Origin of the sequence: Alicyclobacillus sp. ALC3 (assembly GCF_028751195.1) — a bacterium.
Lineage (GTDB): Bacteria > Bacillota > Bacilli > Alicyclobacillales > Alicyclobacillaceae > Alicyclobacillus_L.
Genome location: NZ_CP066784.1, coordinates 4,489,829 through 4,546,495 on the forward strand (window position 1 = coordinate 4,489,829; position 56,667 = coordinate 4,546,495).

Annotated in this window: 60 protein-coding genes, 4 pseudogenes and 4 riboswitches (1 of these 68 running past the window's edge); of the genes and pseudogenes, 49 read left to right on the top strand and 15 right to left on the bottom strand. The window is 51.8% G+C overall.

The genetic code is table 11. The annotated features are described in order from the left end of the window. Positions 1-264 precede the first annotated feature (264 nt). From JC200_RS21040 to JC200_RS24600, 22 genes are all read left to right on the top strand, one after another. A complete protein-coding gene (locus tag JC200_RS21040; protein ID WP_274433667.1) occupies positions 265-579 on the top strand; it encodes a hypothetical protein in 315 nt (104 codons plus the stop codon). A 52-nt stretch (positions 580-631) separates the two neighbouring features. Continuing rightward, the gene (locus JC200_RS21045) at positions 632-2,323 is read left to right on the top strand and encodes a hypothetical protein (protein ID WP_274433668.1); all 1,692 of its coding nucleotides are present in this window, start codon (positions 632-634) and stop codon (positions 2,321-2,323) included. A gap of 141 nt (positions 2,324-2,464) precedes the next feature. After that, the gene (locus tag JC200_RS21050) at positions 2,465-3,598 is read left to right on the top strand and encodes a hypothetical protein (RefSeq protein ID WP_274433670.1); all 1,134 of its coding nucleotides are present in this window, start codon (positions 2,465-2,467) and stop codon (positions 3,596-3,598) included. Next, positions 3,576-4,808 carry a ParA family protein gene (locus JC200_RS21055; RefSeq protein ID WP_274433671.1) on the top strand — a complete coding sequence of 411 codons (1,233 nt, stop codon included), beginning with the start codon at positions 3,576-3,578 and terminating at the stop codon, positions 4,806-4,808. Before JC200_RS21050 ends, JC200_RS21055 begins: the two co-directional genes overlap by 23 nt. After that, the gene (locus tag JC200_RS21060; protein ID WP_274433673.1) at positions 4,805-5,209 is read left to right on the top strand and encodes an SAF domain-containing protein; all 405 of its coding nucleotides are present in this window, start codon (positions 4,805-4,807) and stop codon (positions 5,207-5,209) included. The genes JC200_RS21055 and JC200_RS21060 overlap by 4 nt, the downstream gene beginning before the upstream one ends. Next, on the top strand, positions 5,154-5,564 hold the full coding sequence (locus JC200_RS21065) for a hypothetical protein (protein ID WP_274433674.1): 411 nt from the start codon (positions 5,154-5,156) through the stop codon (positions 5,562-5,564). Before JC200_RS21060 ends, JC200_RS21065 begins: the two co-directional genes overlap by 56 nt. Continuing rightward, complete coding sequence (locus JC200_RS21070; RefSeq protein WP_274433676.1) at positions 5,564-6,874, top strand: ATPase, T2SS/T4P/T4SS family; 1,311 nt, start codon at positions 5,564-5,566, stop codon at positions 6,872-6,874. The genes JC200_RS21065 and JC200_RS21070 overlap by 1 nt, the downstream gene beginning before the upstream one ends. Positions 6,875-6,888: 14 nt before the next feature. Continuing rightward, entirely contained in the window at positions 6,889-7,800 is a 912-nt protein-coding gene (locus tag JC200_RS21075) for a hypothetical protein (RefSeq protein WP_274433677.1), read from the top strand. A gap of 13 nt (positions 7,801-7,813) precedes the next feature. Further along, positions 7,814-8,626 carry a hypothetical protein gene (locus JC200_RS21080; protein WP_274433678.1) on the top strand — a complete coding sequence of 271 codons (813 nt, stop codon included), beginning with the start codon at positions 7,814-7,816 and terminating at the stop codon, positions 8,624-8,626. A 69-nt stretch (positions 8,627-8,695) separates the two neighbouring features. Then, positions 8,696-8,887, top strand: a complete 192-nt coding sequence (locus JC200_RS21085; RefSeq protein ID WP_274433679.1) for a hypothetical protein — start codon at positions 8,696-8,698, stop codon at positions 8,885-8,887. A gap of 22 nt (positions 8,888-8,909) precedes the next feature. Continuing rightward, positions 8,910-9,206: a hypothetical protein gene (locus JC200_RS21090; RefSeq protein WP_274433680.1), complete on the top strand. Its 297-nt coding sequence runs from the start codon at positions 8,910-8,912 to the stop codon at positions 9,204-9,206. Between the two features lie 72 nt (positions 9,207-9,278). Continuing rightward, positions 9,279-9,734 carry a hypothetical protein gene (locus JC200_RS21095; protein WP_274433681.1) on the top strand — a complete coding sequence of 152 codons (456 nt, stop codon included), beginning with the start codon at positions 9,279-9,281 and terminating at the stop codon, positions 9,732-9,734. Beyond that, positions 9,731-10,243: a hypothetical protein gene (locus JC200_RS21100; RefSeq protein WP_274433682.1), complete on the top strand. Its 513-nt coding sequence runs from the start codon at positions 9,731-9,733 to the stop codon at positions 10,241-10,243. The genes JC200_RS21095 and JC200_RS21100 overlap by 4 nt, the downstream gene beginning before the upstream one ends. Before the next feature lies 1 nt (position 10,244). Beyond that, positions 10,245-11,477: a hypothetical protein gene (locus JC200_RS21105; RefSeq protein ID WP_274433683.1), complete on the top strand. Its 1,233-nt coding sequence runs from the start codon at positions 10,245-10,247 to the stop codon at positions 11,475-11,477. Next, a complete protein-coding gene (locus JC200_RS21110; RefSeq protein ID WP_274433685.1) occupies positions 11,474-12,688 on the top strand; it encodes an Ig-like domain-containing protein in 1,215 nt (404 codons plus the stop codon). The genes JC200_RS21105 and JC200_RS21110 overlap by 4 nt, the downstream gene beginning before the upstream one ends. 77 nt (positions 12,689-12,765) lie before the next feature. Beyond that, positions 12,766-13,272, top strand: coding sequence for a prepilin peptidase (locus JC200_RS21115; protein WP_274433686.1), 507 nt, complete (start codon positions 12,766-12,768; stop codon positions 13,270-13,272). 54 nt (positions 13,273-13,326) lie between these two features. Further along, a complete protein-coding gene (locus JC200_RS21120; RefSeq protein WP_274433688.1) occupies positions 13,327-14,064 on the top strand; it encodes a tyrosine-type recombinase/integrase in 738 nt (245 codons plus the stop codon). Between the two features lie 288 nt (positions 14,065-14,352). After that, complete coding sequence (locus JC200_RS24595; RefSeq protein WP_443111931.1) at positions 14,353-14,913, top strand: DUF6431 domain-containing protein; 561 nt, start codon at positions 14,353-14,355, stop codon at positions 14,911-14,913. Between the two features lie 84 nt (positions 14,914-14,997). Further along, the gene (locus JC200_RS21125; protein WP_274433689.1) at positions 14,998-15,537 is read left to right on the top strand and encodes a helix-turn-helix domain-containing protein; all 540 of its coding nucleotides are present in this window, start codon (positions 14,998-15,000) and stop codon (positions 15,535-15,537) included. Continuing rightward, positions 15,521-15,838, top strand: a complete 318-nt coding sequence (locus tag JC200_RS21130) for an ATP-binding protein (protein ID WP_274433691.1) — start codon at positions 15,521-15,523, stop codon at positions 15,836-15,838. Before JC200_RS21125 ends, JC200_RS21130 begins: the two co-directional genes overlap by 17 nt. Further along, positions 15,835-16,128 carry an AAA family ATPase gene (locus tag JC200_RS21135; protein WP_274433692.1) on the top strand — a complete coding sequence of 98 codons (294 nt, stop codon included), beginning with the start codon at positions 15,835-15,837 and terminating at the stop codon, positions 16,126-16,128. The genes JC200_RS21130 and JC200_RS21135 overlap by 4 nt, the downstream gene beginning before the upstream one ends. Beyond that, on the top strand, positions 16,128-16,367 hold the full coding sequence (locus JC200_RS24600) for a DUF5348 domain-containing protein (protein WP_443111852.1): 240 nt from the start codon (positions 16,128-16,130) through the stop codon (positions 16,365-16,367). Before JC200_RS21135 ends, JC200_RS24600 begins: the two co-directional genes overlap by 1 nt. 360 nt (positions 16,368-16,727) lie before the next feature. Here JC200_RS24600 and JC200_RS21140 read toward each other — a convergent pair whose 3' ends face one another. Continuing rightward, on the bottom strand, positions 16,728-16,970 hold the full coding sequence (locus JC200_RS21140; protein ID WP_274433694.1) for a hypothetical protein: 243 nt from the start codon (positions 16,968-16,970) through the stop codon (positions 16,728-16,730). Between the two features lie 276 nt (positions 16,971-17,246). On the opposite strand from JC200_RS21140, the gene JC200_RS21145 reads away from it, so the two are divergent. Next, positions 17,247-18,608 (top strand): IS4 family transposase, encoded by a 1,362-nt coding sequence (locus tag JC200_RS21145; protein WP_274433696.1) that lies wholly within the window; start codon positions 17,247-17,249, stop codon positions 18,606-18,608. A 72-nt stretch (positions 18,609-18,680) separates the two neighbouring features. Here JC200_RS21145 and thiC read toward each other — a convergent pair whose 3' ends face one another. The 5 genes from thiC to JC200_RS21170 form a co-directional block, all read right to left on the bottom strand. Further along, on the bottom strand, positions 18,681-20,438 hold the full coding sequence (gene thiC / locus JC200_RS21150) for a phosphomethylpyrimidine synthase ThiC (RefSeq protein WP_274433697.1): 1,758 nt from the start codon (positions 20,436-20,438) through the stop codon (positions 18,681-18,683). A gap of 88 nt (positions 20,439-20,526) precedes the next feature. After that, positions 20,527-20,636, bottom strand: a riboswitch (TPP riboswitch). Between the two features lie 64 nt (positions 20,637-20,700). Further along, a complete protein-coding gene (locus JC200_RS21155) occupies positions 20,701-21,471 on the bottom strand; it encodes a thiazole synthase (RefSeq protein WP_274436620.1) in 771 nt (256 codons plus the stop codon). 79 nt (positions 21,472-21,550) lie between these two features. Further along, positions 21,551-21,751 (bottom strand): sulfur carrier protein ThiS, encoded by a 201-nt coding sequence (gene thiS, locus JC200_RS21160; RefSeq protein WP_274433698.1) that lies wholly within the window; start codon positions 21,749-21,751, stop codon positions 21,551-21,553. Then, the gene (gene thiO, locus JC200_RS21165; protein WP_274433699.1) at positions 21,751-22,875 is read right to left on the bottom strand and encodes a glycine oxidase ThiO; all 1,125 of its coding nucleotides are present in this window, start codon (positions 22,873-22,875) and stop codon (positions 21,751-21,753) included. The genes thiS and thiO overlap by 1 nt, the downstream gene beginning before the upstream one ends. Before the next feature lie 34 nt (positions 22,876-22,909). Next, the gene (locus JC200_RS21170) at positions 22,910-23,572 is read right to left on the bottom strand and encodes a thiamine phosphate synthase (protein ID WP_274433701.1); all 663 of its coding nucleotides are present in this window, start codon (positions 23,570-23,572) and stop codon (positions 22,910-22,912) included. A 332-nt stretch (positions 23,573-23,904) separates the two neighbouring features. On the opposite strand from JC200_RS21170, the gene JC200_RS21175 reads away from it, so the two are divergent. From JC200_RS21175 to JC200_RS21245, 15 genes and pseudogenes are all read left to right on the top strand, one after another. Further along, positions 23,905-24,924 carry a ThiF family adenylyltransferase gene (locus JC200_RS21175; RefSeq protein WP_274436621.1) on the top strand — a complete coding sequence of 340 codons (1,020 nt, stop codon included), beginning with the start codon at positions 23,905-23,907 and terminating at the stop codon, positions 24,922-24,924. Between the two features lie 59 nt (positions 24,925-24,983). Continuing rightward, positions 24,984-25,084, top strand: a riboswitch (TPP riboswitch). Positions 25,085-25,223: 139 nt separating this feature from the next. Continuing rightward, positions 25,224-26,126: a bifunctional hydroxymethylpyrimidine kinase/phosphomethylpyrimidine kinase gene (gene thiD, locus JC200_RS21180; RefSeq protein WP_274433702.1), complete on the top strand. Its 903-nt coding sequence runs from the start codon at positions 25,224-25,226 to the stop codon at positions 26,124-26,126. A gap of 8 nt (positions 26,127-26,134) precedes the next feature. After that, on the top strand, positions 26,135-26,764 hold the full coding sequence (gene thiE, locus JC200_RS21185) for a thiamine phosphate synthase (protein ID WP_274433703.1): 630 nt from the start codon (positions 26,135-26,137) through the stop codon (positions 26,762-26,764). A gap of 274 nt (positions 26,765-27,038) precedes the next feature. Continuing rightward, complete coding sequence (locus tag JC200_RS21190) at positions 27,039-27,596, top strand: histidine phosphatase family protein (protein ID WP_274433705.1); 558 nt, start codon at positions 27,039-27,041, stop codon at positions 27,594-27,596. Positions 27,597-27,700: 104 nt separating this feature from the next. Next, positions 27,701-27,885: riboswitch (cobalamin riboswitch) on the top strand. A gap of 120 nt (positions 27,886-28,005) precedes the next feature. Then, positions 28,006-29,028: pseudogene (gene cobT / locus JC200_RS24605) on the top strand (nicotinate-nucleotide--dimethylbenzimidazole phosphoribosyltransferase); the annotation flags it as partial. Positions 29,029-29,100: 72 nt separating this feature from the next. Then, the gene (gene bluB, locus JC200_RS24610) at positions 29,101-29,784 is read left to right on the top strand and encodes a 5,6-dimethylbenzimidazole synthase (protein WP_274436622.1); all 684 of its coding nucleotides are present in this window, start codon (positions 29,101-29,103) and stop codon (positions 29,782-29,784) included. Further along, entirely contained in the window at positions 29,781-30,380 is a 600-nt protein-coding gene (locus tag JC200_RS21205) for a cob(I)yrinic acid a,c-diamide adenosyltransferase (protein ID WP_274433706.1), read from the top strand. The genes bluB and JC200_RS21205 overlap by 4 nt, the downstream gene beginning before the upstream one ends. Positions 30,381-30,384: 4 nt before the next feature. After that, entirely contained in the window at positions 30,385-31,107 is a 723-nt protein-coding gene (locus JC200_RS21210; RefSeq protein WP_274433707.1) for an adenosylcobinamide amidohydrolase, read from the top strand. A gap of 34 nt (positions 31,108-31,141) precedes the next feature. Next, a riboswitch (cobalamin riboswitch) is annotated at positions 31,142-31,319 on the top strand. A 120-nt stretch (positions 31,320-31,439) separates the two neighbouring features. After that, positions 31,440-32,453 carry an ABC transporter substrate-binding protein gene (locus tag JC200_RS21215; protein WP_274433708.1) on the top strand — a complete coding sequence of 338 codons (1,014 nt, stop codon included), beginning with the start codon at positions 31,440-31,442 and terminating at the stop codon, positions 32,451-32,453. Then, on the top strand, positions 32,446-33,462 hold the full coding sequence (locus JC200_RS21220; RefSeq protein WP_274433709.1) for a FecCD family ABC transporter permease: 1,017 nt from the start codon (positions 32,446-32,448) through the stop codon (positions 33,460-33,462). Before JC200_RS21215 ends, JC200_RS21220 begins: the two co-directional genes overlap by 8 nt. A 4-nt stretch (positions 33,463-33,466) precedes the next feature. After that, on the top strand, positions 33,467-34,237 hold the full coding sequence (locus JC200_RS21225) for an ABC transporter ATP-binding protein (RefSeq protein ID WP_274433710.1): 771 nt from the start codon (positions 33,467-33,469) through the stop codon (positions 34,235-34,237). A 15-nt stretch (positions 34,238-34,252) separates the two neighbouring features. Beyond that, the gene (gene cobU / locus JC200_RS21230; protein WP_274433712.1) at positions 34,253-34,801 is read left to right on the top strand and encodes a bifunctional adenosylcobinamide kinase/adenosylcobinamide-phosphate guanylyltransferase; all 549 of its coding nucleotides are present in this window, start codon (positions 34,253-34,255) and stop codon (positions 34,799-34,801) included. After that, entirely contained in the window at positions 34,798-35,760 is a 963-nt protein-coding gene (gene cbiB, locus JC200_RS21235) for an adenosylcobinamide-phosphate synthase CbiB (protein ID WP_274433714.1), read from the top strand. The genes cobU and cbiB overlap by 4 nt, the downstream gene beginning before the upstream one ends. Beyond that, positions 35,748-36,494, top strand: coding sequence for an adenosylcobinamide-GDP ribazoletransferase (gene cobS / locus JC200_RS21240; RefSeq protein ID WP_274433715.1), 747 nt, complete (start codon positions 35,748-35,750; stop codon positions 36,492-36,494). Before cbiB ends, cobS begins: the two co-directional genes overlap by 13 nt. A gap of 12 nt (positions 36,495-36,506) precedes the next feature. Continuing rightward, positions 36,507-37,604, top strand: coding sequence for a pyridoxal phosphate-dependent aminotransferase (locus JC200_RS21245; RefSeq protein WP_274433716.1), 1,098 nt, complete (start codon positions 36,507-36,509; stop codon positions 37,602-37,604). On the opposite strand, the gene JC200_RS21250 is transcribed toward JC200_RS21245, so the two are convergent. Continuing rightward, a complete protein-coding gene (locus tag JC200_RS21250) occupies positions 37,590-38,234 on the bottom strand; it encodes a histidine phosphatase family protein (protein WP_274433718.1) in 645 nt (214 codons plus the stop codon). The two genes, JC200_RS21245 and JC200_RS21250, sit on opposite strands and share 15 nt — an antisense overlap. A gap of 35 nt (positions 38,235-38,269) precedes the next feature. Between JC200_RS21250 and JC200_RS21255 the strand changes: the two genes are divergently transcribed. From JC200_RS21255 to JC200_RS21270, 4 genes are all read left to right on the top strand, one after another. Next, the gene (locus JC200_RS21255) at positions 38,270-39,697 is read left to right on the top strand and encodes a cobyrinic acid a,c-diamide synthase CobB (protein ID WP_274433720.1); all 1,428 of its coding nucleotides are present in this window, start codon (positions 38,270-38,272) and stop codon (positions 39,695-39,697) included. Positions 39,698-39,712: 15 nt separating this feature from the next. Continuing rightward, complete coding sequence (locus JC200_RS21260) at positions 39,713-41,233, top strand: cobyric acid synthase (RefSeq protein WP_274436623.1); 1,521 nt, start codon at positions 39,713-39,715, stop codon at positions 41,231-41,233. Between the two features lie 27 nt (positions 41,234-41,260). Beyond that, the gene (locus tag JC200_RS21265; RefSeq protein ID WP_274433721.1) at positions 41,261-42,046 is read left to right on the top strand and encodes an ABC transporter substrate-binding protein; all 786 of its coding nucleotides are present in this window, start codon (positions 41,261-41,263) and stop codon (positions 42,044-42,046) included. A 723-nt stretch (positions 42,047-42,769) separates the two neighbouring features. Beyond that, positions 42,770-43,900 (top strand): IS110 family RNA-guided transposase, encoded by a 1,131-nt coding sequence (locus JC200_RS21270; protein ID WP_274433722.1) that lies wholly within the window; start codon positions 42,770-42,772, stop codon positions 43,898-43,900. Positions 43,901-44,305: 405 nt separating this feature from the next. Here the strand turns inward: JC200_RS21270 and JC200_RS21275 are convergent. The 3 genes and pseudogenes from JC200_RS21275 to JC200_RS21285 form a co-directional block, all read right to left on the bottom strand. Continuing rightward, positions 44,306-44,458: pseudogene (locus JC200_RS21275) on the bottom strand (S-adenosylmethionine synthetase N-terminal domain-containing protein); the annotation flags it as partial. Then, complete coding sequence (locus tag JC200_RS21280; RefSeq protein ID WP_274433724.1) at positions 44,451-45,569, bottom strand: aminotransferase class I/II-fold pyridoxal phosphate-dependent enzyme; 1,119 nt, start codon at positions 45,567-45,569, stop codon at positions 44,451-44,453. The gene JC200_RS21280 and the pseudogene JC200_RS21275, both read right to left, overlap by 8 nt. Before the next feature lie 701 nt (positions 45,570-46,270). After that, on the bottom strand, positions 46,271-47,401 hold the full coding sequence (locus JC200_RS21285; RefSeq protein ID WP_274433722.1) for an IS110 family RNA-guided transposase: 1,131 nt from the start codon (positions 47,399-47,401) through the stop codon (positions 46,271-46,273). A 116-nt stretch (positions 47,402-47,517) separates the two neighbouring features. Here JC200_RS21285 and metK point away from each other — a divergent pair. The 3 genes and pseudogenes from metK to JC200_RS21300 all read left to right on the top strand — a co-directional run. Next, positions 47,518-48,270 (top strand): annotated as a pseudogene (gene metK, locus JC200_RS21290) (methionine adenosyltransferase); the annotation flags it as partial. A gap of 128 nt (positions 48,271-48,398) precedes the next feature. Next, positions 48,399-48,743 (top strand): chloride channel protein, encoded by a 345-nt coding sequence (locus JC200_RS21295; RefSeq protein ID WP_274433725.1) that lies wholly within the window; start codon positions 48,399-48,401, stop codon positions 48,741-48,743. Beyond that, the gene (locus tag JC200_RS21300; RefSeq protein ID WP_274433727.1) at positions 48,670-49,986 is read left to right on the top strand and encodes a chloride channel protein; all 1,317 of its coding nucleotides are present in this window, start codon (positions 48,670-48,672) and stop codon (positions 49,984-49,986) included. Before JC200_RS21295 ends, JC200_RS21300 begins: the two co-directional genes overlap by 74 nt. Positions 49,987-50,227: 241 nt before the next feature. On the opposite strand, the gene JC200_RS21305 is transcribed toward JC200_RS21300, so the two are convergent. The 4 genes from JC200_RS21305 to JC200_RS21320 form a co-directional block, all read right to left on the bottom strand. Next, positions 50,228-50,839, bottom strand: coding sequence for a thioredoxin family protein (locus JC200_RS21305; RefSeq protein ID WP_274433728.1), 612 nt, complete (start codon positions 50,837-50,839; stop codon positions 50,228-50,230). A gap of 36 nt (positions 50,840-50,875) precedes the next feature. Continuing rightward, positions 50,876-50,998, bottom strand: coding sequence for a TlpA family protein disulfide reductase (locus JC200_RS21310; RefSeq protein ID WP_274433729.1), 123 nt, complete (start codon positions 50,996-50,998; stop codon positions 50,876-50,878). Between the two features lie 122 nt (positions 50,999-51,120). After that, a complete protein-coding gene (locus JC200_RS21315) occupies positions 51,121-51,531 on the bottom strand; it encodes a VOC family protein (protein ID WP_274433731.1) in 411 nt (136 codons plus the stop codon). A gap of 6 nt (positions 51,532-51,537) precedes the next feature. Beyond that, entirely contained in the window at positions 51,538-51,972 is a 435-nt protein-coding gene (locus tag JC200_RS21320) for a MaoC/PaaZ C-terminal domain-containing protein (RefSeq protein ID WP_274433732.1), read from the bottom strand. Between the two features lie 164 nt (positions 51,973-52,136). Here JC200_RS21320 and JC200_RS21325 point away from each other — a divergent pair, with 164 nt between their 5' ends. From JC200_RS21325 to JC200_RS21340, 4 genes are read left to right on the top strand one after another with little or no spacing between them, the layout of a single operon-like run. Continuing rightward, positions 52,137-52,664 (top strand): TetR/AcrR family transcriptional regulator, encoded by a 528-nt coding sequence (locus tag JC200_RS21325; RefSeq protein ID WP_274436624.1) that lies wholly within the window; start codon positions 52,137-52,139, stop codon positions 52,662-52,664. 15 nt (positions 52,665-52,679) lie between these two features. Further along, entirely contained in the window at positions 52,680-53,552 is an 873-nt protein-coding gene (locus JC200_RS21330) for a DMT family transporter (RefSeq protein ID WP_274433734.1), read from the top strand. Continuing rightward, complete coding sequence (locus tag JC200_RS21335; RefSeq protein ID WP_274433736.1) at positions 53,549-54,319, top strand: MFS transporter; 771 nt, start codon at positions 53,549-53,551, stop codon at positions 54,317-54,319. Before JC200_RS21330 ends, JC200_RS21335 begins: the two co-directional genes overlap by 4 nt. A gap of 31 nt (positions 54,320-54,350) precedes the next feature. Then, on the top strand, positions 54,351-55,181 hold the full coding sequence (locus JC200_RS21340) for a hypothetical protein (protein ID WP_274433738.1): 831 nt from the start codon (positions 54,351-54,353) through the stop codon (positions 55,179-55,181). A gap of 491 nt (positions 55,182-55,672) precedes the next feature. Here the strand turns inward: JC200_RS21340 and JC200_RS21350 are convergent. Next, positions 55,673-56,667 (bottom strand): annotated as a pseudogene (locus tag JC200_RS21350) (MFS transporter) (it continues 154 nt past the right edge of the window).

The window sequence follows — 56,667 nt, forward strand, 5'->3', positions numbered from 1 at the left end:
CAGCACAGTAGCAACACGACAAGCGGTCATGGCTCGCCGACCAAAGGTACCGACGCGAATCATGAGACATCCTCCGGCACGTCTCGAACCACAGCAGGATCCGGAAATCAAACGAGTGGCTCAAGCAGTCCGTCGAAACCCTCGGGCATCGATGGAACCTGGACCCATCGGTTGAATAGCCCGTATGTCGGGAGGAATTATACGGGGCCCAACAGTGGTTTGTTCGCAAGGCTCGTTCAACAGATTGCGGAAGGCAAAACGTCTGTGGCAACCGCGAAGGCCACCATCTCCGCTTTGCAGCCGTGGAGCGCCGTATGGACGTCCGCGAACAATGGGGATGGCAAGACATACACCTATCATGTGAACGATGTCGGTGCTTTCGTGTTTCAAACAAAGCAGCTATCGAATGACGTGATCGCGAAGGAGTGGCAGGCCCATTCACAAGCCGTGTTGGATGATGGCTTCTATAGCCAGTGGGCCGTGTACTGGAACGCCACTCGTCAAGCATACACGGTAGCATTTCTGGACGTAGGTTTTTACCTCGCATCAAACGCTCCGTCTCAAAACACGACGAACTGAAAAGGGAGGTAGGGCAACGCACACCCGCGCTCTTGCAGCGTGGGTTTTTTGCGTGCCCACAAAGCCAGTGGATATCCTGAAGCGCGTCCTGAAGGGCCTGTTCATCGTCACTGCGACTGCCGCAACGCTGGTTTCCCCGCGTTTGACCGTAACCGCTAATGCGAGTACCACCAAAACCGTCACACTCACCAGTTACAGCACAGAGAAGTGGTACCAGCGCGCATCGGACACGCAGTTTCCAGCGACGAAAACGGTCACCTATTACGATTCGTACACGCACCAGACGTTGACATTCCAGATTCCGAAGCGCGGTTCACCAAAAGCCATTGCATCGCAGCAGCAGACGCTCACGTCGATCTCAAACGGCGCCAACATGTATTACGATCCGGTCGACCACACACGGCTCGGCTATATGTCGAATAACACAACGACGTACTGGAACGGCGCGTATCGATACGCGAACGCACCGAGACGACCAACCGATTACTACGGGCCGAATCCCGACAAAACGGGATGGACCCTGGTCGCGATTCATTGGGCGGACAGTACCCCGCAAGCAGCATCGGATTACCCATGGCTGACCGAGACGGCCAGAGGGTACTACTGGGTGTCAGACGGAACGGACGGACAGCCGGTCGAGTTTAACAAGTATCGGAAAGGCGTATGGCTCAAGTACCAAAAGACCGTGCGGACGTACGAGTGGCAACAGGAGTATCAGGGAACCGTCCGGATCCCGTTGAAAAGCATACCACCCACACCACCGCCGCCACCGCCCGGAAACCCACCGAGCGGCCCAACTTGCCCACCGGCAACGATTCCACCGAAGCCTTCCAATCGAGTGCTCTCGTATGACTGGTCTCCAGATGGCTCAGGGGGACAGATCCTCACGTGGACGGATACAAACTGGGTGTTGCAACAACGCAGTGACACAAATGGCTGTGCCGTGGATACATGGGTCGACGAGCCAAGGACGTACACACATGATTATCCCCTCTATCTGAACCATTTCCAGGTGACTGGGCTCTTTTATGATCCGGGCTCACCCGGAGACCTCTGGTCCCCAAATAACCCGGCGGCGTCACAGCGAAACCACGATGCGGGCATGGATGGGTCCACGACGAGTGGCAATCCAGCGTTGCCTACATTCGGCGATCCAGCCCGTTCCCCAGCAGTATACGTTCGGGTCGGAGGCGGACTTGCGTTTCGCCTCATGTGGACAGGTTCCCCACACGACATGCCTAGGGCGGCACGAGTTGCATTCCGCATCATGAATCCCGGAGGACAGGCGGGAACCTGGACGAAGACATTTCAGTTATTGCCCGCGACCATCAATGACCAAGGAGACGTCCCCGTTTGGGATCCGTCCGGGCAAGGATACCCGCCGCCTGCCACGGAGTATGGTTTTGTGTACACACCGATTCCAAAGTATGCCACTACAGGCACACCGACTTCGTTTTCCCAACTCACCGCTTGGAACCTGACGGGGGACCCTGCGACGGCGGCCAGACTCTGCGCAGCGGTGACGTTTACCACAGCGAGCGGCTCCTCAGTCACGTGGGCGAACTCAGATTTGGCACAAACGCTTGGATATCCGACCTGGTACTTTCTGCACCAGATCCCAAATTCCTCGGCGAAATATGAACAGTCCCAGCCAACTTGGAAGGAATCGTATACGAATCCGCCGCTGCCACAACTGGACGCGAGCGGGCAGTTGATTCCGCAAATTCTCACCCCCGGTCCGTGACTTAATCGATACGAGCGTGCCGACCCTGCACTGGCACTCGGGTGGCACCAAGGGGCGTCGTTGCCGTGATACCTTGGCCGTAATAGGAGGTGGGAAGGCAAATCAAGTGAGTCAAGTCCAGGATGGAAAGGAGAATGTGCGTTGCTGTATCTGGCATTTTCGATTGACCTGAGAGACCGTTTCAAAGGCGCTGTCTGGCTCGCCTACGCTGGAAAGGTCCAAGAGACGGAGTTTCACGCGGAGGATACACTCGTCATCGGCGAATGGATGTTTCCGCACCGCGATACGCTGCTTCAGACGCTTTCACGTGTCCGCCAATCGGGTGTACGCGTGGTGTTCATCGGACAATCGGCCCGTGCCTCAGATGACTTCAAACGAGAGCTTTACCTGCTTGGCATCTATGACTTTTTGTTTGTCGGTGATGAACTGGTTCTTCAGGATCTCGATGAATTGCTGAAACATCCTCGTTCGGCCAGTGATGTTGCGGTTTATCTGAGCCGCGATGAAGGCCCGGATGTCGAAGCGCCGAAACTGGTTGATGTATTCGAGGGAGACGGTGAGCCGTTTGTCTGGGAACCTCTTGATGACGTTGAGGATACGACTTCTCCACAATTCGACGCGTTGTTTCAACCCGGGGCGGCAGGGAAGCTCGCGCAAGGTGATGGCCGTCACAGTCCGTCCGTACGCCGGTTCGTGTGGCCAGACCCGACACCGCTTTGCGTCCGCATTCTTGGGGAGTCCGGATGTGGGAAGAGTTTTGTGGCGTTGCAATTGGCGAGCCTGTGCCATGGCCGGGACCTTCAGGCAGCAGTTGTGGAGGAACATGTCGAGCCCCTTCGTGGCTGGTGCGAAGAGCCGCTCGCATCTCACATCTATGACGCCGCTCCCCCGAAAGGCTATCGCGTGATTCTTGACACCAGAGCGGACGGGGACACACTTGTGTCAGAGATTGACATTATCTTGCTCGTGACATGGCCCGACACCAATCAACTGAAGGATACCCTACAACGCCTGGATATGTTGGACCGTGTGATGTGCATCGTCAATCATGCCTCGACGGGCATAGCCCCGGGGCGCGCAGATTCTATGGTCTATATTCCACACGAACCCCGCCAGTTTCATGCCATGCGCATGCGTACCCCCCTAGTTGATCTCGATCCGCGCTTTGCCGAGGCGTTTCTGCCGGTCGTCGAACGGATTTCAACCCGTTACATGGATCCGAATCGCACCACGGGAAAGGGAGGTGAGCCACATGCTCTTGTTGCTGGAGACTGACCGTGTCCAACAGGCGGCTGCTCGTGCTGCAGCCGAGCATGCGGGACTGGAACTCCGTGCGGTGGATCATGAGGACCAATTCGCACAGGTAGACCTGACAAAGGTCGCTCTCGTACTCGCCCGCCATGACTGGCCCGCGCAGGTACTGGAGCAGCTTCGAGCGTCTGGCCTCGACTGTCCGTTCATTTACGTAGCTTCAGAAACGGAAGACGATACCGCGTACCAAATCGCCAAGGAACGTGGTTGCGTGGATGTGGTGGCATATCCCTTGCCCATGGAATATCTCAAGCGGTGGATTCGAGAGCCAGATCCAGAACAAGCGTCTGTAGAATCAACACTACCTATGACACCGCTTGAAGCGATCTTAAAGCGCCATCGTCCACCGAACCCAGAACGAACGCGTGACAACCTCATCGAGCCGTCGAATGACCCGGAACCGCTGTTACGCGGACGGGTCATTTGCATTCACAGCGCCAGGGGTGGGGTGGGGAAATCCACGTTGACAGCGCTTTTGGCACGGTCCCTGTCGAAGCGTGGACTGACGGTCGGGGTGATTGACCTCGACCCGAAAGGCAATTTGCTGTCCATCCAGCACCAATCGTCCGGGCTCACAACCGATGATTTCACGAGACTACCGGCACAAATGGACGAGACTGCGTTCAAAGAATCCCTGTGTGCTGTGGATGGGTGGTACCTGTTGCCGAGTGGCCGTGCTCGGGACGGTTTGGACGACCAGACACTTGGCCAGGTGGTTGCACAGTTTAGCCGCTACTTCGATGTCACGCTCATTGACACCAGCCCCTCTGCCGCCGCTACCTACACGGCGCTTGAATTTGCGGACCGGGTGGTATTTGTCATGACGCCGGAGTGGATGGCATTTGCGCGATTCATGGAGGAGTACGAACTGGTTCGTCACCTGAAGACGCCAGAACGCGTGGTCGTGGCTGTCAATCGGGTCCGCAAAAATGTATCGGAACACCGGCGTGCGATTCGCCTGCTCGATGAAGCCCACATTCTGTCGGACCGGGTATACATTCCGGAGGACCACAAATTGTACCGGGATCTGATGACTGCATCACCGCTCGCAGGAAGTCGCAAGATCTCCGACGCCATGGAGCACCTGCAAGGTGCGCTTCGGGTCTTGAAAGGATCGGAGAGTCGTCGGCCAAAGTTTCGGCTTGGCAAGATTCGGGAGGTGGTGTCCAAGTGAGAAAGAGCACGCTTTCCTTTGGTGTCGGTGTGGCGTGTGCCGTGTTGGCGGGAGTGATCGGGGCATTTGCACTTCACCGAGCGCTTAACACGGAGACGGTGGTCGTTGCAACCCACACCCTCTATCCGTACACGCGCATTCACAAAACTGACGTGGCGACCGTGACAGTGCCAAAAACGAGCGGCATCGCGGGTCTCTCGACGAACGAAGCGACGGTGGTGGGCCGCTACCTGTCGTATTCCGTGCCAAAGGGGGATCCGGTCACCGCTGGCGACCTGAATGCCTCCGGTGCTGAGTTTCTCGACCTTTTTAACACAGTACACGGAACGCACCGGACAAACGGGCATGCTGATGTCACTCCCTGTTCAAACACCTCTCGCGTCCGTCGTCAACCCGGGTGAACAGATCGCGCTATTGATTCCACAGCAAAACGGCCCGTCGAAGACGCTCACGACCATCGAACCGGTCCCTGTCTTAAATGTGCTGCAGCCCGCCAAAGGCGGAACGCCCACCGCGCTCCTCATCTTTGTGAGTCAGAAGAATTACCGGGTCCTCGCTCCCGCGATTCTCAACAACAGCGTGCAGGTGGCTCTTATCCCGCAAAACAACTCGTTTCACGCACCTGGTTCCTTGCCACTGTCGACCGTGCCCTCCGGCGTGTCCGCAGAAGGATCTGGTTCTTCCACGCAGGTGACCACATCTGGTCCAAAGGCGAGCAAGACGTCTGCGTTCTCTGGGATTGGGGGCGGGCATTGATGGACGAACGTATGAATCGATACATCGAGCAATTGAAGGCGGTTGTGGTGAATCACCCTAGGTTACAAGAGCCCGGGCTAACCAGAACGGACATGCATGCGTTTTTGTACCGCCTGTGCGCACAACCGGACACCTTTGTTCCGGCAGAGCATCGGGAAGAGGTGATCACGAACCTGCTCAACACCTGGTTCCGATTTGATGTCCTGCAGTCCGTCATGGAGGACCCGCTTGTCACCGACGTCCATGTCATCGGTACGACGACTCTTGTACAGCGAAACGGCAAGAAATTTGAGCACCCGCAGGCACACTTCCCATCGGAGTCTGCCCTTGGTGAATTCATTGACCGGCAACTCGACGGTACGCCCTATGTCTACGCACAGTCCGATCCCTTGGCGGATGCGATCCTGCGTGGTGGGTACCGCATGAACGTAGTGGGGGGTCCGGGAACGCGTTACACCGTCCGGGACGAAGAGGGACGCATCGTGACGGAGCCGAGAACGATCGTCAGTATCCGCAAGCCGATTTACCCGTTCAGCCTCGACGATCTGGTGAGCCTCGGTCTCATGGACGCGGACACGCGTGCGTTCATCCGGCTCATGATGCACCTTGGTGACAGCTTTATCGTGTCCGGCGGGGTGGGATCCGGGAAGACCACCTTGATGAATGCGATGACAGGCGATATCCCGACTGGACAGTTGAATCTGGTGATTGAGGAACTGCCTGAAATGGCTCCGCTCTGTGAATGGGCCATACGGCTCACCGATCGAGCGGAGAATCACGAGGGGAAGGGTCGCATCGACATGGCGAGAAACCTGATCAATTCACTGCGAATGAACGCTGACAACGAGTTTATCGGCGAAGTCCGCTCGGCAGAGATTGCGTACCTGTTCCTGCGCATGAGCCTGATTGTCCGTCGCCAGACGGGAACCACGTTTCACAGCCATGTGGGACTGAACACCGGGGTGGAAGGGGTGCTGACCAGGTTCCTGTTGGAGGCGGCGGACGGTGCGCCGTCCCGCGCTTCGTACCTCAACATCGCGGGCATGATGGGGGACAAGATCCGGTTTGTGCTCACGCTTCGAGATACCCGCTTTGGTAAGCGGATCACGGAAATCGGTGAAATCCTCGGATTCGATTTTGAAAAGCACGCACTACGTTGGCAGCCCATCCTGACGTATGACGCCGGATTGGATCGGTTCCAATTCCATGGCATCACCGACGCGATGCGGGAACGGGCCAGTGTTGAGGGCATTGAGGTGGCGCTGCCGAGAAACGAACAACCGGTGCGCCTGTATCGGATCGCGACGTGAAGGAGGGGGTATCGATGCATGAACTTTTGGCTGCACGGTTATTTGGCTTATCCGTGACGTTCGCTGTGGTGTTTGGGCTCCTGGGCCGCGAACTTCGGAATGCAGAATGGCGGGCGCGATTTCGGGATGTGGTGGAGGAGCGAACGCAAAGACGAAGTCAACGAAGCCTATGGTCGAGGTACATGGACCGGATTTTGGCACACTACCAGATCCTCGATAAGCCGTACACCGAGCGGACCGCGCTGGCACACATCGCGGTCCTTTTCTTCGTCTGTTTCGCGGTCACGTGGCTCCTTCACTACTATGTGCTCTTTGGCATGGTGCTCAGCCTCGGCGTTTCGATGTTGCTTTATGAACGGCATTTTGCCCGCCTGGCAAGACGTCGTCGGGAGGAGATCCTGAACACCTTTTTGCGCCAGGGTGTGGAGCGGGGCGTGCATGTGCTGGCCGCGACGGGCCAACTGGACGAGGCGCTCTGGCGCATGACGGACACCCTCCGGTTTGCCCCGCTTCGCAGGCGCCTGCTGGCGTTATGCCATTTGATGGCCTCCCCACAATTCGCGACCCCTGAGGACGCGTTTGTCCACTGGGCGAATGGGCTTGGCATCGAGGACATCGCGCACTTTGCGCTGGCGACGCGGGAAGCGAAGAAATACAACGTCCCGCTCGACCAACTCTGGCTTGACATGGCGGAGATTCAGGGGAAGGAACTGGAATACGTCCGGCGCATCCGGGCGGAAACCGCTCATCAGCGAACAGGGGGTTACTGGTTCTACGGGATGCTGACGGGCAGCTTTCTTGTCGCGTACCCGTTCGTATCCCCGCATATGAGCGAAGTCACGCGGTTTTTCTTCTGGATCACGCTCGCTGTAATGACGTTGGGGCTGTATCTCATCATTCGTCGCAGCCAAGTGATCGAGGTATAGGAGGGGATGATACATGAATCTCACTTGGGTGTCTGCCGGGTTCGGTGCACTCGTGATGTTTTCGTGGTTTTGTTTCTGGCAGTGGAGAACACGGGCATGGCAGGAGTTTCGTCAGCGCGTGTTGCATGGTCCGCTTGTCACAGTCAAGCAGCGGCGGCCCCGTTCCTACATGGCGTTGCTTCGACAAGAGGCAGCAGCCCTCGGTTCACCGGAACAGGCCGCATTCTGGGCGCGGCTCGTGATTCTCTTCTCAGCACTGGTTCTCGCCTCTGCACTCCTCCTGCGGTACTGGACGCTCCTGTTTCTCATTCCAGCCATTTGGGCTGCGCCACTTCTCTACGCTCGCATATCGGCTCGTGCCCATGTTCGCAAGTTGACGAGGCAAACGCGTGTCACCGAGGTCCTGCTCGCGTTTCTGATGCGAGCGGGTGCCACGCTGTCCGACACCTTTGCAACCTTGGCCGTTCGGCTCGATGCCCCGATCCGAGACAAACTACGAGAGGTGAATGCCCAAAAGCGGTTCACGACCTTGCCAGGCGCACTCGAGGCGTTGGCGGACTCGACGGGCGTCCCTCAACTTCATGAACTGGCATCCCTCGTTTCGGAGTCAGAGCGAAACGGCACGCCGGTCGCGGATGCGCTCTTTCGCAGCATGCACCTCGATATGAAGATGCGGGATGCTCTGGCCGCCGAACGCTACGGAAAGGTGCAACTGGAGGTGGCGATGTACGCGACCTTGCTCATCGCGATGCCGGGATTTGGATTTGCGATCTACGCCATGCTGACGTTTGCCATGCACCTGTTTAGTGCGTGGAGTCTTGGCTGAGGGTTGGCACCCCCTTGGCACCCACGGGGTGCAGCGGTGAGCGATGCTTTTGGGGGAGGTGATTTGCGTGTGATGAATGTCCTGAGGCGGGTTTGGCGTTTTCTGCAGGGAGACGACGGAGGCATCATGGACGAATACGTGACCATGGTCGGGTTCTGGATCTTTTCGACGGTCGTTGTGCTAGTCGCGGCGGGTCTCATCTGGGCAGCGTTGTCCGGAGACTTGCAAGCCATGGTCAAAGATCTCACCAACCTTTTTTGAATCATCGGGAGGCGAATTGTTGATGAAGAGCTGGAAACGAGCCATGACGTGGGTGCTGGCCACAGACGCCAACACGGCGGAGGAGAATACGAATCGAGGCCTGTGGTGGCTGGTGGGCATCATCGCCGTGACACTCATTGCAGGCATTGCCTATTTCATGATCGGGCACCTGTTGACGCAAGCCCAAGGCGGGGTCGCGACCGCGTCGACGAGCCTGTCTTCGCAGAGTGGATTGACACAATTGGCGCAACAAGCGGAGAGCGGATCGCTGCAAGTGGGGACGTCTTCGGTGGGAAGCGGCGGCTACAAGGCACCTTAACTCAAAAGCAGTGATTTTGGGGGCAGACGTGATCGGTCTGCCCCTCAAGTTTTTTCTAGGGGGTGAATCCCTTTGCCAAGCAACCTGATTACCACACTGTTTGCCATCTGCGTTAGCTTTGCCGTCGCCGTGATAGTGATCCTCGCACCACCGCTCGTCAGTACCAAACTGAAAATGGACACCGTTGCGCAAGACGCCGCCCGGGTGTACGCGATCACGGGAAGCGTCAGCGCGGTACAAAACGAGGTGAATGCGGACCTGGCTTCAGAACACGTCCCGACGTCGTGGAATGGGCAAACCCTCGTATCGGTATCCGTGATCCCGGACGGGAGTCAGGAGACCGGGGTGGCGGTGGACGCGACACCGACGTCCGAAAACGCCTATGTCGTGATTCAATACAGCGCCCCTGTCCCTTTCGACCGAGCGCTCACTCTGTTTGGTGGACCGGTGCTTCAGGCGACGCTCCCGATGACCGCATCAGCTTCTTTGTGGAATGAAGTGCAGTACACAGGGGTGGGTTCCGGATGAGGGTTGCACGTCGAGTTGCGACATGGTTGTCACGAGAGGACGGCTATACGTTCAGCCTCAATTTTGCCTTTCTGACGGTGACGGTTGGCATGGTCCTGCTGCTCATCCTCGCGTGGATTGCGTCCGGCCTTGCAGCAGGGACCGAACTTCGCAGAGCGACAGCAGCCGCAGCACTCGCTGCGCAGGACGAGGTAACGCAGTCTGTGACCGCCTCCGGTACGGGCTTTTTGACTTCTGCGGGATGGACACTGGGTGGTTCCTATGCATCTGCAGCACAGCAGACGTTTGCCACAGAAACTGCCGATATGCATCTGAACAAGGTGTTCGACAACCTCCATTGCCAGACGTCTGTGACAGGAAACCGGGTAACGGTAACCGCGACCGGATCGTTTCTGCCAGTCTTTCTAGAGGCTGCTGCAGCGCGTGCTCCGGGTCTCCAGGCGCTCTCCGTACCCATGCGCGTTCACGTACCGGTGGAATACAAGGTTGTGGGAGAGGGGGGATCGTGAGATGGAACGGGAAACACGCATGCTGCTGTGGGCACTGTTTGGGATTGGGGTTTTGACCGTCGCATTCCTTCCAGCGGCGTGGACAAGCCTCAATCACCATGTATCCACGGGGATCAAGTCGAATGCCAAGATGGCGCAGACACTATGGGGGCAGGCGCCTTCCGTAACACCGTACGTCTCCGGATGGGCCAATGACACGAGCGTCCCGATTATTCCCGGTGCCGTCAATCCGCATATCACGACCGTGTCTTGGAAGACGTCGACGTGGGGGCCAGAACTTGTCATCTCCGGCTACGGATTCGGAAACCCACCGGCGTCCGGGAACGGATCGATCACGATCGCGGATGACACGCGGGGATGGGTGGCAGGGGAGGCAAGCCCATACGGCGTCCATCCCATCGTGTCGCTTTGGCGTAACGATCGGATAGAAATCAGCGGGTTTGCAAGATATGGCCAGTCGGATGTGAGCCATTGGTCGGATGGAAAAGGAAGCTGGGTATTTACACCGGGGGACGCGTTGACGGTCCAGGTGACCAATCCACAGACTGGCGACACAGGGAGCGACCGCGTGGTTTACCCACCAAGTGCACCGTTGCCGTCCCTGACGCTGAACCAGGTCTCCGACCTCGTCGCAGGGGCGCAGGCAACGTTTACCGGACAAGTCAGCTTTGCCGGGCAACCACTCGCGAATCAGGCCGTGAATGTCTCCGTGACATCGGGCACGCTCGACGGGACAGCGTATGCTGACAATCCGAGTGAATACGTAGTGTACACGGACGAAACGGGGCATTTCTCCATCCCTTATACAGCAAAGACGACTGGCACCGTGACGGTGACCGTGATGGCGGACGGTGTAACAAAACAGATGAGCTTCACAGTGGAAAGCCCTCACTTGGTACTTCAGGTGGACGTTCCGACGCCAAACTTGAGTTTACCAAGTGGCGCGGTGAACGCCTGGAACGGCAACGTGACCGACTTTCCGTTCTACGCATTCTCGCAGCTGCCCATCAATATGAGCTTCCCGTATGCAGCGCAAGCCGGTTCTGGTGGCGACCACACGCTTTGGAACGCAGACTCGGCGATGGATGTTTGGGTCGGCCAAAACCCCAACTTTCCGAACGGCGTGCAGTTCGACCATACGGCGATTACGGTACCTGCTGCGGAAACGGCTGACATCAGTCTCCGGACGCTGCGTCTGACGGATGGGTCGATGATTTTGAAGTCATCTACGTGAACGGTAAACCGGTGGCGATGTCAAACGGGTCGTATGGCGCGAGTGCTTCCGAGTTCGCAGGGATTCCGATGTTTTCAAGCAATGCCGAGCAGATACCGGTTCAACTGGAGCCCGGGCAAAATGACGTCGTGATCGAAGGCCTGAACACGGATGGATTTGGTGGGTCGGGCATGCAACCAGCTTTTATGGACTTGAAGATGACAGACCCGAGTGGGAAAGTCCTTGCGTCTACAGCGGATTCGTCGGCGTGGCAGAGTACAGGGTATATTCAGTCCACCCCCTCGTCGTGGAACACGGCTGCAACGGAGTACATCCTGCAAGAAGGAAGTAGAGAGGCCGTTTATGAGCAACAGACAAGTGCTGCGCTTGTCGGTCAGCGCTACCAGGTACAGGGGCGGCTTACCTCGGACGAAAAGCCTGTGGCCAATCAAGCGGTGAGGCTTGGGGCCACCGGTGGCACGATACAGCCCAGTGAGGTGAAGACCGACACAGCGGGGAACTTTTCCGCAACCTTCATCGCCCCAAGCACTCCTGGTACGTACAAGGTTACCGCAACAGGGGCAGGGGCATCCGCCACGACGACCGTGCCTGTGATCAGCAACCAGTTGGTCAGTGGCCCCATTATGAACGGCATGCCATCGCAGTGGAGTGGGGATTGGGCGTCGCATATGTACCTCACCCATCTTCCGCAAAACGCGCGGATTCTGGCCAGTAATGGTTCACAGCCAACGGCCGCCTATTTCCAGTACGGAGATGGTCAGGTATTGGTCGACACGCAGACGGTCGAGTTTTACTACGACAACGACAGTTGGGCGACAACGGAGTGGAACAATGTCATCCACGACTTTCTGGAACCGGCCAAAAAGCCGATTCTGCTGCTCTACGACGGCGTCAATTGGGGCAACAGCGCACAGGCAGTGGACGCCATCAAGCAGGCAATACCTACTGCGACGATGAGTTCCCTCTCCACGCCGAATATCTCGGATATCAATCAGTATGGAACGATTGTGGTGGACGCGGTGCAGGCGGGGTGGTTTGAGCAGAACCTGGAACAAATGATGCCGCAGATCGACGCCTGGATTCAGAACGGTGGGACGTTCATCTTTGACGCGACGGACCAGCAGAACACGCAGTGGAGTGTTGGCCCAGACAGCATATCCTGCGTTTGGGACCTCTCGCCGGTAAATGACCTCGTGGGCAATCTGCAGTGACAATGACCCACCGCTGCAAAACATGCACAACCGAGGAAACAACACGTCATTCGCGATATAGGCAGGGAGGTGAGCGCTTGCTCTCCGAAACTATTTTGCGGGCAGTGTTCGGGAACCCGCCGATGATGGGGGTGCCCCGCACACTGCATGCTCAGGTAATCTGGCTGACGCTGCTTGGCTTCACGGCGGTTGCAGCATGGTTTGATGCAAGAGAGCGCCGGATCCCGAACGTATGGAATCTCTCAGGCTTGGTAGTTTTGCTTGGACTACAGGTTTGGTCTGGGGCATCTATTAGTGCATTTATCGCCGTTTTTCTCACCGGGCTGGTGATGCTCCTGCCCACGATTTATAAGGTATGGGGCCAGGGAGACTGGAAAATGGCGATGGTCTATGGGGCAGCACTTGGCGTGCTGCCCACACTTGTGATCTGGTGGCTGGCCATGCTTATGGCCAAGGTCTACAGCACCGCCTTAAAGAAGGACCGGGTTCGACAGACCCGACATGTCTCCAAACCGGGCTTACCCGTGGCTGTCTTCGTCCTGACGGCGTCGACCTTCATCTTTGCGACTTTGTCGTTCATGTGAAATGAAAGAGACGTATAGCCTTTCACTGATTGCGTCTCTGGGGAGGGGTTTGTCATGCGATTGTCTGATGCGTCAAGTCGGTATCTATCCCTCCGTGCACAGGAGGGATTTTCTCGATACACCATCCGGGCTTATCGGGTTCAGCACAACCTGCTAATTCGAGACATCGGCGATGTTGAGATCGGCACGATCACATTAGAATGTCTACGGGAACATGTACAACGCCACATGCATCTAAAACCGAGCAGTCTCGGGCATAAAGTGCGTGCCATTAAGAGTCTGTTTAAGTGGCTGGTAGAAGAGGAACTCCTCGTACGCAATCCGACCTTGAAGCTGAAGGAACCGAAGCTTGGCAAACGCGTGCCGAAGGCGCTCACCATGGATGAACTTGAAATGCTTCGGGATTCCTGCACCAGCGTCTTGGAGCACGCGTTGGTGGAGTTTTTCTTCGCCACGGGCTGTCGAGTGGGGGAGGTCCAAAAGCTGGACCAAAGCGCAATCGATTGGCAGCGCGGCTGTGTAAACGTCATCGGGAAGGGAAACAAGGAACGGGAGGTGTACTTTGGCTCAAAGGCCCGCATTTGGCTGCAAAGGTATCTCAAACATCGTGATGATATGGATGCAGCGCTGTTTGTGACGGAAAGGAAGCCGCACCGGATGTCCATTCATCAGATTGAGTACATTTTTAAGCGCATCGCCAACCGCTCCGAAATACAATCCACGGTATATCCCCATAAAATGCGCCACACGCTCGCCACTGTCTTGCTCAATCAGGGGGTGTTTACGCCCTGATTATTTGTCGTCATTGTCGGCAAGTTGACTATGAATGCGTGTCGAAATCCAAGAGTGCAGGAATTTGTCGATAAATGGAGAAAACGCCATCTGAGCCGAGTAGGTCCAGGTGGCGTTTCCATCTGCGCAGGGTAACGGAAGGGTATAAAAAAGGTTTGGCCGCCTTCCCTTCCATTCCCTAATTCGAGGCCGAAATGGCACTCTTGTATGCCTATCGTATGTGTTGATTGTGAGTCTGTCAATCCAGATGATTATGCCAACCTGGTCCATCGCATACTCCCGCAAGACATGCCTTGCATTTACTGCCGACACCTTTGTACATACGTCCACGCTTACTATTTGCGTCGGCCGTTTGACCTGGGTGAGGTACGTCACCATCTATGGATTCAACGACGTCAATGCCCGAGTTGTAAACGTACATTCGCTCTGCTCCCCTCTTTTGTCGCCCCTTTTCAACGATACACGCTCCTGATCCAGGACCTTGTCACGAGTTTAATCGCCGGGACCGCTACATTTGAGTTTGTTCTTTCAACCCTCGCAGAACTGGGTGTCTCACTCAGTGAATCCTCCGCAAGAGCATGGTTCTCTCGTGTCAGCGAGCAAGTCCGCGATATGCTTGCACACTTTTCTAGCCTTATTCAGCGTCAATTACCCGATGTTCAGCTACCGCCACTGCGTCTTCACGTGCGTGATGTCAGGGCATGTGCATACTACGACCGATTGAGGTTGCTTGGAGACGATTGCCACAGTGGAGTTTGGAACCGGCAGCGGCAGGTAGTCTGTCTGTTTGCTCCTTCGATGTCGGTGAACAGGGTGTCGTATGGTCTTTTCCCAGGGGATTCCTCTTAGTTTTCTAATTCACCCCACACAAAACGATCTTCAGAAGGCCCGCGCCAATATGAGGATATCTCAGATTGGAAGGAGAAGGTCGACATGGATGATGAGATGCGACGGCAAATCGCTCTGTTTCGCTATAGGTTGATTGCTCCGCTACTTCAGCAATCCCCACGCGGTGCACAGAAAGCGATGCTTGAGGCGACAGTGAAGCAAACATACACATTGCCAAATGGAGAGGTGCGGCAATTCTCAGAACGAACGTTGGAGCGGTACTTAGCCAGCTACCGGAAAGATGGATTGGATGCTCTGTATCCAGAAAAGCGAGCGGATCACAGCCGTCCACGTGTGCTCCCACAGAGCGTGATTGAACGAGCGATAGCTCTACGTAAGGAGCAGCCTCTACGTACAGTGGAACAGCTGATTGTCATGCTTGAAACAGAGGGATTGGCACCCGAGGAATTCGTTCGTCGGAGTACGCTTGCGGCCCACCTGCGCAAAGCAGGAGCTGAGCGAGCAAAGACGCTTCGTAAACAGCGGACGTGGCAGCGGTATACCGCGAACGAAGTGCATGAAATCTGGCAGTGTGACGTCTGTGATTCACTTCGAATCCCGCGCTGTCATGAAACGAATGGATGATAGTCGGTACCGATTCTTGTATATTGCCGCAGGACTGACACCAAAGACCCTATACCGTGTCATCCTGGAACGCCTACAGATTCAACCAAAATTCCGGCAGGTGGACAACCAAGTACTCACTCACCAGGTGCTCGAAGAGAGCTACCAGAAAGGTCGCCAAGTTGTCATTGTCGTAGACGAAGCCCAAGACCTAGACCCGCAGATGCTTGCTGAATTTGGGTTCCTGAACAACTTTAAAGCAGACTCTTTTTCTCCGATTTCCCTTTGGTGGTGGGTCAGAGTGAACCGCGGGAAACGATGAAGCTTCGAATTCTTTCTGCGTTGTCGGGACGTATTCAAATCCGTTACCACATGACTGGACTGACTGAATCCGAGGTTCATGACTATATCTCAAAACAGCTGGCTTATGTTGGCGAGGAGAAAATCATCTTTTCCGCAGATGCAGTGAAACTGATTGCGAAGACGAGTCAGGGGAATCTGAGAATGATGAATACGTTGTGCCGTGGTGCGTTACTGGACGCGGCAACCCGTGAAGAACAGGTTGTGGACACAAGCCACGGGGAACGAGCATGGATGGAGGTGAACGGGTAATGAAAGGGCATCTTGAGTTCAGTCCACTTTTCGGACGGTGGTATTTCATGAACGAGGAGACGGAGTGTCCTCTACACTGTGGCTATGCCGTAGAATTACGAGTGGGAGACAGATACTACCCTGGGAGAATGGAGTTCTGTGACGAGGGCTGGTATGTAATCCTTCAGCAGGACCCACGAAGACGCGTATCCTTCGTGCTAAAACGCAAGTGCACTTATGCCGCCCCCCTTCCGTGGTAGCGGTTCAACAAAACGTTCATGAGGCCTGCAGCGGCAGGCCTATTCTGTCTTTACCGTCACTTCGCCCAGCATGCACGGTGTTTCCAGATGTCATTGTCATCTGGAATTTCACCGACAAACAATCTGAGCGGGGACAGGCATACACCAAGTCCCACAATACAAACTCCAAGATGAAAGCATTCATTCTTGACACTGGAGTCGCAGTACACGGAAAGGGACTCTTCGCTTTGCAGGAGGTCATGCAACTTCATCCTAGCGCTCGTGCCGCAGTTTTTATGGCTTAAAAGTTCATGCTTGATAAACCACTCAAGGTCTGACAGACTGCGCTGCGAGAGGGTGTTCACGGTTATCAATCCTCCATCACACATACAACGTGTATTTGAGGATTTCGGACGGAGGAGCCTCGCCTCCACCATTGAAAAACCTGTCTCCAACCGGAGATGGGTTTTTGCCTGTTTTAGAGCCGTTTTTCCCTTCAAAAAACTTGTACGTAACTTCTGCTTCAAAGTCGTCAATGGACTTGGAGGGGAGGATGACAATCCTATCTACAAATTCCTGAACGACCTGTTTTTGCTCCTCTTCATTGAACGAGAACAGCGCCACCGTTGTTTAATCAAGCATCAAGATGGAATAAACTGCGTTGCGACGACTATGGAAATTGACGACCGTATGGACAAAAATACGGATCTTATCCAGCAGGTAGAATTATATCTACAATCATTGCATTAAGTTCGTAACTCAAGTTTCGCACCCCGACTGAGCCGGTGAACCCTTGGTACAACAGGGTTTTCGGGCATTGAAAAAGTCAAAACACCCTCATTTTCTGGTAGACTGGAGTTGTCGAGACAACAATCTACAGAAAAGAGGATGTTTGCCATAATGGTACGTGAACCTGAGCACCAAGATCAACTCCAATCTATGGTTTTTGCCTTCTTCAAGCAATACAAAATCGCAAGGCTCCTAAAGCAGTCGAATATCACTAAGCAAGCGGGTATTGCTGTGCTGGATTCATTTCGGGTCATTTTCAGCCTCGTATTCACTCAGCGAAGTCTGAACCGTTGGCTAAAGCAGTCTGGGGACAAATCATTTGGAAAAGACACTGTGTATCGTTTCCTGAATTCTCCCCGGCACAACTGGCGTCGGTTTTTGCTGTTGCTTAGTGCTGCCGTCGTACAGCAACTGTCTCAACTCACTTCAGATGACAGGGCAGACGTGTTCATTGTCGACGATTCGCTGTTCAGTCGCAGTCGGAGCAAGAAAGTTGAATTACTCGCCAGGGTCTACGATCATGTGTCTCACAAATTTGTTCGTGGCTTCCGAATGCTGACACTTGGTTGGTCGGATGGAAACTCATTCGTGCCGCTCGCCTTTTCATTGCTCAGCTCTGAGAATGAGCGCAATCGCCTCTGTGATGTGGAAGATTCCATCGACAAACGTACTTGCGGTTACAAGCGTCGAAAAGAGAGCATGCAAAAGGCAACAGACGCTCTGTTTGAGTTGCTGACCCAGGCACAAGCTATGGGCATTACCGCAAAATACCTGCTATTTGACAGCTGGTTTGCGTATCCGGCAGTCATTCTAAAGGCATTGGAGCATTCGATGCATGTGGTGTGCATGCTCAAAGCTGTGCCCAAAGTTCGGTACGAATACAAAGGACGTCGCTTGACGCTCAAAGAGCTTTACTCTGCTTTGAGAAAGCGCCGTGGACGGGCGAAGATCCTTGCCTCTGTAATTGTCGCGATTGGTCAGGATGAGAATGGCAACCCGATTCCTGTCAAGATTGTGTTTGTACGAGACAGGAACCGCTCCCGTCAATGGCTCGCACTTCTTTCCACGGATACAAGCCTGTCAGACGACGAAGTGATTCGCATCTACGGCAAGCGGTGGGACATTGAGTGCTTCTTCAAGGTCAGCAAATCCAATCTGCGATTGGCAAAGGAACTGCAGGGACGCACGTACGACCAGATGTTTGCCCATACCACCATCGTTTTCACGCGGTACATCATGCTGGCAACAGCAGCTCGGGACGAACAGGATCCAAGAACGATAGGGGCTCTCTTCTTCGATTGCTGCGACGAGCTCGACGACATCCGGTTCGCTGACGCCATGCGTCTGTTGATTGAACTACTGAGGTCCATCATGAAGACCGCAGATGTCCAAAATGACAACGTGATCGACATGATTGTTAAACAGTTTATCACCCATTTACCCAGCTCTATCAAGGAAAAACTAGTTGCCTAAGGGTGCGAAACTTGAGTTCGTAAAAAATAACGAGGTGGTCTATAACGATATTTGGCCACCTCGTTTGTGTTGTTATCCCTGATAAATTTGGCCACCTGACTGACGAAATTCTTCCGATTTTTCATTCAGCCCGGCAGTAAGAGCTGTTTCTACACTAAGACCCTTACTGTGAGCATACTCACGTATATCTTGTGTGATTCGCATGCTACAGAACTTTGGACTACACATTGAGCAAAAATGAGCTGTTTTGGCAGGCTCCGCAGGGAGCGTTTCGTCGTGAAAGGCAATGGCTCGCTGAGGGTCTAAAGACAGATTAAATTGGTCGTGCCAACGGAATTCAAAACGTGCTTTGGACAAGGCATCGTCACGGTGCTGCGCGTTTGGATGTCCTTTTGCCAAATCAGCTGCATGTGCGGCGATTTTATAAGTAATGACGCCTTCCTTCACGTCGTCTTTGTTCGGAAGTCCCAGATGCTCCTTGGGGGTCACATAACACAGCATGGCAGTGCCGTACCAGCCAATCATTGCTGCACCAATTGCTGAAGTGATGTGGTCATATCCAGGAGCAATGTCGGTCGTCAGTGGACCAAGCGTATAAAAAGGAGCCTCGTGACACACTTCCATTTGACGATCTACGTTTTCCTTGATTTTGTGCATGGGTACGTGACCAGGACCCTCAATCATGACTTGAACGTCATGTTTCCATGCAATCTTAGTCAATTCACCGAGTGTCTCAAGTTCTGCAAACTGGGCTTCGTCGTTTGCGTCTGCAATCGAGCCTGGACGAAGACCGTCACCCAAGGAAAACGACACATCGTATGCCTTCAAAATTTCGCAAATCTCTTCAAAGTGCGTGTAGAGGAAGCTCTCCTGATGGTGTGCTAAGCACCAGGCAGCCATAATTGAACCGCCTCGGGATACAATCCCAGTCACGCGCTTCGCAGTCAATGGGATGTATCTCAGTAATACACCTGCATGAATGGTGAAGTAGTCTACGCCTTGTTCAGCTTGTTCAATGAGCGTGTCGCGATAGATTTCCCAGGTTAATGCTTCGGCTTCTCCACCGACTTTTTCGAGAGCCTGGTAAATAGGTACTGTACCGATAGGCACGGGAGAGTTTCGAATGATCCACTCACGGGTCGTATGAATGTTCTTCCCCGTTGATAAATCCATAACTGTATCGGCTCCCCATAGCGTTGCCCATTTCATCTTATCGACTTCTTCTTCAATGGAGGACGCGACCGCAGAGTTCCCAATATTCGCATTGATCTTAACGTGGAAGTTGCGTCCGATGATCATCGGTTCACTTTCAGGGTGATTGATGTTGGAAGGAATAATTGCGCGGCCTTCCGCGACTTCTTTACGTACAAATTCAGGCTCCATACCCTCGCGAATTGCGATAAATTCCATCTCTGGTGTGATGATACCTTGTTTTGCGTAATGCATTTGAGTGACGATTTTACCTGGCTTTGCGCGAAGAGGTTTGCGCATTAATCCAGGGAACACCTCTTGATTGTCTCTGATTCTGTCACCCTTCATGCCATCGTCTATCGGCCGGATTTTACGCCCTTCGTACTCTTCAACATCTCTACGCTCTAAAATCCATTCCAGCCGGAATGGGTGCAGTCCCTGTCGAATGTCCGTTGTGGCATTGACGTCCGTATAAATACCACTGGTATCATACACGCGTACTGGATTATTCGCTTGCTCACCAAATCGGCCTGTGGTCGCCGACAATTGAATTTCTCGCATCGGGACTCGAATGTCTGGTCGGGAACCCGTTACGTAGATCTTCTGACTGTTTGGAAAGAATGAAGTGTTTTCGGACATGTTCTAGCCTCCCTGGTCAACATGCTTTGCTTCTTCTGCGAAACCAAAAAGACCGCCGGATAGCGATCGCGGCGGTCTGCACAACCAATAACATGTGCAACACAATCCCTACGCTGGCATTATCCAGATCAGGTTAACGGTCGGCGACCATCCATTCGCCCTCTCAGCCCGGTTTGCCGAGCTCCCGTATGACTTATAAAGTTATGGCTTAAAGATATCATCGTTCTTGAAAACCGACAACCTCGAAATTGAGTGTGTCGTCCTAGGATGGCGAACCGACGAGGCCAGCCTCAGGGCTGCTCGGAGAGGCCACTTCCGTGCGTGGAATACGGCCGGATAGATAGGCAAGACGTCCCCCTTCAACACCCATCGCCATGGCCTTCGCCATTTGAACCGGATTGGCAGACTTTGCGATGGCAGTATTGATAAGGACTGCATCGGCGCCGAGTTCCATAGCGAGTGAGGCGTCCGATGGAGCTCCAATCCCAGCATCGATGACGACGGGGACACGTCCTGCGACCATATCAATAATGCGCTTCAACCGTTCTGGGTTTGGCAGTCCTTGTCCTGTTCCAATGGCCGATCCAAAGGGCATGATGGTCGCGCAGCCCACGTCGAGCAAGCGCCGAGCCACGTGATGGTCATCGGAGGTGTACGGTAAGACGACGAACCCTTCTTTGACTAACATTTCCGCCGCTTCCACTGTGGCTACTGGGTCCGGCAACAGTGTGCCGTCGTCGGGGATGACCTCAAGTTTCACCCAGTTGGACAAGCCAGCGGCACGGGCTAGACGAGCCGTGCGAACTGCTTCTTCAGCGGTTTTGCAACCCGCTGTGTTTGGCAATAGAAAGTATTTATCGAGATTTATATACGCTAGCAAGGATTCCTCGCGTTGATCCAGATTGACACGACGAACGGCGACAGTGACGATTTCCGCTCCAGACGCATCAAGCGCGTCTTTCATTTGGCTGAACGTGCTGTATTTTCCCGTGCCAACCATTAGCCGGGATTGAAAGCTGCGACCCGCAATCATTAAGTTTTCCACGCACGATTCCTCCCTTATCTATTGCGTGCTGCGTGTAGATAGTCGTTCAGTTAAAAGATTCAATCATTCAGCCTCCACCCACAAACCGGACAATCTCCACGGTATCTCCCGCTTTTAGAATGATATTGAAAAACTGGGCTGCTTCAAGAATGCTTCGGTTGTGTTCGATGGCAATCCGCTCGTGAGCCAGATCAAGTTGCTCGATTAGCTGCTCGACGGTGGTGTTCTCCTCAATCGATCTGGTTTTGCCATTGACATAGATGTCCATCATCGTGTCACCCCGCTTTCTACAGATGCGCGTTCTGGTTGGAATGCTTGCCAGTGAGTCGGCCATGGGCGACCCTCTACGGAGTCGACCAGCATATTGGCGGTCACAGGGGCAAGCAGAATACCGTTTCGGAAATGTCCGACTGCGACATGAAGGCCAGGCGATGCTGCAAGTTGGCCAATCCACGGGTGGGGATCGGAAGAGCCCGGACGAAGTCCAATCCAACTCTGTTCAAACACGGCATCGCAGAGTGCGGGGGATATTCGTTTGACGGAAGAGAGCAGATATTGGATGGCATCAACGGTGACGTCTCGATTATATCCAGCCTCTCTGTCCTCGGTGGCCCCGACCACGATGGTTCCGTCTTGTTTGGGAACCAGGTAAGCGTGATCATTGAAGATGGTATGTTTTAACGTTCCTTGCCGTGGACGAATGGCTAAGAGTTGACCCTTGACTGGTTGAATTTTTCCTGGAAAGGATGGCAATAAACGTTGTGCCCAGGCGCCTGCAGCGACAACAACGGCACCAGCGAAGTACGTCTGACTTTGGGTAGAGACGACGTAGCCCGCAGCGCTCTGACGTTGGACAGTCGTGACTTCCGCTCCTTCAACCACGGTACAAGTTTGTGTCACTGCGATGGAGAGTGCTCGGGTGAGAAGGGAAGCATTAATATTGCTGTCATCTGGGAGGTGTAGGGCCCCATAGTTTTCCGCTACGATAGGTTCCTCGTTAGTTACCTCGGTGCTGCTCAGGAACTCGGCACGCGCACCTCCTCGAACTTGCCATTCCATTCGCCGATGTAAAGCGTGAACCTCTTCTTGTGAGAACGCTATTTGATAGATCCCGTTGTGGTTCAACTGAGCATCGACACCCGTGTATTCAAGCAACTCATCAATAAAGGCCTGGTACAGCGAGCGACTTTCCAGACAGAGTTCGTAGAAAGGCCCAGGTTCAGACACCTCCAATTGTGCGCCTAGCATGCCTGCAGCCGCGCTTGATGCTTCGGCACCAGTACGATCCCGCTCCAGCAACAGCACACGTCGACCGGTTTGAGCAAGACGCCAAGCACTGGTCATTCCAATCACACCTCCGCCAATGACAACAACGTCAAACGATTCAGTCATGATGGGACTCCTCCTTTCCTCTGTCCGATACGCCCTAATGCCGTGCAAATGGGATTTTCGGAAGCGTAGGTGAATCATTGATGATCTCTTTTAAGGTTCTAGTGGCCTCGAGAGGGTTGGCGGCGCTGACCACAGCTCCGATCACGGCGACGCCGCTACAGTTGGTTTCCAAAACAGGGGCAAGATTAGAGCGATCGATCCCTCCGATGGCGATAACCGGGATAGACAACGCATCGACCACTCTGCGTAGCGCATATAAACCGCGTGGAGGCATCCCTGGATGAGATTCGCTCGCATAGATATGTCCAAATGTGACATAGTCCGCTCCCGCCTGTTCAGCGGCTAGCGCTTCGTCGAGACTGTGCACCGAGCAACCAATTTGTCCCGACCAATTTACCCGTCGGCGCAACTGGTCAACCACCGGAATGGGCAGAGACTTCGAAGCTAGGTGTACCCCAGCGAGATTGGCGGCGAATGCGACATCGACTCGGTCATTGACAAAAACCGCTGGTGACTGTTGTTTGGCGAAGAGCTGCCGCTGTAACTCCGTGACCAAGGAGTAGGTCTCCGACACGGGGGCTTTCTTTTCTCGAATTTGAATGACATCAGCACCACCTTCGGCTGAGCGGACAAGAGTCTCGAGCAAAGGTGAGCGGTGCCTGGTTCTATCACTGATGACATGCAGGACTGCGCTCATTTTTCACCTCAATGAAAAAAGCCGTGCCTAATCAATAGGTACGGCGGGTTTCCAATTTGAACCCAACAAACGACACCTTGCCTTGGTGTGTTGCATCGATTGTGCAAGTCTATGGACTTCGCGCCGGCTTAACCATTACGTTCCGGAATTCATCGCAAAGACGGACTTAGGCTATCATGCAGGCGGTAATACCGTCAAGATCGCTTTTACGCCACCGCCCAAACGTTACCTTGCGCAATGGTTTAAATTCAGGTAGAACTAAGCCATTCACGGCGATTCATATGCTGATGGATGGAAACGTGTCAATGAAGGGGAGAGACACGCGTATGCCCATGCAAAATGAACGGTACTCACGACAAATCCTATTTCGTCCAATTGGGATTGAAGGGCAAACAAAGTTGTCTGAGGCTCGAGTTGCGATTGTAGGCGTTGGCGCCTTTGGAACGGTATTGGCGACTCAACTTGTACGAGCGGGCGTTGGATTCGTGCGGTTGATTGACAGGGATGTGATTGAGCCATCCAACCTTCAGCGACAGTCTCTGTATGACGAAGTGGACGCGGAGGAAGGTCAAGCCAAAGCGGTTGCGGCGGCTGAGAAATTGCGAGACGCCAATCGAGACATAACCATCGAGGCTGTGATTGAGGATGTGACTTGGCGAAACGCTGAGACTCTTCTTACCAACGTGGATGTTATTCTTGACGGAACCGACAATTTCCAAGTCAGATACCTCATCAACGACGTTTCAGTAAAACATAACATTCCTTGGTCCTACGGCGGTGCGGTAAGCTCATATGGAACTACCTCCTTCTTTCGCCCTGGAAAGACACCATGTCTTGTATGTCTATTTGGAGCGGAGTTAGGCGGAAACCACGACACATGCGACACTGTCGGTGTGATAGCGCCTGTTGTATCTATCATCGCTTCGTTTCAAGTTGCAGAGACCATAAAATATCTGACTGGAAATGTAGAGGCGCTTAATGATGCCCTGATCCATATCGATGTTTGGGGCAATGAGTTTCGCAGTGTTCAAATGGGCAATCCGAGAATGAACTGCTCTTGTTGTCATGATAGACAGTTTGATTCGCTTCAGCCGAACTCAGACAGTCTGACTGTCTCTATGTGTGGAAGAAGGACAATTCAAGTTTCCCCTTCTGGTGGATTTCATTTAAAGCTTGATGAGATGGCCAGTCGGTTGTCCCAACTTGGACACGTTCGCCACAATGCGCATCTTTTGAGATGCGATTTTGGAGGCACCCAAATTACGTTGTTCGCTGACGGGCGAGCCCTTATTCACGGGGTGGAAGACGAAGTGATTGCCCGCAGCCTATATGCACGGTACATCGGCATGTAGTTTAGGCAAGAAGCATTGCTATAAAATTCATGATTCGTGATATATTGACCCTAACCGAATAGAGCCACTAGGGGGGCAATATGCTGAGACAGGGAGTCTCCTTGGACCCTGAGCACCTGATCTGGATAATACCAGCGTAGGAAAGTGGCAGAAGTCCGTCACGGCGTTCCTGTGGATTCGGAGCTTCCTGTCCCCTGAGGCCTCTATGATAAGGAGGCTTTTTGCATGTCGTTTTTGAATGAACCTCGAACGCAATACAACTCATTTCTCGATTCCTCTGAACGCGTTTTGATGGCATCATGATTCGAACGAAACAGGGCCATGTTGTCAGGGCGCTTACCATTGCGGGTTCGGACAGTGGAGGCGGTGCTGGGATTCAGGCAGATCTGAAAACCATGCATCAGTTCCAAGTCTACGGAATGTCAGTGTTGACATCCCTGACCGCACAAAATACAAACGGCGTACAGGGGGTTTATGAAGTACCCCCCGAATTTGTGCGACTTCAATTGGAGTCCGTGTACACGGATCTTGGGATAGACGTCGTGAAGACGGGCATGCTTGCCAACACTAAGATTATACATACGGTTGCTTCTTTTCTTCGAGAAATAGACATTGAAAAAGTAGTAGTGGACCCAGTGATGGTTGCGAAGGGCGGGACTCCTCTACTTCGACAAGAATCCGTCGAGATACTCAAGGACGAACTGTTGCCTTTGGCAATGGTCATTACACCGAACGTGGTAGAGGCTGAAGAGTTGTGCGGATACTCTATTCGTGATTTTGAGGACTGTCACCGCGCCGCTATCGATATTGCAGCTCTCGGGCCACGGGCAGTCATCGTCAAAGGCGGCCATATGCCACCAGACTGGATAAAGGATGCCCCGAATTTAGTCGTGGATCTCGTGTATGTAGGTGGTGAATTTACCTATTTTGCGTCAGAAAGAGTGGACACGTACAAGACGCACGGGACTGGTTGTACGTTTTCTTCCGCGATAACCTCAATGTTGGCTCGAGGAGCATCGATTTTGGAAGCCGTAGGTATGGCGAAAGCCTTTATATATGAAGCCGTGAAACGGGCGAAAACGTGGGATGTAGGTGAAGGGCATGGCCCGACGGACCAATCCGCCCCAATTCCTGCTAGATTTGAACCGATGTCATCTGCGTTCTACGTGTTTCGAAATGGACGATGGGTACGAGGAGAGTAGATAAAGATATGGCATCCATTCGCGATTTGCGGAAAAGACTCGCGTTGTATTTGGTAACCGACGACAAGAGTTCACCAGAACGACTTCTTACAACCGTTCGAAATGCGCTTGAGGGTGGCGTAACGACCGTACAACTGCGCAGGAAGCACGATGACGGCCGAGAGCTTGTTGAACTCGGTCATGGCATTCGAGAACTTACGAAATCTTTTGGTGCATTGTACATTGTGAATGACAGAGTGGACATTGCGTTACTTACCCAAGCGGATGGAGTTCACGTGGGACAAAGCGACATCTCTTGCCGAGATGCGCGGAGGTTGCTGGGAGATAAACTCATTGGCGTGTCGACATGTACGCTCGAAGAAGCAAAGACTGCTGAGCGGGACGGGGCAGATTACTTGGGCGTCGGTGCTGTATTCCCGACGCGGTCTAAGTCAGATGCGGATATGTGCGGGATCGACGGATTGGCCGCGATTACACAATATGTTTCAATCCCGGTCGTTGGCATAGGGGGCATTGCATTAAACAATTTAAAATCAGTCGTGGAAGCAGGTGCAGACGGCGTCGCTGTCGTATCTGCCATTTTACACGCAGAAGACCCCCGTAGAGCGAGTGTCGAACTAAAGCAGTTTCTCACTTAATGGCCAAGAATCAAAGGTTTGTGTGCGTAAACGGGCTACCAAAATAGCACGAGGTGGCTGGAATTTCCGACCACCTCGTTTTTGATGCTCAGTTCGACAGTTTGCTAATGTTCACGAATTTCAAATCGGGATTTCGGAGGACGTTCAGATCACGCTGTCTGCCGGGAAGAGAGCAGGTATGCTACGGGGTGGAAAAACCATGGGCCGCCCGCAGCAGTATTTGCGGACGAAACAAACGGGCATGTAGAACCAAAAGAATTTCTGGGGGCCGGAAATGAAAATTCATCTGTTACGTCACGGGCAGACGGACTGGAATCTCGAAGGACGTGTACAAGGGCAAAAAGATGTTCCACTTAACCAGACAGGTAAGCAACAAATTGTCCGATTCTCTACTCGAGTGGAGTACCCTTACTCAATGGTTATTACCAGCCCTTTACGACGAGCAGTTCAGTCAGCCGAACTTTGCTCAGTGTGGCTGGGTCTTCCTCTTGTAAAAGAATCTCCTTTTGCAGAACGAGCTTTTGGTATCTTCGAAGGTCTACGGAGAGATGAAGTTTATAAACAGTTTCAGATTGCTGACATCGAGATGCTGGATAAGTTTCCTGGCATCGAACGGATGTCGAGTTTTCGAGAGCGCCTAGAAGCAGGACTAAGGAGACTCACAAAACAGTATTCTGAGGAGCGTATTTTACTGGTTACGCACGGAAGCGTGATTCGTTTACTTACCATGATGACCAGAACAACTTCCACTAAATCCACCCAGATCACGAGAATAGATGATTTTCCACAGATTGTAGCGAATGGTTCTGTTGTAGAAATAGACATATCTTAAGAGTATCTCTGCGTAGAAAGGACAATTGGTGTTCATATCCTTAAAGTTTCCTCAGTAGTAGACAGGGGCATCTGTTGGGATTACGATGAAAGCATACTGAAGACAACCTCATAGTCAGGAAAGGTGTTCGCTGAGAAGTGAACAAAATAGGGAAACCGGTAAAAGTCCGGTGCGGTCCCGCCACTGTAAGGGTGAGTCCGGTTCGACGCCACTGAACATATATGTTTGGGAAGGTGAACTACGGACAATGATCCTAAGCCAGGAGACCTGCCTTTCCTGTTGTTCGACCATAGCCTACGGACGATAGGTGAGTGTCACTCGTGAAAAATGCGTGCATGACAGCTATCTCCGTTGGAGATAGCTTTTTTCATATCATTTTGACTTGGAGGAGTAGATTTTGACATCTGCGTTGAATCGCGTCTTAGGTGATATTCCACCACAAAACAAGGAGGTCACCGAAAGAGCGCGTCACCGACTCGACGACCTCACAAAGCCGATTGGCAGCTTGGGGACACTTGAAAATATCATTCTTCGACTGGCTTCTATGACGGAACGGGTCATCCCTGCTCTTCACTCTCCTCATGCACTCATCTTTGCTGCTGATCATGGGATCAGCGCCGAGGGTGTGTCTGCGTACAAAGATGAAGTGACTGAACAAATGGTGGTCAACATGTGCATGGGCAGCGCTGTGAGCAGCGTGCTGGCCCGGGCTCAAAATATACCTCTTCAGGTCATAGATGTAGGGATCCGTTCACGCGTTCGTCACCCGGATGTACTGGTTCAAAAGGTTGGGCCCGGCACAAAAAATTTTGTTAATGAGCCTGCCATGACCATTGACCAGGCGCAAAGGTGTGTGGAAATTGGAATTGAAGCTGTTGAGAAACACGTCAGCCAGGGGGCTGACATCTTTGTTGTCGGGGAGATGGGCATCGCGAATACCACTTCAAGTACCGCTTTGCTCTCCGTTTTTCTAGAGCTTTTTCCCGGGCTTCTAGTTGGTGACGGCACTGGTATATCCACGGAGCAGAAGCGGTTGAAGACTCAACTCATTGAGGTAGCGGTAAAACACTTGTCTCCGGATTCGAAGGACCCCTGGGACGTGTTTAGGAAATTTGGCGGATTTGAAATTGGGGCCATGGCAGGAGCCTATCTTGCCTGTGCTTATCATCGTATCCCTGTACTGCTTGATGGCGTTATTACAACAGCTGCGGCACTCTTTGCTTGTAAATTGAACCCCGCTGTCAAGGACTACCTGATTGCTTCTCACGAGTCTTCTGAACCGGCGCATGCTTACGCACTAGCTGCGATCGGCCTCGAGCCGTTGGTAAAGTGGGGCATGCACCTCGGTGAAGGGTCTGGGGCATTGTCTGTACTGCCTGTAATTCGAAACATGTGTCAGGTCATGGCGGAGACTGCAACATTTGAAGACGCGAGGGTATCAAACCCTCATCGAACTCATCACGATTCCGAGTTTCGTTCTGTGCAAGGTAGCGCTGATTCACTGATGATATCTGGAAGTCCGACCGTACCAGATTTTACGGAAGCAGAGCGAAACGCGGTGTATAAGGCCATTCTTGCACGCCGAGATATTCGGTCCTTTCTACCGGATGAAATTGATGAAGATGCCCTCTGGCGGATTCTCGTGGCGGCACATCACGGGCCGTCTGTCGGCTATATGCAACCGTGGAATTTTATATTGGTTCGAGATAAGGAACGCCTTCGTGAGATCCAGCAAACCGTCGAGGGAGAACGAGTACGGGCAGCGGAAAATTATCAGGACCTCAAGCAAGATTACTATTTACGATTAAAAGTGGAGGGGCTGTTGCAGGCACCACTCACGATTTGCGTAACCAACGACTCCACCCGCGGCGGTCCACATGTGTTGGGGAGAAATACAATTCCTGAAACGGACCTGATGTCTACTTCCTGCGCGATTGAAAACATGTGGCTGGCTGCGAGGGCTGAAGGAATCGGATTAGGATGGGTGAGTATTTACCAGAAGGCTGACATTCGTCAAATCCTTCGGATTCCCGAGCACATCGATCCGGTGGCGTTACTTTCCGTAGGTTACACATCGCATTTCCCAGACATTCCGCTACTCGAACGTGTCGGGTGGGGAAAGCGATTGGAATTGCAGAGTCTAATCTATCAAGACTATTGGGGAAACGAGGAGGATAAAGAATCATGAGAATTTATACACGTGGTGGAGACAAAGGGAAGACTGCACTGATTGGCGGAGAGCGACGTTACAAGCATGACTTGCGTATTGAAGCCTATGGAACAGTGGATGAGGCAGGAGCGTTTATTGGCATGGCAATCAGTGAATTGAATGAGTCAAAGGATGCAGATATCATCAATTTGCTCTATCAGGTTCAGCAAACCTTGTGGGATGTTGGAGCTGACTTGGCTGCAGTTCCAGGTGCCAAGTACACATTTCGGACCAGGGAAGAGGCAGCGGGAGAACTCGAACCTTTCATTGACCGGTATAAGGAGGAAGCAGACAAGGTTACCAAATTTATTTTACGCGGCGGTGATAAAGCGGCGGCAACGCTCCATGTATGCTGTACGGTTGTCCGGCGAGCTGAGCGGCATGTGGTCGCACTGATGCAGGTTGAAAATATCTTCGAACCCACGCTTAAATACCTGAATCGTCTCTCTGATTTGCTCTTTGTGCTCGCGCGAGCCGTCAATGCGAGGCGCAAACAAAAAGATATCCTTTACGAGAATAGTGCGGAAGTCTTCCGAGAAGGAAAAAATCATTCAAGCACCACTACGGAGTTGTAATCAGATGTTTTGTGTCAAAGACCCTCAGCAATCCAAGCCTCTCTGGGCAAATCGTGGTGTTCATTGGGTACAAAATAGTCGGTTGATTCATATCAAATCCGATAGAAGGCTACGCACCATCAGTTCAGCCATCCACGGCGGAGGCATGAACAATCTGTATGATATCGTGAACTTCAAAGTTCCAAGGACGTACAACTGCGATACCCCGAAACTTGATTTGTCTCTCCGGTTGTCTCAGTTGGGGATTTCGGGGAATGATGCAACAGCTCTCATGACGGCTGCGCGTCTCGACGATGCTGGATGGGCGGAAGTGCAAGGGGCACAGTGGAGTATTTTAGTATGCGTTACAGCCGGATTTTCGAATGCAGCCCGCGTATGCGGCGAATATCTCAAGTCTTTGGAGCCAGGTACGATTAATACGATTGTTATCGTTGATGGATACATGACTGAAGAAGCATTCGTTGAGTCGGTGATCACTGTAACAGAGGCAAAGGCTGCAGCGCTTTCAGATCTTGCCGTGACTTGCCTTGACGGTCGAATTGCAACGGGTACAACGACAGATGCTGTGGTCGTCGGTGCTACTCAACCGCCCGAATATCAAAGGGAGTGCCTCATCGAGTACACAGGGCTTGCTACCGAGTTTGGAGAGCAACTCGCCATGGCTGTATACACTGCGATTTGTGAGTCCGGGCAACGGTATATCCTGCGGCAGCAAAATAATACTTGACGTACTATCCGATATTCAATAGGATTACTAACGAATTGAATCTATCTCTTCAGGTGCTCTGGGAACAGAGATAATAGGGAAACCGGTGCAATCCCGGTACGGTCCCGCCACTGTAATCAGCGTGTTTCGGAACAACACCACTGCAATACGTGGGAAGGTGTTGAATAAGCCGAGCTGAGAGTCAGGAGACCTGCCTGAAGAGCCAGAGCGAAACCTTCGAGGAGAGGTTGCGAGGATAGGTAATTTATTATCCGACCAAGCGATCTCTGCCAAAGGCAGAGATTTTCTTTTTTGAAGGGGACGCCTCATGACCTATCTCAGGAGGTATCTCTATGAAAAAGTCTGTCTTCATCATCCCCACCGTGTTAACTGCTTTGACACTGGGTGTTGCAGGTTGTGGTACGAATACCACCTCCGGCAATGCAAATGCTGCAACAACGTCCACAGGGTCTTCAGTCAGCACAGCCAATCAAGCGGCATCATCCTCGCAAACGACTACGTCTCAGGCTGCATCTGCGTTCCCAGTGACGTTAAAAGACGGTGCAGGCCATACGGTGACCATCTCCAAGCAACCGCAGCACATCGCCTCGACAACGGAAGGAACGGACGAGATTCTAACAGCGTTAGTCCCGAAAAAGGACATTGTTCTCGTTACGAACTACGCGGATGATCCGCAGTATTCGAATGTGTCATCCCTTGTCAAAGGAATTCCAACCATCCAGAATCTCACGGCTGAGCAAGTTATTGCTGCCAAGCCGGACCTCGTATTAACGGCCTCGTATGCGAAGCAAAGTGTGATCAGTCAGATTGAACAAGCGGGTATTCCAGCATATGAGTTCAACACTTTTAATTCCATTGCTGATATCGAACGAAACATTCAGGTCGTTGGCAAATTGGTTGGGCAAGAAGCAAAGGCCGCGAAGGTGGTTACAACCATGCAGTCTCAGTTGCAGAACGTAGAAGATGCGGTCAAAGGCCAGAAAAAAGTAACTGTTCTCGACTACAGTTCCTATGGGTATGCGGCTGGCTCCTCCACGACAGTAAATGATGTCATCGTGGATGCGGGTGGGATTAACGCTGCATCTAAGCTGAACGGATGGAAGCAAATTACGGACGAAGAAATTGTGAAATTAAACCCTGACGTAATCATCGACGCAAACAATGATAAAGGATTTGTTCAGAAAATCCTTTCTGACCCGGCCTTGAAAAATGTTTCTGCAGTGAAGAATCACCGCGTTTATAGTGTTAGCAGCGCAGATTTGACAAGCGTGTCGCAGTATGTGACACGGGGAGTGCAAGATGTGGCAAAGCTGTTGTATCCGAACGTACAGATTGGGAATGAGTAATCTTCGCGTTCGGTGGACTTTTGTCGCTCTCGGTATCGCACTGTTGGTAGGGGCAGCATTAGAACTGTCTCTCGGACCTGTAACTATCCCAGTTCGCCAACTCATTCCAGATGCATGGGGATATTTTCAGGGTGTGCATGATACCAACGCTATTGTCATTGGAGCCATTCGTTTGCCGCGATTGTTTGTCGCGGCACTCGTTGGAGCCGGGTTGGCTACCACCGGGGCTGCTCTCCAGGCCGTTTTTCGAAACCCGATGGCGGACCCATCGATTATCGGGGTGTCAAGTGGGGCTTCCCTTGGAGCAGTGTTGACCATTCAATTAGGTTTATCTCAGCTGAATGAGTGGTATACCCCTGTAGGAGCGTTCGTGAGTGGACTGATTGTGGTGCTTGTCATCTATCGCATTGCCACCGTGCACGGAAAAACATCAATTTATTCACTACTGTTGTCAGGCGTGGCATTTAGCGCGCTATGTAGTTCTATCGTGACATTGGTTCTCTCACTCGCTCCGCTCGAGACCATGCAACAGATGTTGTTTTGGTTGATGGGTGGGCTGGATGGGAGTACCTGGCGCGAAGTTTTGATGCTCCTTGTCTTTGTTGCTGTCGCGATTGGAATTTACCTGACACAAGCACATGCACTTGATGTGCTGTCCTTGGGAGAAGAGCAGGCGCAAGGCGTTGGGGTGTCGCTGCAGCGGACAAAGCAGGTTGTGCTCGTTACCTCTGCTTTTGTGGTCGGCGCATGTGTTAGTGCTACAGGAGTGATTGGATTTGTTGGATTGGTCGTTCCCCACCTGCTACGGATTTGGATCGGGCCTGCTCATCGGCAGCTCATCTTTTCCTCAGCCATTGGAGGTGCCGTCCTGATGCTCTTCGCGGACTTAATCGCCCGAATGATACTCCTGCCGGCTGAGTTGAATGTGGGTATCATTACGTCTTTACTTGGGGCACCGTTCTTTCTGTTCCTGTTGCGTCGTCAAGAGTCGCGCGTGTATCGGGGGTGAGGAAATGAACCAAACTGCAGCGCTCCTTATGGAGGATCTATCTTTCGGCGGTATATTGGAACGTATCCAGTGTGAATGGGCGGGCGGGCAAGTCGTCGGGCTTGTGGGCCCGAATGGAGCAGGTAAATCAACGCTACTGCGTCTACTCGCGGGTGTGATTCGACCCACTCGAGGTCGAATCTATATCCGTGGACAGTCGATTTCCGAAGTATCTCCGAAGGACCGGGCCAGGGACGTGGCTTATCTGCCGCAACAGATGCCGGACAACGCATCGTTTACGGTTGAACAGTACGTAGAAATGGGACGCTTCCCTTATCGCACACTCTTTGGCGGCCTCGATAGCGAAAGCCGTGAAGTTGTGAATCGAGCGATGACTGGCTTGAACTTGTTGTCCTTTCGAAGCGCCCGGCTTGATCAAATATCCGGTGGAGAACGGCAGCGTGCAGGCGTTGCACGTTGTCTGGCCCAGGGCAGTCCAATCATTCTGCTCGATGAACCGATTGCAAACCTCGATGTTCATTACCAGTTGGATATCCTTCTTCATCTGCAAAAGTTAGCCGAAGAGGGACGGCTCATCGTCATGGCGATTCACCATCTTGAGCTTGCCGCCAGGTATTGCGACAGGCTCTTATTGCTGCATTCAGGTCGAGTGTACGCCGACGGACCTCCGCAGGATGTTCTGTCAGAGCGTGCTTTAGAAGAGGTGTTCCAGGTGAAAGCCAAAACGTATGCCGATCCGTTTGGCGGACACCTGCGTGTGAGTTATTCGCCTTGAAGGGAGGAGATTGTGTTGGGATATACCTTTGTTCTTGGCGGTGCGCGTAGTGGAAAGAGTTCGTTCGCAGAACAACTGGCACTGCGCCTATCCGAGATCCATTCCATGAATGTTACGTACGTGGCAACCGCACAAGTCAGCGATGATGAGATGCAAGAACGTATCCAACGTCACCGTTCAGGGAGGCCGTCACAATGGGAGACGGCTGAAATCCCACTCAACGTTTCCAGTTGGTTCCAAACAGAGCGTGCTCCGCAGGTTATTCTCATTGACTGCCTTTCCCTGCTCCTAAACAACTGGATGTTCCTCGAGGGCTGTGACGAAGAGCAGGTCTTCCTCAGAATTGACGCGCTTGTTTCGGCAATGGCAGAAACGGAGCACCGGGTGATCGTTGTTAGCAATGAGGTTGGGCAAGGCATTGTCCCGGGGGATGGCGTGTCACGTCGGTACCGGGATTGGCTCGGTGTAATGAATCAGAAGACGGCCCAATCTGCTGAGAAGGTGATTTGGGTTGTTGCGGGAATCCCAGTAGATTTACGAAAACTGCAGGTATCCCTTCCATGAATCTCCTCTTCGGTGCTGGCCTGGCTCTGTTCGTTGACAGAATGATAGGAGATCCGAGATTCATTCCACATCCAGTTGTATTGATTGGTAAGTACATCACGCTGTTTGACCGCCGCTTGAATCGAGCCGTTGCCTCGCGCAACGTAAAACGCGCCTTGGGTATCTTCCTTACCCTCACCACCGTATTGATTGCAAGCATTATCCCGTGGTTGTTCCTTTTTCTGCTGAGGCGATACACGCCGGTTTGGTTGGCTTGGACGATAAACGTGTTTCTGATCTCTACAACGATAGCCTGGAAAGGGTTGGTGAAGGCAGGGTGGGTCGTACTCCATCGGTTGCAAACAGAGGGGATAGAAGTTGCACGGCGAGAAGTATCCATGATAGTCGGGCGGGATACTGAACATTTATCGGAAGCCGAAGTGGTACGTGCCACGGTAGAGACCCTTGCGGAGAATATCGTGGATGCGATTGTCTCCCCTGTATTTTATGCCTGCATTGGTGGGGCCCCATTGGCACTCTTTTACCGAGCAGCCAATACACTCGACTCTATGGTCGGGTACAAAAATGAGCGTTATGTGGACTTTGGCTGGTGTTCTGCTCGGCTTGACGACGTATTGAACTTCATTCCAGCCCGTCTGACCATCGGTCTCGTATGGATTGCGACCTGGATGACAAAGAACAACGCACGCGAGGCAATCCGAATCATGCAGAGGGATGCCTGCAAACATCCAAGTCCCAACAGCGGCATCCCAGAATCGATAGTTGCCGGTGCACTCGGCGTTCAACTGGGCGGCGTCAACTTCTATGGAGGTATCGAATCCCGGCGAGCGACGATGGGCGACCCCAGCAGAACTTTGCAAGCCTCCGATATTAGGCGCACGATTCTTATTGTTCACATCACGTGTATAGTGATTCTGGTCATGGCAGGGCTAGGAGGTGTGTTGGTTTGGCAATTGTAAGATGGTTCATTCTCGCGACACAATTTGCAACAGTGATTCCAACACCCTCCATCCGGAGTGTAAGTGACAGTGATGTCCGAACGAGTGTGCTCTTTTTTCCAATGATCGGCGGAGCGCTTGGGTGCGTCCTTTGGGGTGTGCAATATTTTCTAACGAGACATGTGCCAAGCTTGCCTGCCACGGCAGTTTCACTGACGGTGTACACGCTTCTTACAGGAGCGCTTCATCTGGATGGTCTGATGGATACTGCTGACGCCATTGGTAGCAGACGCCCGCGCGAAGAGGCGCTCAACATTATGAAAGACAGCCGCATTGGAGCCATGGGGGCTGTGGCTGCCATCCTCATCCTCATTGGGAAATTGACAGCGATATCGAGTGTTTCCCCGCAAGATTGGGAGCCCTTTATCGTTGTTCCAATGATGTCCAGGTTGTCAATGATCTGGTCGATGGGGGTGTCTCGCTCTGCCCGAGAGGAAGGGTTGGGCAGTTTTTTTGCACAAAGGTTGTCGGTGTGGGTCTTGGCAGGCGCGACCATTTTTAGCGGAGTTGTATGTATTTTCATTCTGCCATTGAAGGACGCACTATGGGTGCTTGTTTACGTTGTCGTAACAGTGTCACTTTTTAACGGTTGGATGGGGCGGAAATTCGGAGGAACGACAGGAGATACGTACGGTGCTTTAAATGAAATCACGGAATGGGTTGGTTGGATGGTATTTGCAGCCATGATCCATTAAGGGGCGCTATAGATGCACGGCGGACGAATTTACGAGTACGCAGAGAAGAGCGGACGCAGCTCTAAACACGTGTTTGATTTTAGTGCAAACATCAATCCGATGGGACCTCCCAAAAGCGTGATGACGGCCATTCAAGGTGCGCTCACTGGTATTCGACATTACCCGGACGCCCGGCACATCAAGGTGATTCAGGCCATCTGCAGCAAGTATCCGATTGCGAGTACCCAGAGTGTTTTTTGCGGTAACGGTGCGTCAGAGGTGATCGATTTGACCATCCGTGCACTAACTCCGAGGCGAGTTTTTCTGTTTGAACCCGCGTTTGCGGAATATCAACAGGCTGCCGAGCGGGTTAGAGCCGAGGTCGTCCATATCCCCCTCTTTGCAGGATCGTCGTTCGGAGAATCCCTGACTGATCTCGGAGAATTGTTGCATGATATTGTAAGCCGATGCAGACCCGCCGACTTGGTGGTCATCAACAATCCGCACAACCCAACGGGCCTGTGTTGGCGGAGAGAGGAGTTCATCGGCTTTGTTGCAATGCTTTGCGAGAGAGGGGTTTCGGTTCTCGTAGATGAATCGTTTATGGATTTTCGACCCGACGAGTCGGAGAGAACAGTCATGCCAGACACAGAGCATCTGAAAAACCTTATTGTTGTGCGATCCGCGACGAAGATCTATGCCATTCCAGGCCTTCGGTTTGGCTTCGGCGTAGCGCATGCAGATCTGGTCCGGAAAATTGAAGTGAATCGCGACAGGTGGAGTGTCAATCATCTGGCACAGGCTGCGGCCATCGCAGCGTACCAAGATGAAAAGTTTGTTCGGGAGACCTGGGATTGGCTACAAGCAGAACAAGAGTTCGTTCTTGAGACGTGGGGCAAACATTGGGCCGTCCAACTCTACATCCCCAGTGTCAACTACTTCTTGGTTCACGTACGGGAAGACCTGCCTGTTGAAAGCATTTTCGCACGACTTGAGCGAGAAGGAATATTTGTACGCCGCTGTGGAAATTTCAGGGGCCTCGGGGCGTTTGACATTCGAATCACAATCCGGTCTCACGAAGATAACGAGCGAATGTGGAACGCCTTTCATGATGCCTTACGAAGGCTGTGATGGGGGTTTCATGAGTCCATTTGACAAATGGTCCGTGCTGTCAAGAGTGTCTACGTGAAATCTTCTGTCGCGGTACGTGACACGTGCGATCGATGCATGATGAGGTTGCCAGTGCCGAAACCGTCCTAGCGGATCGCCATGGTAGTCTGCCAGCCAAAGGCCGAGCGGTCCGCCGTGCGTCACAATGCAGACCGTACCTTCTTTGTGCTTCGCGACAAGGGAGTCAAGCCCTTGTTGAAAACGGCGCAGTGCTGCACTGCGTGACTCACCGGATGGAAACTGAAAGTCCGACAATGAATCGTCAAGCGCGGCATCCATCAGAGACTTGTACCGTTCATACGCGAGGAAGGAAGACATCCCGTCAACAATACCAAGGTGAATCTCGCTCAGTGCCGTACATGTGTTTATCTCAAGATTTCTGCGCCTCTCTGCTATGACACTGGCTGTCTGCAAGCAACGCTTCAGCGGACTGGAGTATAGGCAGTCGATAGATACGTTCTGCAGCGCGCTTGCCACAGCTTTGGCCTGCAAGACGCCAAACTCATGCAACGGAGGGTCAGTATGACCAATCAAGGTATAGTTCAGGTTCTCTGCTGTCACACCATGCCGCACGAAGATGAGCGTCGTCACATTGAGTCCTCCAGTTTGAAAGGGAGTTGAAATCATTGAATCTACCTCGAATCGTCATCGCAGGCACGCATAGCAGTGTGGGGAAGTCCACCGTTTCTCTGGGCCTCATGGCCGCATTTCGTCAGCGCGGGCTATGCGTACAAAGCTTTAAAGTCGGGCCGGACTACATTGATCCAAGTTATCACACGGCCATTACCGGCAGGACATCGAGGAACCTGGACAGTTGGATGCTAGCTAAACAGATGGTCCGGGATATCTTCGTCCATGCTGCGACTGATACGGATGTCTCTATTGTAGAAGGTGTGATGGGATTTTACGATGGCAAGGATGTCTTGTCGAATGAGGGAAGCACTGCGGAGATTAGCCTTTTGCTCGATTGCCCCGTTCTTCTGGTTGTCGATTGTTCTGGGATGGCCCGAAGTGCTGCGGCGATTGTGAAAGGATATCAAGACTTGGACCCTCGTGTAAACATTGCCGGTGTCGTAGCAAACCGTGTAGGCGGGGAAGGCCACTTTCGTCTGATTCAACAGGTGGTGGAACTTGAATGCGGTATACCCGTCGTGGGGTACCTGTCGAAGCATTCGGAAATCGAGATCCCGGAACGACATCTGGGGTTGATTCCGGCTATCGAAAGGGGAGAACACACTCTGTTGCTTGAACAACTGAGCGCGCTGGCATCGTCTACGATTGATTTGGATGCGGTGCTCTCCTTAGCGAAGGCTGCACCGGAGATACCAGAGAGTGAAAAAGGCCAGGTGTACCCGTCATTTTTATCGAAAGACACTGCGTCGGGCGATATACGAAATACTCGGATTGCCATCGCCAAGGATGCTGCCTTCAACTTTTACTACGAAGAAAACCTGGAGCTACTTGAGCACTACGGGGCGGAACTTGTGTTCTTTAGTCCACTCTCCGGGGAGAAGATTCCGGAAGATGCAGGGGGCTTGTATATCGGCGGAGGATTCCCTGAAGAGTTTGCAGCTCAACTTAGTTCCATGAAAGATGTTCGGGATGACTTTCGAGAGAAAATTCGAAATGGCTTACCAACCTACGCAGAGTGTGGAGGATATATGTACCTGACGGAACAACTGACGGACCTGGCGGGGACTACGCATGACCTGGTTGGCCTCATTCCTGCACGGGTGACCATGCAGAAACGCCTTTCCGGATTTGGCTATCGGGAGGTCACGGGCATGGAGGGAAACTGGCTGGTACCTGCAAAGGAGTCTGCGCGAGGGCACGAATTTCACTATTCAACAATCGAGTTTCGTTTGCCGCAGGTTTTTGCATATGAAGCATCTGCGTCTCGTTGGTCAAGCCGACGAGGTGAGGGGTACTTGAACGGTAACCTTGTCGCCGGATACATGCATCTTCACTTTGCTTCGAATCCGCTTGTCGCCGAGAAGTTTGTGGAGAGGTGCAGAACGTATCGAGCAGGTGAATCAGGAAGGCAGGCGACATGAATGACACGGAGCCTCATGGTGATTGGCACCTCTTCGAATGTCGGAAAAAGCATCCTGGCAACGGCCCTTTGCCGTATCCTCACACAAGACGGCCATCGCGTAGCACCGTTTAAAGCACAAAACATGTCTCTGAATTCCGCGGTGACGCCTTCCGGCCGCGAGATTGGACGGGCTCAGGCTGTTCAAGCCGAGGCATGCGGCATCCTATCAAACGAGCACATGAACCCCGTTCTGTTAAAGCCAACTGGGAACATGCAAAGTCAGATTGTACTGCAAGGTCGTCCAATTGGAACGAGATCGGCAAAGGATTATTTCTATGATGAAAAGGAGCTGCTATGGTGGGCGGTCGCGGAGAGTTATCAGTTTCTCGCACAGCGGCATGACATTATAGTTATCGAGGGTGCGGGTAGCCCTGTGGAGATGAACCTGAAACAACGGGATATTGCCAATATGAGGACCGCACAGATGGCTGACGCGAGTGTACTGCTTATTGCAGACATTGATCGCGGAGGCGTGTTTGCCTCCATTGTAGGGACGCTTCAGTTGCTTGATCCTAATGAGAAAAGACTGGTCAAGGGCATCCTCATTAACAAGTTTCGCGGAGACGCTGGATTGTTTGATGAGGGGCGCCGATGGATCGAAGACTATACTGGTGTGCCTGTGCTTGGGGTCATTCCATATATACCAAATCTGGCGATTGATGAAGAAGACTCCGTGGGTCTGTCGGGGGATCGTTATCACCAAGCGAAGGCAATCAGGAACGGTATCCGCGTGGGTATTGTTCAGCTTCCTCACATCTCAAATTTCACGGACTTCGATCCGCTCTTTCTCGAACCGGGCGTTGACGCAAGTTTCTGTACTAGTCCAGAGGAGCTGCATCATGTAGATGCCATCGTGATACCTGGTACAAAGAGCACCTTGATGGACTTGCGGTGGTTGGATAACACCGGCTGGACTGCGTCGATTCAGAGGACGGTTCGTGGTGGGGCACACGTCCTTGGTATCTGCGGCGGATATCAAATGCTTGGAATGGAAGTTCATGACCCGGAACACCTTGAATCTGAGATTGACACTTCTAGCGGATTAGGACTCTTTGATACGGTGACCACCATATGTGCGGACAAGACCACAGTTTTGGTGGGGGGTGAGTTCTCAGGCGAATTTACAGGTATTCCAGTCAAAGATTATGAAATTCACATGGGAGTCACCGAGTTTCCCGGAGCACGGAATCCGCTTGCCATGACACGGCGGGTCTACACCGATGGAGCATACGCCCCCCCTTCAGATAGTGCGGTACCGGAAGGACATATGTCTGAAGATGGCCGAATCATCGGTACGTACCTTCACGGGGTACTACACAACGATGTTTTTCGTAATGCCTGGCTAAACAGGATACGACGCCACAAGGGATTGCCGTTACAAGAAAAAGCGACGAATGTCATGGCACACCGCACCGAAGAATTTGATCGACTTGCCCAGGTGGTTCGTACCCACCTAGACATGAGCAAATTGTATGACGTACTCGGTCTTACATAAACGATATTCAACGGAGGGGTTCGTACTATGTATCCAGAACGAATTGTTTGCCTTGCCGCAGAAATCCCGGAAATCCTGTATCGGCTGGGTTCTCTTGACCGGGTTGTCGGCATTTCCGCCTACACGACACGCCCGGCGGAGGCACTTCTCCTGCCGAAAGTATCCGGATTCAAACATGGTAGCACCAAACGAATTCTTCAGGATCAACCAGACGTTGCGATTCTAACCTCTGGGGTACAAAAGGAGCTCGCTGCTGAGCTCTCTAAACAAGGTGTGACTACGGTGCATTTTAACCCGCACCGGCTTGAGGATATGTTTCACACCATACTACTGATTGGCAACTTGATTGGGAAATCGGATGAAGCCTTGGCGTATGTGGCCGAGCTACGTCAAGAGGTGGATGAAGTCCGTCAGAGTGCGGCTGAACTTCCCTTTCGACCGCGTGTGTATTTTGAAGAGTGGATGGACCCTATCATAGTTGGGACGGCATGGGTGAGTGATTTAATCGAGATTGCAGGCGGTATTGACGTGTTTCGTGAAAAATCATTGGAGGGACGCCATGCATCAGAACGGGTTGTAGAAGCAGATGAGATTGCTACTGCCGCTCCAGATATCGTGTTTGCGTCTTGGTGCGGAAAACCATTTATGCCCGAAAACTTTCTTGCGCGACCGGGTTATTCCGAGATACCTGCTGTCAACAATGAGACGGTTTTCGAGCTCGGCTCTGAAATACTTCAGTGTGGCCCAATGTTGCTCGACAGTTTAAAGAACATACACGGTATCATTCAGACCTTCGTCGGTGGTACGTTCTGAGTGTGATGTTCGCCTATGGGGATACAAATACATTATCGTGATGGTTTTGATGCAAAGAGGTAACCATGTGGGAGGTGGCCGATATTTTTCGACCATCTCGTCGATCATAAAGTGTTCTGATGGTCTAAGGCGTTGATCCAGTTTGTCTCTAAGCCGTCATACTCAATCTCTTTGAATCTTTGAAGGGAACCCTATTGCACATCCCTCGAAATTAAGCGTTTTTCTCACGAATGCTCTCTCATTCGCAGGATTTCACCACCTCGATATGAAGAAGAGGGTGGAGGAATTGTCAGGGGATGAGGTTGCTTCAGGGATTGTTTTTTGGATTCTGTCGTAGTGACAAGGAGGCTTTCCAACTCCCACTTGTCTTCTTCAAGTCCTGCAACCTGTCCAACGCTTTCACGGGCAAGCGCCAAGCGTTCTACAGCCTTACGCATCCCTTGTTTACCGCCAGAGCGTCGGATATACTTCCCCCAGGATTCGATGACTTGTTGAGGTGTGCGCCCTTTCAAGTCGTGTGGGGTTGGAAAGAGCCTCAGGGTTGCCATGGAACGAGGACCAAAGATATCTCTGAAAATGGATTTGTACTCGGGGGAAGCGGATGTCCGTAAGTTATCATGAACGAGGCTCGGCTCCATGTCACAATTCCGTAGGTTAGTTGGCAATACTGGTATTTGTGAACACCAATGCCAATCAGAGCTACATTGTGAAGGAGCCGATAGTATGAAGGATAGCACAAAGTATGTTGGTTTAGACGTTTCGAAGGATTTTGTCGCAGTCGCCATTGCGGATGAAGGGCGGGATAATCCTAGATATTTTGGTCAGATTCCCAACAACGAAGAGTCGATTCGTAAACTTTTCAAAAAATTACGTGAAGAGGAATGCCGACTTAATGTCTGCTACGAAGCTGGGCCAACTGGTTATGGGTTATATAGGTTCCTTACTGCGTTAGGAATCGAATGTTGCGTCGTCGCTCCATCTTTAATTCCAACACGCGCGGGAGACCGAATTAAGACAGATCGTCGCGATGCAATTCGACTAGCTCAATTATTCAGGGCTGGTGAACTTACGCCGATTTACATTCCAACAGAGGAAGATGAAGCTCTACGGGACCTCGTGCGGGCAAGAAAAGTAACAAAAGAAGACCAACTTAGGGCGCGTCATCATCTAGCCAAATTTCTGTTGCGTCACGAAATAAAAGCGCCAGGTCATTTAAAGAAAAAGTGGACGAAGATATATCACAAATGGCTGAATACTCTCAAGTTTGACAATTCCGCTCTGGAAATTGTGTTCCAAGAATATCTCCACACGTTGGATGAGATTGAACAGCGCCTGGAGCGCCTTGAGAGAGCCATTCATACTGAGACCATGAGATCTTCACATGCACCGGTCATAGAAGCACTGCAAACACTTCGAGGTGTAAAAGAAATAACGGCTGTAACTCTCGTTGTTGAGGTTGGTACGTTTAAACGCTTTGCGTCCGCCCGTGACTTTATGGGGTATACAGGACTAATCCCATCTGAGTATTCAAGCGGAGCAACTAGACACCAAGGCAAGATTACTAAAACAGGGAATAGTCATGTTCGACGCGTATTGGTGGAATCAGCATGGAGTTATCGTCACAAACCTAACATTTCTAGAGACATCAAGAAACGGCAGCAAGGACAAGATGCGATGGTACAACGCATCGCTTGGAAAGCACAAACCCGACTTCACCCGAAATATGCACGTATGGCAGCTAAAGGAAAACCACACGGAAAAATTATTGCAGCTGTTGCTCGAGAACTTGCCGGCTTCATTTGGGCGATTGCGACAAGTGTTGAACTGAAAACCAGTAGTAGCAAGGTTGCCTAAACAAAGAAAGACAAGTAGCTAGCATTTTAATACAACATTTGATTTTGGCTTAAAGATTGGGCTCGAAGGCAAAAGTGTAAAACCGCAGAGGAGAATTCACGTTTGACGCTTGTGCTAGGCCAATAGAATTGGCTGAACGCACGATGTAAGTTCGTGATAGCTCCTCAAGACGGAGAGATACTCTGTGGTAACCAACCCACGTATATCAGACTGCTCACCGTCGAGAAGTTTTTGCCTTCGTGCCGAGTCTTTGAGGTGTTGCTTGACATGGAGCCTCTGCAGCCCCGATGTGATGACGGACAAGCGGACTAGGGTCCGCATGGCAGCTTAGCCTATCAGGGCCGCCACTCCATATCAAGCAACTCGTAGCCTTAAGGATTGTGGCGCAACGGGGGCTGGAGGTACTTGACAGGCCTCGTTCATATCAGCGTCAAGAATGGCGTCAAGAATGGCATCAGAAATTACATCGCACATTTTATCCGGGTGCCCAGAAGTGACGGACTCTGCTGTAATAAGTCTTCTGATTCCCACTGAACCTCGCCACCGCCCTTTAGCCATGTATAACCTCAAGTAACGTCGCTACTTCTGACAAAATTTCCGAAAAAATTGTACGTTCAGTTGGCGATCCAACGGTGACGCGAATGAAACGGTCGAAAGGCTGCCCATTAGCTTGCCTTACAAAAACTCCTCGTTTCTTTAACTCCAGTGCCACTCGCTTTGCAACTGCCATGTCCTGAAGGTTGAAGCAGACGAAATTCGTGTAAGACGGTAGTACAGGCAGGCCCAATTTATTTCCTAGCGTTTCATACTCATGCCGACCTCTTTGTACCTCTTGAATCACCGTCCGCTCGAATGTTGGGTCATTAAGTGATGCTAAAGCACCGGCAAGAGCCACTGAATTCACACCATAATGAAGTCTCACTTTGTCAAAAGCATCAACGGTCTCTGAGTTTGTAATGGCGTAGCCTATTCTGGCCCCGGCAAGACCATAGACTTTTGAAAAAGTTCGCATGCGTATCACACGTCTATCGTGGGTTTGTATGGGAGTTCCCACGTCTCTTGGCGCAAATTCGATATACGCTTCATCCAAAATCACCAAACAACAATCGGGCACATTGTTCAAGAAGCTCTCAACTTGCGGTTTTGAATAGTGCGTTCCTGACGGATTGTCCGGATTAGCCAAGTATAGGAGTTTTGCATTTGTTCTCTTTGCTGCATCAACCAGCGCACCCAAATCGTTTCGGAAATCTTCAGTGTATGGGACGAAGTGAATTTTCCCTCCATACCCCTTAACATGATAGGCAAATGTCGGATATGTCCCCATCGAAGTCACTGCAACGTCACCAGGGTCCATGAAGGTCCTCACGGTCAAGCCCAAGAGATCATCTATCCCGCTCCCGATTAAAATTTCCTTCACAGTAACTCCATGTCTCTTTGCCAGAGCTTGCCGTAAATCGTAAGCCTCCGGATCACAGTACCAATAAAGCGTCTCTAACGCCTCGTTCATTGCTTTGAATGCTTTTGGTGATATTCCGAAAGAGCTTTCGTTGGCTCCCAATCGAAGACGAAACGGCCTGCCCATATCCCGTTCAATCGTGAATGGTGAGACAAAGGGCACTGAAGGTTCTAAACTTCGTATAATTGTCGAATACTGTGGTCCGTTACTCATTAAACGGTTTCTCCTACCAAAGTTGCTAGTCCAAATCGTTCAGCTAGGATACGGTCATTTTACCCAGCAACTTTTGGACAGGCAATTACGTCAGCTTTCGGTCATTTGGCGATGGCCAAAACAGCAGGCTGCCCGCTCACGCGGTACTCGTGAATCCGTCCTTCCCACAAACGACGCAACTCCACTCTGGACATGACAAACACTCTCCCTTGTTCATGATGGGGAGATTATCTCGCCAGTACCGCCTAAAGGCGAGGTGGGTCTGGTTTGACGCTGATATGAACGAGGCCTGTCAAGTACCTCCAGCCCCCGTTGCGCCACAATCCTTAAGGCTACGAGTTGCTTGATATGGAGTGGCGGCCCTGATAGGCTAAGCTGCCATGCGGACCCTAGTCCGCTTGTCCGTCATCACATCGGGGCTGCAGAGGCTCCATGTCAAGCAACACCTCAAAGACTCGGCACGAAGGCAAAAACTTCTCGACGGTGAGCAGTCTGATATACGTGGGTTGGTTACCACAGAGTATCTCTCCGTCTTGAGGAGCTATCACGAACTTACATCGTGCGTTCAGCCAATTCTATTGGCCTAGCACAAGCGTCAAACGTGAATTCTCCTCTGCGGTTTTACACTTTTGCCTTCGAGCCCAATCTTTAAGCCAAAATCAAATGTTGTATTAAAATGCTAGCTACTTGTCTTTCTTTGTTTAGGCAACCTTGCTACTACTGGTTTTCAGTTCAACACTTGTCGCAATCGCCCAAATGAAGCCGGCAAGTTCTCGAGCAACAGCTGCAATAATTTTTCCGTGTGGTTTTCCTTTAGCTGCCATACGTGCATATTTCGGGTGAAGTCGGGTTTGTGCTTTCCAAGCGATGCGTTGTACCATCGCATCTTGTCCTTGCTGCCGTTTCTTGATGTCTCTAGAAATGTTAGGTTTGTGACGATAACTCCATGCTGATTCCACCAATACGCGTCGAACATGACTATTCCCTGTTTTAGTAATCTTGCCTTGGTGTCTAGTTGCTCCGCTTGAATACTCAGATGGGATTAGTCCTGTATACCCCATAAAGTCACGGGCGGACGCAAAGCGTTTAAACGTACCAACCTCAACAACGAGAGTTACAGCCGTTATTTCTTTTACACCTCGAAGTGTTTGCAGTGCTTCTATGACCGGTGCATGTGAAGATCTCATGGTCTCAGTATGAATGGCTCTCTCAAGGCGCTCCAGGCGCTGTTCAATCTCATCCAACGTGTGGAGATATTCTTGGAACACAATTTCCAGAGCGGAATTGTCAAACTTGAGAGTATTCAGCCATTTGTGATATATCTTCGTCCACTTTTTCTTTAAATGACCTGGCGCTTTTATTTCGTGACGCAACAGAAATTTGGCTAGATGATGACGCGCCCTAAGTTGGTCTTCTTTTGTTACTTTTCTTGCCCGCACGAGGTCCCGTAGAGCTTCATCTTCCTCTGTTGGAATGTAAATCGGCGTAAGTTCACCAGCCCTGAATAATTGAGCTAGTCGAATTGCATCGCGACGATCTGTCTTAATTCGGTCTCCCGCGCGTGTTGGAATTAAAGATGGAGCGACGACGCAACATTCGATTCCTAACGCAGTAAGGAACCTATATAACCCATAACCAGTTGGCCCAGCTTCGTAGCAGACATTAAGTCGGCATTCCTCTTCACGTAATTTTTTGAAAAGTTTACGAATCGACTCTTCGTTGTTGGGAATCTGACCAAAATATCTAGGATTATCCCGCCCTTCATCCGCAATGGCGACTGCGACAAAATCCTTCGAAACGTCTAAACCAACATACTTTGTGCTATCCTTCATACTATCGGCTCCTTCACAATGTAGCTCTGATTGGCATTGGTGTTCACAAATACCAGTATTGCCAACTAACCTACGGAATTGTGACATGGAGCCGAGCCTCGTTCATGATATCTTATTTAACACTTGACCCCCATGCTCGTGTTTCTTGTGAAGTCGTCGCCGCTGGTGAACTTTTTGTTATTACAGGCGAGATTACGACTAGTGTAACTGTGGATATTTCAAAAGTAGTGCGTGACACCTTAAAGGAAATTGGGTACAATAAAATTTCTTACCTTGATCCAGACGCATGCTCGATACTTATTTCCGTCAATGAACAATCCCCTGATATTGCAAAAGGTGTGGACAAGGCTCTTGAAATGAAGGACGGATTGATAGGAGGCTCACTAAACATTGGAGCGGGAGATCAAGGGATTGTATTTGGATTTGCTTGTAATGAAACTCCCGAATATATGCCACTACCAATCTCATTAGCTCATAAGTTAGCGCAGAGGTTGGATAAGGTTAGGTTGGATAAGGACATCCCTTATATCGGACCCGATGGAGAAACCCAAGTAACAATTGAGTATGATAACGGAGTTCCACTCAGAATAGATACCGTTATTGTATCAATTCAACATATGGTTGATGTCGATCTGAGGGAGTTGAGGGAAGACATTTGGCATCACGTAATTGTTCCTACATTGCCAGAGAACTTACTGGATGAACGGACTAAATACCTGCTTAATCCAACAGGACGGTTTGTTCTTGGAGGACCAGTAGCAGATAAAGGGTTGAAAGGACGAAAAATCATTGTTGATACCTACGGGGGGGCTGCACATCACGGCGGAGGCGCATTTTCCGGTAAAGACGCCACAAAAGTAGATCGCTCCGAGTTGAGTCCGTATAATTGGTGTAAATTCAGTGGACGCACTGGGTGACATAATGTAAAAGGTGCCACCTCGTCCCTCTTTGGTAGAATAAGTGTGTCGAGCACAAATCTACTAGGAGGAATGCGAGAATGGCACAGTACAACTTGGGTTTCCTGTTCTTTGGTTTTGGAAAAAATAGTTTTTCGGTTTTAGGAAGAGCAGATGTTTTTTTCTTGCCCATCACCGGACTTGCACTTGTTAGCATCATTGTGAAACGGTTTGCTCCAGAGGCAAAAGGGCATGGTGTCCCTGAAGTGATGGCGGCGATTGCAGAAGAGGGCAGCATCATTCGGCCACGAGTGGTCATTGTGAAAGCCATTGCTTCTGCGCTTTGTATTGGCTCAGGTGGATCGGTAGGACGTGAAGGACCCATTGTTCAAATTGGCTCTGCGTTCGGTTCTACCTTGGGGCAGCAGTATCTTGGGCTTGCCTGAACGCTATCTGCGTTTAATGGTGGCCTGCGGCGCTGGCGCTGGAATCGCAGCAACATTTAATGCTCCTATTGGCGGAGTGATGTTCGCCACGGAAGTCATTCTGGGGAGCTTTGCTCTACAAAATTTCACAGCCATTGTCATTTCAAGCGTTATCAGCGCCGCCATTGGTCGGATCTATCTCGGAAATCACCCGTCTTTTCCGGTGCCGATTTATCATGTTGGACATTTCTCAGTTTATTGGATGTACGTTGTTATAGGACTACTCTCCGGCGTTTGGGGATTTGTGTATATCAAGGTTTTGTACCGCATTGAGGATTGGTTTGATGCAAGAAGATGGCCGTTTTGGGCAAAGGCGCTACTCGGCGGTGGTCTCGTTGGCTTCATCGGTATTTGGTTTCCCCAGGTTTTTGGCGTTGGATATGAATGGGTCGATCAGGCCCTGTCGAACCACTTGGGCCTCAAGCTGCTGTTAGCTTTGCTCGTTTTGAAACTCCTCGCTACCTCGATCACGATTGCCGCTGGCGGATCTGGTGGTGTTTTCTCCCCCGGACTGTACCAAGGCTCGATGCTGGGAGGGGCCATCGGTGTTCTTATGTACATCTTGTTCCCCCACAGTGGAATCAGCCCTGGTGCGATGGCTGCGATGGCGATGGCCGGGGTGTTCGCAGGAAGTGCGCAGGCACCCGTGACATCCATCATGATGCTGTTCGAGATGACCGGCGACTATAACATGATACTTCCCCTTATGATCACATCCGTCTTGGCTGCGACGGTGACGAGCATGTTATCCAAAGACACGGCGTACTGCTTAAAACTGGTACGTAGAGGTCTCGATATTGCTCGATTGAGGCATCCCGATCGTATGAAGGCCATTTCTGTTGGTGAGGCAGTTGCAAAGGAACGACTTACACTCGTGAGTGTCATGACCGTTGCCGAGGCCTGGGAACGTTTTGCGCAGTCGGCGGAGTGGTTTGCCTTGATCCGTACCGAGCAAGGTGTGCTGCTCGGCTCGGTGGCACGTGCGAAGGTGCTAGAAGGACTGAATAACCACCGTGGCAAGGATTCAATCTCTGATTTGTTGCCGGAAACCGTACATCGTATTCAAGAGCGAGCGACGTTGGCTGAAGCTCTTGCGGAAATGAATCGGTACGGAGTGACGTACCTGATAGTCTGTAGAGACGATGTTGCAGTTGGCGTGATCGGCAGCGCTGACATTATCCATGCATACAAAAACGTGGAGTGACAAACAAGTTGAGAAGGAGCTTAATCAGACTGAGTTAAAAGGCAGTGGTGATTAAAGCGAGCAGACCCAACAGTGGTCCTTGGCGCACTTCAAGCGCTCAAGATTTGACCTCTTTGACTGCATAACCTCAGGCATCCTCAAAGCTCGCTTTTGGTGACTGAGGGGTGCTTTGATGTCTTCAATCCTTTCAACAAAAGGCGGTCCTAGTTATACAACTAGGGCCGCCACATTTGCCTCAATGTCATTTCGATGTCGTACCTGGGATGACGCACCCCTCGGGTCCACACACAAGGTTCGCTTGTTTCGCTTCTTCTTCTCGTTCCCGTTGAAGTTGTCCCTTTTGCCATTCAATATCGATGGGGGAGAACTTCTCCGGAAAACGAATGTACCAGCGTTGTTTGCGAATAAGGAAATTGTCAGTGTTAAGAAGCAACGCTTCATCAAGTTCTTTAAGGGCATCATCAAGCTTACCTTGCTCCTGATAGCTGAGTGCCAGTCGGAACTTGGTTGCTGCGAGTTCCTTTTGCATTGCTGTGAGTGGACTTGGCGGTTCATAGTAGGTGTCATCCAGGACCACCTGTTCGACCTCACCACGAAACAATGCTTCGACCGCCTCGGTATGTTCCGGTTTGGTCACCTGAAACCCCTGCTTAATCAGCCGAATCGTCCCGTGCTCGTCAATGAAAATTCCGTTCGGTACAACGGTAAAGCCAAAATGGGCACCGAGCCGGTTTTCCTTGTCCACGACTGTTGGGAACGTAACAGCCTCCACATATGGACGTACGGCCTCAGCTCCCTGCATATCGACGGCCACGGACAGGATGTTGAAATCCTCGCCTCGATGAGCCTCCAAAAATTGTTGCCAACCTGGCAACTGTTCCCGGCAACGTCACCAGGACGCCCACATGAAGATCAGGTGCCGCTTTCCGGCCAGTTCGGAAAGATGGAATTCATGACCGTCAAGCTTCGTCAAGGCAATATCGGGGAGTCTTTGTCCAAGAAATTGCTGCATGGTTGATCACCTCTTTTTCGCCGATGCAACGGTTTTAGTATTGAGTCATCCTTATTCTATATCCGGGCAAGCTGAAAATCACCTGGAATCACACTCGTGAAGGTGGGCGGCCTGGCGGAATTTCATTTGGGATATTCGCAAAGTTCGATAATGGTTCCTGATGTTGAAGCCAGGTGCATATAGATGAGTCGCCGCCCACGAGCATTTATGCGAAGTGTCTCTTCATAAAAGCGGATACCTTTCGATTTCGCTTCTTCAATGGCACGGTCCAAATTATCGACTCGGTATGCAACATGTTGAACGCCAGGCCCCTGTTGTCGCATAAACCTTGCGACTGGCGATTCTCGACTTGTTGGTTCGAGCAGTTCGATATGCATGCTCCCCAACTGGAGTGCAGCCACATGTACCTCAACGCCCGTCACGTCACTTGTGTAGCGATCAATTAGCTTCCCTCCGAGGACATCCAGATACAAGGGAAGCGCATCGTCGATGTTACGTACAGCGATGCCCAAATGGTCAAACGTTTTTTCCATGGCTGATCACCCCCTGCTCTTCAGGTAGGCTCGTCCTTTTGTCACAAGAACAGTTTGGTCCTTATGATTCTTGACGACAAACTTTAGCGCAACTAAACCTCTGTTTCCTTTGGATGAGGGCGTTGTCTCAATGACTTCAACGTCTGTGTATAGTGTATCTCCCGCTCGTACTGGAGCTGTCCAATGTACAAAGTCCATTCCAGTGCCACCGATGATTTCTGTTCCAAATCGATTCGTACGGATCCATTCGCCCCAGATTGAACTCAATGTATGAAATCCGGAGGCGATGATCCCTTTGAACAAACCATTTTCCGCAAATTCAGCATCGATATGTATCGGTTGCGGGTCATATCGCCGAGCGTATTCCTCGATTTCTTCTGTGGTCAGTTCAACGGGGTTAAGCTGAAAGTGCTGACCAACGGAAAATTCCTCAAAGTACATTTTTACCCCCTATGGTCGAATAATCTCGTCTCTCGAATGGTCAAGAGGCGAGCACATTCAAATGTTAGCACTTGCTTACGGCGTTGTCGACCCGTATACTGTGCCACATGGGGTGAACCGACAGGGCACGGAAGACCACTGAAGAGAAAATTGAAAATGCGGCAATCTCTTTGTTTGCGGAGAGTGGGTATAAAGGCACTTCGACACGAAAGATTGCAAAAGAGGCTGGCGTCAGTGAGCTCACGATTTATCGGTGTTACAAAACGAAGGAGGAATTATTCCGACACGCACTCGCAAAACGTATGCCGGACGCTTGGCTGGATGACGTGACGATGGATCACAGTCTGCCATTGAATGAGCAATTGAAAACCCTCTTTCAAAGGTTGCATGAAACACTTGACGAGCGCAAGGAGTTAATTCGCATCTTCTACAGGGATGGCACAGATTCGCCGGACATCGTTGCGTTGGCGAGGCAGATCCCTGTGAAAATTTGGGCCCCAATTGAACAATGTCTGTGTCAAGCAAAACCAGGCACCCCGCCAGATACGGCGAGACGCCTGGCTCTTCAGATCTTCAGCGCATATTTAGGGGTGTCCTTGCTTACTGCCACGTTCGGCCAAGACCTGTTGCCATTCTCCATCGACGAATTTCACGACAGCATGGTTCAGACGTACACTCGATCACTTTCGTAAGGTGGGGTATCGGCAATGAATCCACTGTTATATGGCATCCTCGTGATCACAACCACCGCCCTGATGGGCTCTTCGTTCGCTGTCGGGAAGATTGGCCTGGCCTACGTATCTCCGTTGTTGCTGGTTGGGATCCGGTTTACGTTCGCCGGCCTCCTCATGGCACTGTTTGTCATTCGCCGCCGACACCCACGCACACTGGCCGATTGGCTGCGGATCGCAATCATTGGGGTGTTTCAGAGCGCCGGTGTGATGGGCTGCATCTTCATCAGTCTACGAACCATTACTGCCAGTGAATCGTCCATCTTAACGTTCGTGAATCCCTTGTTGGTGGTCGTGCTTGGCACGCTATTTGCGGGAGCCAGATATCGGGCAGTACAGTGGGAGGGCGTGATTCTGGGGTTTATCGGGGTGTTTATCACACTGGGCTTCCACTTGCATCTGCACTTTGGCACCTGGCTTGGCCTTTTGGGTGCGATGTCGTGGGCGATTGCCACGCTTCTCATCAAACAATGGGGCAGCCGGATAGATACGTGGGTGCTGACGGCGTACCAAATGTTGTTCGGCGGGGTGTTGTTGTTTATCGGAAGCTTTACCATTGAGCGACCGCACTTGGTGCTCAATACCACATCGGTCTCAATTCTCATCTGGCTTGCCATCATGGCGTCCATCGTGCAGTTTGCCATCTGGTTTTATTTATTGCATCACGGCGATCCGGGAAAGACCAGTGCGTTTTTGTTCCTGGCCCCCTTTTTTGGCGTACTGTCAGGATGGCTGATTCTTGGGGAGCCCGTCAGGTGGCCTGTACTAGTCGGTGGCGTCCTAATTTTCGCCGGCATTTTCCTGGTCAATTGGCCTGAACCGAAGAGTAAGGAGGTGCAGGCGGAATGACAACACGACGGCACTGGGGAATCGGTATGCTGACGATTTTGGCCATTGGTCCCAACCTGATGCTCAGCGTAGCGGTTATGTTTATGCAGGATCTGTTTCAGAACTCATTCGCAACCGGATCGTACGCTCCGATGTGGGTCGTCATTTTTGGTAACATGGCGTTTGCGCTGTTTACTCCGATCGGTCCGTTTCTCATGCGGCGAATTGGACTCAGAAGTACGTACGTACCTGCCATGATTGTGTTTTTGCTCGGGTCACTGATATGTAGTTGGTCACCCACCATCGTGTGGTTGGGAGTAGGGCGTTTCCTGGAGGGGATGGCTGCCGGAACTGTCTTTATGATGATGATTCCAGCGCTCATTCTATCGTTCCCAGCCGTGCGTCGGAACCGTGTCCTGGCGGTATTGGTCGCCGGCTTTTTTGGATCCGTGGCTATGGGGCCGTTTCTGGGCTCGCTCACCATCATGGAAGACGCTTGGCGCTGGCTGTTTGCAGCAGTGGGACTGCTTGCTCTTGCGGGTGCATTAATGGGCAGAAATTTGCCCAATGCCCTTGGCCCACCGCCTATTCAAAATGGCGCAGCAGCAGGTAACCATGTATTTGATACATCAGGTTTTCTGATCACTGTAGCAACATGCCTGTCGCTCGCCATTGCGTTGGGCAATCTCGACCGCTGGGGACTCTGGTCCCCGCAGTTCAGTATCCCTGCCATCATCGCTGTAGCTTTTCTTCGTACTTTTGGTCTGGGTAGAATTGTCCGTCTCTAGTCCCCTGGTGCCATTTCGACTCGTCTTCCTAATGAAGCCATCCATTGGGACAATGATGGCTGTTCTCAGCAACATTTCCATGATCCTAGCATTGGCAATGCTGAGTGTGGTGCTCCGATCGGTCGAAGCATTTTCCGATGGCGCCATCACTTCCTTTTATCTCAGCTTGCTGCTGGGAGTTGTATTATCGGCCGTACTGATGACGGTGTTCCATGACCGGGTTGGACCGGGAGTGCTCGGCATCGCTGGCTCGCTGTGCCTGATGTATGTGTCTTATCAGTGGCTGTCCGTGGAACAGGGGACGACGCTATGGTCCCTTGGCTGGCGGTTGGTCATTCTCGGCACGGGAGGGGGGTTGACCATGGCCTCGGGGCTGGTTGGTGCGGCACTTGGAGGGCCAATGTCACAACTCCCGAAGACAATGACGGCCGTTCAATTTGTTCGCTTACTTATCTTCATGATGATTGCGCCTTTGTTTAGTTGGACGCTATCTACTACGGCGACTGCCAACTTTGAGGTGTTGTCGTGGAACATATCGATCACGAACGTCCAGTTCATCCAGAAGTTGAACACCATCGTTACCCGGCTGGAAGGGTATGGATTACACCCTCATGCAGCGAAACAACGGGCGTTAGCCTTGATTGCGAACGAACTTCATACACACGCAGTCGTGGATACAACCCATTTTATCTTCGCAATGTCACTTTGGGCGGCGGGCGCCCTGCTCGTATTTTCGATTGCGATGGCCATATCAGGTAAAGGGGCTACATTAAGGCAACGGCCCGAGAAGGAAACTGCAACAAAAACAGAGCCGTCGCTCACGCCCAATATGCAAATTTCAAATAGGCAACTAGAGTTGTAGGTACGAAATCCAGAATAAACCCCGCCGCCGAGCGACACGCTACAGCTCAACGTGTGGGGGTCGCACTTTGCGTGCGGATGCGTCCTTCAAATCGGTTTGATGGGGCATTGAATGGCATGTTTATCGATGCCGCAATTGTACGTAGTGAGTTGCAGTGTGGGAGCTACGGTTGGGTGGCTTTGCAGCGCCGAAAGAGGCCTGATGGACGGGTTGGGTTAGTTGGGTTTTACGGTTCCCGGATACGTTACTATATGTCCATAACGCAGCAATGTCCAGTCCTGTTGGTTTTCCTGAGTGTGGAGAAGTCCTTTAACGTTGACGACCGACTTGGGGTCGTTTAATGAACTGATAAGATTTATCTTGTGTTAAGTCAAGCGTATGTGCGCAGGCTTTCCGCCGTAATAGTATCCGTTGAGTCTGCGGACAGCCTGCGATCCCAACGAAACTCAGGTACATGGCACAGGGCGGCCATCAAGAAACGTCTATCCCATTCAAACTTGTACTCCGTTGGAATAGGAAATTTTTGACCGATGGTGCAGCAGATAGTACAGGGCTGCCATGGCGACAACAATAACGGCACATACGATGTACATAGTTTGGAAACCACTTTGTCCGGCAATCAGTCCCAGAATGATAGAGCCAAAGCCGGTCCCAGCATCGAAGAAGAGCAGGAAGGTACTCATGGCAAATCCCCTCCGATGACCAGCAATCGAAGCGACGGATAATGCTTGAAGACCAGGGAAAAGGACGCCATAGCCCAGTCCAATGAGGGCTGCACTCGCAAGGAAACCAAATCCGCCACGCACCTGACTGAGCAATGAAATACCGACCAGAAAGAAACCGATGGCTGGGTACATGACGGTGTTTTCACCACGAGAGTCAAACAGATGTCCAAGAATGGGGCGGGGCATCACCACAAGTAGTGCAAAGACTGCGAAAAAGTAGTTTGTGATATGGAATAGCCCAAGATTTTGCCCGTACACAGAGGCAAACGCCGAGATCCCGCTGTATGCCAATGCGAGGGTAAATCCTGTTATGAAAATCGGAATGGCCCTGGGTTCAATTAGCTTATTCCACGCAAACCGGGCATTTTCATCCTTAATGTTCGTGGTGTGAGCATGTTTTACTGCGACAGCAGTGAAAAGCCCAAGGATCGAACAAGCAATGCAAAGTAAAAAGAGGCTACGAAAAGGAGAATGCTGTATGATCGTCAAGCCCACGAATGGGCCGACTACCATGGCAAGGCTCATGAACATTCCGTAGTACCCCATACCAGTACCCATTCGCTTCGGTGGCGTAAGTCGGTGGTAATGGTGGTCGCAGTGCTGGTTGTGATACCAAACGAGATTCCATGAATGAAACGAAGTGTCAATAGAAGGATGTAGTTGTCACTAAACAGATATAGAACATCTACCAATAGAAACAGCAGCAGTGCCCAACAGAAGCAGGCGCTTATGCCCCAGTCGACTCATAAGTAGCCCAGCAA

What these genes read in the sequence shown, in the direction of transcription:
- JC200_RS21205 (WP_274433706.1), top strand. Translation starts at nt 29,781, where the DNA reads ATGAGAATTTATACACGTGGTGGAGACAAAGGGAAGACTGCACTGATT.
- JC200_RS21330 (WP_274433734.1), top strand. Translation starts at nt 52,680, where the DNA reads ATGAATCCACTGTTATATGGCATCCTCGTGATCACAACCACCGCCCTG.
- JC200_RS21280 (WP_274433724.1), bottom strand. Translation starts at nt 45,569, where the DNA reads ATGAGTAACGGACCACAGTATTCGACAATTATACGAAGTTTAGAACCT.
- JC200_RS24595 (WP_443111931.1), top strand. Translation starts at nt 14,353, where the DNA reads ATGCCTTGCATTTACTGCCGACACCTTTGTACATACGTCCACGCTTAC.
- JC200_RS21125 (WP_274433689.1), top strand. Translation starts at nt 14,998, where the DNA reads ATGGATGATGAGATGCGACGGCAAATCGCTCTGTTTCGCTATAGGTTG.
- thiD (WP_274433702.1), top strand. Translation starts at nt 25,224, where the DNA reads ATGATTCGAACGAAACAGGGCCATGTTGTCAGGGCGCTTACCATTGCG.
- JC200_RS21215 (WP_274433708.1), top strand. Translation starts at nt 31,440, where the DNA reads ATGAAAAAGTCTGTCTTCATCATCCCCACCGTGTTAACTGCTTTGACA.
- JC200_RS21340 (WP_274433738.1), top strand. Translation starts at nt 54,351, where the DNA reads ATGAAGCCATCCATTGGGACAATGATGGCTGTTCTCAGCAACATTTCC.
- JC200_RS21070 (WP_274433676.1), top strand. Translation starts at nt 5,564, where the DNA reads ATGGACGAACGTATGAATCGATACATCGAGCAATTGAAGGCGGTTGTG.
- thiE (WP_274433703.1), top strand. Translation starts at nt 26,135, where the DNA reads ATGGCATCCATTCGCGATTTGCGGAAAAGACTCGCGTTGTATTTGGTA.
- cbiB (WP_274433714.1), top strand. Translation starts at nt 34,798, where the DNA reads ATGAATCTCCTCTTCGGTGCTGGCCTGGCTCTGTTCGTTGACAGAATG.
- JC200_RS21135 (WP_274433692.1), top strand. Translation starts at nt 15,835, where the DNA reads ATGAAGCTTCGAATTCTTTCTGCGTTGTCGGGACGTATTCAAATCCGT.
- thiC (WP_274433697.1), bottom strand. Translation starts at nt 20,438, where the DNA reads ATGTCCGAAAACACTTCATTCTTTCCAAACAGTCAGAAGATCTACGTA.
- JC200_RS21055 (WP_274433671.1), top strand. Translation starts at nt 3,576, where the DNA reads ATGCTCTTGTTGCTGGAGACTGACCGTGTCCAACAGGCGGCTGCTCGT.
- JC200_RS21295 (WP_274433725.1), top strand. Translation starts at nt 48,399, where the DNA reads ATGGCACAGTACAACTTGGGTTTCCTGTTCTTTGGTTTTGGAAAAAAT.
- JC200_RS21120 (WP_274433688.1), top strand. Translation starts at nt 13,327, where the DNA reads ATGCGATTGTCTGATGCGTCAAGTCGGTATCTATCCCTCCGTGCACAG.
- JC200_RS21175 (WP_274436621.1), top strand. Translation starts at nt 23,905, where the DNA reads ATGCAAAATGAACGGTACTCACGACAAATCCTATTTCGTCCAATTGGG.
- JC200_RS21145 (WP_274433696.1), top strand. Translation starts at nt 17,247, where the DNA reads ATGGTACGTGAACCTGAGCACCAAGATCAACTCCAATCTATGGTTTTT.
- JC200_RS21130 (WP_274433691.1), top strand. Translation starts at nt 15,521, where the DNA reads ATGAAACGAATGGATGATAGTCGGTACCGATTCTTGTATATTGCCGCA.
- JC200_RS21260 (WP_274436623.1), top strand. Translation starts at nt 39,713, where the DNA reads ATGGTGATTGGCACCTCTTCGAATGTCGGAAAAAGCATCCTGGCAACG.
- JC200_RS21080 (WP_274433678.1), top strand. Translation starts at nt 7,814, where the DNA reads ATGAATCTCACTTGGGTGTCTGCCGGGTTCGGTGCACTCGTGATGTTT.
- JC200_RS21320 (WP_274433732.1), bottom strand. Translation starts at nt 51,972, where the DNA reads ATGTACTTTGAGGAATTTTCCGTTGGTCAGCACTTTCAGCTTAACCCC.
- JC200_RS21065 (WP_274433674.1), top strand. Translation starts at nt 5,154, where the DNA reads ATGCTGATGTCACTCCCTGTTCAAACACCTCTCGCGTCCGTCGTCAAC.
- JC200_RS24600 (WP_443111852.1), top strand. Translation starts at nt 16,128, where the DNA reads ATGAAAGGGCATCTTGAGTTCAGTCCACTTTTCGGACGGTGGTATTTC.
- JC200_RS21315 (WP_274433731.1), bottom strand. Translation starts at nt 51,531, where the DNA reads ATGGAAAAAACGTTTGACCATTTGGGCATCGCTGTACGTAACATCGAC.
- JC200_RS21220 (WP_274433709.1), top strand. Translation starts at nt 32,446, where the DNA reads ATGAGTAATCTTCGCGTTCGGTGGACTTTTGTCGCTCTCGGTATCGCA.
- JC200_RS21105 (WP_274433683.1), top strand. Translation starts at nt 10,245, where the DNA reads ATGGAACGGGAAACACGCATGCTGCTGTGGGCACTGTTTGGGATTGGG.
- JC200_RS21155 (WP_274436620.1), bottom strand. Translation starts at nt 21,471, where the DNA reads ATGATTGCGGGTCGCAGCTTTCAATCCCGGCTAATGGTTGGCACGGGA.
- JC200_RS21245 (WP_274433716.1), top strand. Translation starts at nt 36,507, where the DNA reads ATGCACGGCGGACGAATTTACGAGTACGCAGAGAAGAGCGGACGCAGC.
- JC200_RS21225 (WP_274433710.1), top strand. Translation starts at nt 33,467, where the DNA reads ATGAACCAAACTGCAGCGCTCCTTATGGAGGATCTATCTTTCGGCGGT.
- JC200_RS21285 (WP_274433722.1), bottom strand. Translation starts at nt 47,401, where the DNA reads ATGAAGGATAGCACAAAGTATGTTGGTTTAGACGTTTCGAAGGATTTT.
- JC200_RS21090 (WP_274433680.1), top strand. Translation starts at nt 8,910, where the DNA reads ATGAAGAGCTGGAAACGAGCCATGACGTGGGTGCTGGCCACAGACGCC.
- JC200_RS21190 (WP_274433705.1), top strand. Translation starts at nt 27,039, where the DNA reads ATGAAAATTCATCTGTTACGTCACGGGCAGACGGACTGGAATCTCGAA.
- thiS (WP_274433698.1), bottom strand. Translation starts at nt 21,751, where the DNA reads ATGGACATCTATGTCAATGGCAAAACCAGATCGATTGAGGAGAACACC.
- thiO (WP_274433699.1), bottom strand. Translation starts at nt 22,875, where the DNA reads ATGACTGAATCGTTTGACGTTGTTGTCATTGGCGGAGGTGTGATTGGA.
- bluB (WP_274436622.1), top strand. Translation starts at nt 29,101, where the DNA reads ATGATATCTGGAAGTCCGACCGTACCAGATTTTACGGAAGCAGAGCGA.
- JC200_RS21270 (WP_274433722.1), top strand. Translation starts at nt 42,770, where the DNA reads ATGAAGGATAGCACAAAGTATGTTGGTTTAGACGTTTCGAAGGATTTT.
- JC200_RS21100 (WP_274433682.1), top strand. Translation starts at nt 9,731, where the DNA reads ATGAGGGTTGCACGTCGAGTTGCGACATGGTTGTCACGAGAGGACGGC.
- JC200_RS21170 (WP_274433701.1), bottom strand. Translation starts at nt 23,572, where the DNA reads ATGAGCGCAGTCCTGCATGTCATCAGTGATAGAACCAGGCACCGCTCA.
- JC200_RS21310 (WP_274433729.1), bottom strand. Translation starts at nt 50,998, where the DNA reads ATGCAGCAATTTCTTGGACAAAGACTCCCCGATATTGCCTTGACGAAG.
- JC200_RS21335 (WP_274433736.1), top strand. Translation starts at nt 53,549, where the DNA reads ATGACAACACGACGGCACTGGGGAATCGGTATGCTGACGATTTTGGCC.
- JC200_RS21210 (WP_274433707.1), top strand. Translation starts at nt 30,385, where the DNA reads ATGTTTTGTGTCAAAGACCCTCAGCAATCCAAGCCTCTCTGGGCAAAT.
- JC200_RS21265 (WP_274433721.1), top strand. Translation starts at nt 41,261, where the DNA reads ATGTATCCAGAACGAATTGTTTGCCTTGCCGCAGAAATCCCGGAAATC.
- JC200_RS21075 (WP_274433677.1), top strand. Translation starts at nt 6,889, where the DNA reads ATGCATGAACTTTTGGCTGCACGGTTATTTGGCTTATCCGTGACGTTC.